Raw genomic sequence first — 57,671 nt, forward strand, 5'->3', positions numbered from 1 at the left:
ATCATTCATAATCTTCATCCTTTCAGTTTTGTTGTTCAAAATTAATATAAGCCTGCACAAATTTATTTGGATCAGGTAAGTTATAATGTTTTGCCAGGTCGTAAAGACTAGTGCGCTTTAATGAGGCTTCTTTAATTAAAGCTTGATTGGTTAATAATTCAATTGGGGTAGTATCTGCAATTAATTTTCCCTTAGCAAATGCTAGAGATCGACTAGTGTACTCAAGCATCAAGTGCATATCATGCGTGATAATAATGATTGTTTTTCCAATAGTATTTAGGTGCTTTAAAAAGCTCATAATTTCCGTATATGTCTTCCAGTCTTGACCAGCAGTTGGCTCATCTAAAATAATAATCTCTGGTTCTAAGACCAAAATCGCAGCAATTGTGACACGCTTTTTCTGTCCAAAACTTAATGCAGAAATTGGCCAATGTCTAAAGGGATACAGTCCACAAATTTTCAACGTTTGGTCAACTTTTTGCTTAATTGTTTCTTCATCGACATTGCGTAAACGTAAGCCTAGAGCAATTTCATCAAAGATCATTTTTTGAGAAATCATTTGGTTAGGATCTTGCATTACATAGCCAATTTTTTCGGCTCTCTCTTTAATTGATAAGTCACTTAAATTCTGGTCCTTAAGAGTGATTTTTCCTTCGTTAGAAATAAAACCACAAATAGTTCGGCAAAGGGTAGTTTTACCTGCACCATTTTGTCCAACTATTGAAATAAAGTCGCCCTGATTAATAGTAGTAGAAACATCTTTTAAGGGATAGGGCTGATTCTTGCTGTATTGATAACCAACGTGATCTAATTTTAATAATGGTAAATTATCTGCTTCTTTTTTGGTGATTTTAGCTTGTTTAGTCCAAGCTGCTAATTTATCGCTGATTTTTTCAGAAACAGGGAGAGTTGATATTTGGTCTACTTCTTTGATAGAACTTAGATTTACATCAGCGGCTGTAAGAGCCTTTAGGTATAGGGGCTCTCTAACGCCAATTTTTTCTAAGGTATGAGAATGTAGCAGCTGATTAGTAGGCTGGTCGGCAACAATCGTACCTTCATTTACTAAAATAATTCTGTCAATTGGTTGACTGAGGACTTCTTCTACGCGATGTTCAATAATTATAACTGTCGCATTAAGTTCCTTTTGAATTTTATCGATAATTGCCATCGTTTTAAGCCCAGAAGCGGGATCTAGATTAGCAAGTGGCTCATCGAATAATAAAATAGGTGACTCGTCAACTAAAACTCCAGCTAAGGCAACAATTTGCTTTTGGCCTCCAGAAAGACTTTGTGGAGATTGAGTAAGTAATTCTTTGATTTTTAATTCATCAGCCCACTGGTTTACAGTTTGGTGCATTTTATCTTTAGGTTGACAGTCATTTTCTAAAGCAAAAGCGATATCTTCACCAACCGTTAAGCCGATGAATTGGCTATCAGCATCTTGTAAGATAGTTGAAGTAGTGAATGAAAAATCAAAAAGACTTGTGCTAGTAATATCTTTTCCATTCACTAAACATTTTCCTTTAACTTCACCTTGATAGATATTTGGAATAAGACCATTAAGGCAGCGACCAATTGTGGATTTGCCGCTGCCTGAAGGTCCAGCCAAAAGAATTTTTTCTCCTTTATTAATCTTCAAATTAATATTTTTAAGAGTAGGTTCTGCTTGGCTATTATATTTAAATGAAAAATCTTTAAATTCAATAATAGGTTCTGTCATTAATTGAGTAACCTTTCATAATTAATCTCTACGTAAACTACCTTTTTTAACTTTAGTCGCTGCATAAGCTTTAAGCAAGATAGTTCCTAAAATAAGAATAGAGATTGAGTTAGTGATGGTTGCAGTTGCTCCTTGCAAGAAAACTTTGTTTTGAGGTTCACTGTAAATCAAAATATCTCCAACTGGAGCGATGATTAACCAAGAAACAACATTAGCAATAATTTGGACAATATTAAAACCAATCATTTGTTTAGTAGTAAAAACACCATTTTCTAAGTCAAGACGCATACCATAGAGTCCGATAATTAAACCTAGAACAGCAGTTGCAAGGACCCAGCTCCACCAAGTTTGTCCATACATTAAGAAATCACTTAGGGCATGACCAATGAATCCCACGGAAAAACCAACAACTGGTCCATAAATGGTTGCAAGTAATGCTAAAAATGGATACACAATTTCAATGTTAGTGTTTGGAATACCAGTTGGAATTGATGTGAAACGAGCTAAAATAACATAAATGGCAGCCCCAATACCAATTGCAACAACACTTTTTACTGATAAGCCTTTTTGATTATTCATAATTTTCCCCCGTAAATAAATTATTCTTTTATTAAATCAATTTTCCAGTCATTTCCTGTACCAATATTATACGTATCCGCAAATGAAGCTTGGTTTAAGGCAATGCCGACATTAACTAGTGAATTAATATCATTGATTGGTGCATTGGCAAAAGACCGGACAAAAGGTATTGTATCATGATAATAAACTTGGTGTTGATAAGTAATAGTAACAGTAAGTTTATCACCGCGTTGAATATTCGCCTTTTTAATTAAATCATAGGGAATATTAGTCCATAAAGAACCAAAGCGAATATCTAAAACATCAATTGATCCGCGTAGATGATCGTTTTCTAGACTAGCCTCAGTAAGTGGTAGTTTAACAACTGAAGTTGGATCTAATGTTTCGCCTAAATCTTCAAAAGATTTTTCTCCCTCAGCGAGTAAGGCCCCATTGTAAGCATAGATATCACGGCCATGAAAAGTGTTACTTTCTGAAGAATATGGAAGACGATTCTTTTGTTCGTCAATCTCTCGTACTTCGTCTAGCCATATATAAGTTGCAACATGAGTTAAAGAACCATTGTCTGGTGTAATGATAAAGTGGCCACTTTTGGTTTTAGCGGCAATACTTTTTCGGTTAGATCCCACTCCTGGATCAACAACTGAAACAAAAGTTGTTCCTTTTGACCAGTACTTAATAGTTTGATATAGACGATACGAAGCGGCCCAAATATCATAAGGCGGAATCTCATGAGTTAAGTCGGACACAATAACATGTAGCGCAACCATATGTGCTACTCCGTGCATGGCACTAACAGCCCCATCTTTTAAGCCAAAATCAGTTTGTAGTACTAGAAAATGATTTGTTGTCATCAAATTCCTCTTCTTTAATATTTTTTTAATTACTAATAATTTACAATGTAATTAAAAATTCGTCAATAAAAATCCGTACTATTTTGCTATGTAAGCGCATATAGTACGGATTTAATGAAATGGATTAATTTTTAGGATTCTTTTGCCATTTTAAGCCAATCCCCGTAACCCCGGAAAGAATTGAGAAAAGTGGGGAAAGTAAACTAAAGAAGGTAAAGGGAATGAAGGCTAAAACTGGAACGCCGAGAGTAGAAGCAGCAAAAGATCCAGCTACTCCCCATGGAATTAAGTAGTTAATTACACTTCCTCCATCTTCAAGAACCCGACTTAAGGCAAGTGGGTGAAGACCAATTCGGTCGTAAGCTTGTTTAAAGGCACGTCCTGGTAGAATTACTGAAAGGTATTGTTCACCAACAAATAAGTTGATACAAATGCCTGAAAGAATAGTAGTGATGACTAAACGGCTTGGTTTTTTGAGATGTTCAACTAGCGGTTCCATAGCAGTTTGAACAATATTGAATTTCATAAGGAGTCCACCAAGAGATAAGGTAGCAATAATTAAACCAACTGTATCCATCATGCTGGAGATACCACCTCTGGTTAAAAGGGCATTAACAGATGAATCACTAGTTTTTGCTACAAAACCATTCATAATTAAGTTAGTTAAGTCAGTAATAGATTGGTGCGGATTTTGAATAAAAATCATAATGACTGTAACGGTAATGTTTAAAAATAAGGTAGGAATTGCAGGTATCTTGCGCCATGCACAGATTAACATCAATAAGATTGGTATAATTGCCCACCAAGTAATAGTAAAGTTATGCTCTAAGATAGAAACGGTGTGATTAATTTTTGAAGCATTAATTGAACCACTGTTTCCTAGAATCCAAAAAAGGATTAAAGAAACAATAAAGGCAGGAATAGTGGACCACATCATGTTCTTTATATGGGCAAATAATTCACTTTCTGCAACTGCAGAAGAAAGATTAGTTGAATCAGATAAAGGAGACATTTTATCCCCAAAAACTACTCCAGAAATGATTGCACCAGCAACAAGAGCTGGATTAGCATTCATACTAGCCCCAATTCCAAAGAGTGCGATGCCGACAGTTGAAATTGTTGTAAAGCCACTTCCGATAGCAAGCCCAACAATTGAACAGACAATAAAGACAGATGGAACAAAAAATTGACCACTAATTAGGTGGAAGCCTAGTACCATGATTGACGGAATAATACTTCCTTTAATCCATAGTCCAATTAAGGCCCCAATTAGGATAAAAATAAAAATTGGAATAATAGCTACGCCGATTCCTTCCTTAATTCCATCTTGAATTGAAGACCAGTCATTTCCGCGAATTCTAAGCCAAAATAATAATAGACATACTGTAAATAGAACGGGAACTTCTGGCATCAGTCCAAACTTAATAACTGAAATACCTAAAATAAGTAGAAGCAAGAGTAGGATAATAATTGCTTCTGGAAAAGAAACTTTCTTTTTCATAAAAATCCTCCAATAAAAAAGTCCTGTTGAAATTAATCAACAGGACGCATTACCGTGGTACCACCTATTTACTGCAGATTGCAGCACTCTAATCAGGTGGTAACGGCACTGATTGTGGCCGAATAAAGATGAATCGTTGTAATTCGTAACTTATGCCTGACTGGTTCGCACTTCACCACCAGCTCTCTGACGCTTAACATAAGCACTACTGTGACGATAATTATTGCAATTATGATAGCAAGCTTAAAAAAAGATGTCAATGAATTTATTAATAAAAATAATAAGATTTCGAATTATGTAGTCTGAGCGGTAAAATAGATAGGTATAGAAAAACTAAAAATTTAAATTGAGGGATTAAGATGAATGATATTTTAACCACCAAAGAATTAGGAAAAAATTTTAAACGTAAGCATGTTCTAGATCAAATCAATCTTCATGTTCCGACTGGCAAAATCTACTGTATTATGGGACCAAATGGAGCTGGAAAGTCGACACTATTAAAAATAATTAGTGGAATTGAAAAGCCAACTGAAGGAGTAGTTACTTTCAAAGATAAAAATTGGAAGAGAGAAGATTTAAAAGTAATTGGTTCCTTAATTGAAGAGCCTGGATTGTTTGATAACTTAACAGTTGAAGAAAACATCAAATTAAAACTAAAACTTCACCGTGTTGAAAATAAAAATCAGGAACAAATATTAAATACACTGGGCTTTGGTGATCATAATCATGAAAAAGTCAAAGGCTTTTCTACAGGGATGAGACAACGCTTGGGAATTGCTTTAGCTTTTATGGGAAATCCTGATTTAGTTATTTTGGATGAACCAACAAATGGTCTTGATACTTTTGGTATTCATGGGTTGCGTGAGCTTTTGATGCTCGAGAAAAAGCAAGGAAAAACAATAATTATAGCTAGTCACATGCTTTCTGAGATTCAAAAGGTTGCAGATCGAATTGCTATTTTAGGTGATGGAAAATTGCTCCTAGAAGAAGATTATGAACCAGAAACAGATTTAGAAGAATTATTCATCTCAACTTTAGAAAAGGCAGGCATAAAGCATGACTAATATTTTAAAAGTTGAATTTTTAAAAACAAAACATAGTGTAGTTCGCTTACTAGTATGGCTACTACCAGTGATTGCTGTTTTGATGATGACTGCTGTTTTCTGGGATAACCAATATCTAGTTCAATTAATGATGGGCCAATGGAGTTACTTCTGGTTAAATATGTCAATTGGTCTACTGGTTGGTCTTAGTACTTATTATCAAAAGCAAGCGACGAAATTTAGAGAAATATTAACGTCTCCACAGGACTTATTGAGCTATGAAATTGGTAGAATTCTCCATGGAATTATTCAAGCATGTATCATGAGCGTGATTTTTATAGTTTTGATGATCTGTGTTCTTTTTATTTTTTCAAGTACCGAAGAAATAGGCTTAATGATTTGTTCAGTAATTGGAGTTTTATTAGCATCTTTATGGCTGGTGCCATTTTATTCTTGGCTCGTAAGAATTACTAATCTATATTTTGCATTAGGAATTGGTTTTTTAGGATCCATTTTAGCCATGTTTTTAAGTCGTACGACTTGGAGCATGTGGTGGCCGTTTGATTGGGGGATGCTCTTAAATAATCTGTGGATAAAAGGCGACTTTGTCTTTGGATCATGGAGCTTAGTAATTTGCGGCTTAATTTTAGGAATAATCTTAAGTATTTTTAGTGCGTATTCTTTTAAAAAGCAATAATATTTTTTAGTAAACATAGTAACAAGTATCTAAATATTGAGGATTGAATTATGCAAAAAAATCAAATAGTTGACTTAGAAATTACAGATTTGTCTTATGAAGCAATGGGAGTTGCTCATCTAGATGGAATGACTGTTTTTGTAAATAATGCTCTTCCAGGTGAAGTTGTTTCTGCCAAACTTTTAAAAGTAAAGAAAAATTTTGCTTTTGCTAAAATTGAAAAAATTAAAAAAGAGAGTCCAGATCGGATTAACGTGAAAATTCGCCAATGGGTTCAAACGGGGCTAGCATCTCTTGCTCATATTAAATATGATAAACAGCTTGAATTTAAACGTAATCAAGTTGTTAATTTACTACATAAAGCAGATTTAGATAATGTTAAAGTAGGTCAAACGATGCCTAGTCCAGAAGAAACAGGTTATCGGAATAAGGCACAAGTGCCAGTACGTGAAGTTAATGGCAAGCTTGATATTGGCTTTTTTAGAAAACATTCTCATGACTTGGTGCCGTTAACTAGCTTCTTTACTACGGATCCAGAAATTGATCGGGTTTTAATTAAGGTACGTGACATTTTGAGAAAGAATCATGTTCCTGCATATGATGAGATTCATAATAAGGGAGAAGCTCGCTATCTTGAAGTTCGCCGCTCTAAAGCAACGGGCGAAATTATGGTGATTTTAGTATGCTTACATAAAGATTTTCCACAATTAAAAGAAGTTACTAAAGAAATTAGTGAAATCAAAGGCGTAACTAGCGTAGTTTTGAACCATAATCCTAAAAAGACGAATGTGATCTTAGGTAAAAAGGATTACTTACTTTGGGGAGAACCACAAATTACCGATAAAATTGGTAATGTTAGTTTTAAAATTTCTCCACAAAGTTTCTTTCAAATTAATTCTCTGCAAACTCCACGTTTGTATGATTTAGCTATTCAAAAAGCTGATCTTAAGCCGGATGATGTCGTAATCGATGCTTATTCTGGTATTGGTACCATTGGGCTTAGCGTGGCTAAGCATGTTAAGGCAGTGAGGGGGATGGAAGTCATTAAGCCCGCTGTTGAAGATGCTAATGCAAATGCTAAATTAAACGGCATCACTAATGCAGAATATGTTGTAGGTAAAGCTGAAGAAGTAATGCCGCGCTGGGCTAAAGAAGGGTTAAGAACTGATGTTATCTTCGTTGACCCACCTAGAAAGGGACTTACTCTAGAATTTATTGACGCTGCTGTAGAAACAAATCCGAAGAAGATTGTTTATATTTCATGTAATCCAGCAACTATGGTGCGTGACTTACAACTCTTCAAGGAACAAGGTTATGACTTTGACGAAATTGATCCAGTTGATATGTTCCCGCAAACCCCTCATGTTGAATCTGTTACGGTCCTTGAATGCACAGAAAAATAGCTCATAAACCGTGTCATGGCGGCATTTACGGATGATTAAAAGTGTATTTTTTTCTTTCAGAATGATTGGAATTAGTACACTTTTTCTATTTGAAGCTGGCGGGTCGAGTGTTCTATGTCCTATTTCGATAGTCGAGTAGACAAAGGTCTAGTTTGGCAGGTCGTGTCGATTAGGGTAGTGAAAGTAGAGGTGAGCGTTGATATGGTAGCGTTTGTGGTATGTATGAATCGGTCAGTTTGGTACTAAAGATTGAGTTAACGAAAATAATATTGAATTTATGCTAATTCGGTTAAAATATCGAAAATTTGGGCTCTTTGTCAATGGGTAAGGATGAAGAGAATTTGGAGAACTAGACTAAGCCACCTTGGCTTTTTTTATTATTGTGATTCTTGATTGCGCTATAATATTTTATGAGGTGAAAGAGATGGCTGACAAAGTTGTTGCGCGTCCGCTAATTACGATTGCAAATGTTATTTGGAGTTTTAATCCCCTGACCTATTTACCACAAGTCCTGCTGGTCAAACGGGCTTATCCGCCATTTGAGGGCCACTGGGCTTTACCAGAAACCCTATTGCGGCGGGATGAAAGTGCTGACGTTGCCTGTATCCGCCTGATTAAGGATAAAATTGGTGTTCGTCTATCAAACAGTGCTACCGAACAGTTGGCAACCTTCACCGATCCCGATCGGGTAAGCGGTGAGCGGGCCTTAGCGATTGCCTACATGACTTTCTTACCGACAATGCCGCAACTGAGGGCCGGGTACGGAGCAACCGAAGTCGGGTGGTTTAGTCTTAACTTTGACCACGGAAAGTTTATCTTGCAAAATGGTAACTTAGTTTTGAGTTTGGCTGCAGGGTCGGCGCTAGCATTTGACCACCACCAAATTATTAATACGGCCATTGTACGAATTAAAAATAAACTGGACTACCAGCCAACCATTTTACAGATCTTAGGACCGACTTTTACCCTTCGGCAAGTCCGCGAAGTTTATGCTACTTTCCGCCAAACAACGGTCGATCAAATTGATAATTCTAATTTTAAAAAGACCCACCAAAAACTGTTTAAGGAAGTTGGTACCGACGCAACAAAGCGGTCAGGCCGGCCACCAAAGTTATTTAAACTGGTACTACCTTGCGTCTAAAAATAAAAGTGCTACAATCAGTGATAATAAAAGTTCAATATACTTTTATTTTTTGCGGTAGTTAAAGTATTTTTTACCTAAATTTGTTAGGAGTTATTTAATAATGAAGCATGAATTATTAACCGACATGTATGAGTTTTCAATGGCCAACGGTTATTATCAAACACTTCCCCACGATAAGCAGGCGCGCTTCGACGTCTTTTACCGTAAGGCGCCCGATGATGGCAGTTTTGTGATTAGTGCTGGATTGATGCAAGTAATTGATGAAGTTAAGAACTGGCACTTTTCAACTGATGAAATTGCTTATCTGCGGTCCCTTAATCACTTTAGTGACGACTTTCTCTTTTACCTGACGGCAGCTCACAACCGCTGCTCAATTAAGGCAATCCCAGAAGGCACGCCAGTCTTCCCACAGGAACCAATCCTTAGTATTAGTGGCCCACTAATTGATGTCCAACTTCTCGAAACCCTGATCTTAAACATCATTAACCACCAATCATTGATTGCAACGAAGGCATGGCAGATCACCAGCGTTACTGGCGGACGCCCAGTAATGGAATTTGGTGCACGACGGGCGCAGGGGCCTGATGCCGCAATATATGGTGCGCGGGCTGCCATTATTGGTGGGTGCAGTAGTACCTCCAATGTGCTAGCTGCCAAGCTGTTTAACCTTCCGGCGGTGGGGACGATGGCCCACGCCTGGATTGAAAGCTTTCCTGATGAATTAACGGCCTTTCGTGCCTGGGCCAAAATTTACCCTGACAATGCTGCCCTGTTAGTTGATACCTACGATGTGGTTAACTCTGGAGTACCGAACGCAATTAAAGTCTTTAAGGAATTGCGGGCAGCTGGCCACGAACCGGTTGGTATCCGCATCGATTCTGGTGATATTGCCCAGTTGGCAACCAAGGCCCGGAAGATGATGGACGAGGCTGGTTTTACCAACGCTAAGATTACTGCTTCAAACGCCTTTGATGCCCACATTATTAAGTCATTGCTTGATGAAGGGGCACCACTGGATAACTTTGGGATCGGTGAGCGACTAATTACCAGTTCATCCAGTCCAGTATTAAGCGGTGTTTATAAAATGTCGGCATTAGAAAATGATGGTAAATGGGTGCCAAAGATCAAGATTAGTAATAGTCGCGAAAAGATTACGCTCCCTGGGAATAAGCAGGTTTACCGGCTCTACGATAAGCATGATCCCCAACACGCTGTTGCCGATGTAATTGCCCTGGCTGACGAGCAGATTGGAACCGAAATTGCGGCAATCAATGCTGATGTTCACGTCACCCGGAATAAAGTGATTTTAACCGACTTCATTGCTAAGCCACTGCTTAAGCAAGTTTTGACACTGGGAAAAGCGGCGCCAATTGAAACCGACACTTTTGCCATCCAGCACTTTGCGCAGACCGAATTAGCACAGCTGCCAGCGGCTGCTAAACGGTTGCTTAATCCGGACCGCTTCCCGGTTTATTTAACCAAGCGGTTAGCTGACTTGCAACAAAAGCTGGTTGATGAGGCACAAAAATAAGGAGTTAGCAATGACTAAAGCATTATTAATTATTGATTATACAAACGATTTTGTCGCTGACAATGGTGCGCTTACTTGTGGCAAGCCAGCGCAGGAATTAGAAGATTATTTGGTTCAGCTGGCCAACCGTTTTTACCAAAATGGCGACTACGTAATTTTCCCGACTGATGCCCATTGTGGGGACCGGTTTAGTCCAGAAGCTAAACTCTTCCCGCCACATAACGTGGTCGGTACGCCTGGTCAACAGCTATACGGCAAGGTTAATGACTGGTTTGAACAACATCAGGCCAGTGACCGGGTTTACCAGTTTAATAAGAACCGCTATTCATCATTTCAAAATACTAATCTTGATAACTACCTGCGGGAACGAAAAATTGATAACTTGTGGATTGCAGGTGTTTGCACCGATATCTGTGTCCTGCACACGGCAATTGCCGCATATAATTTGAACTACCAGATTGCGATTCCGGTTAAGGGGGTCGCCACCTTTACCAAGCATGGTCAGGAGTGGGCACTTGACCATTTTAAGAATTCACTGGGTGCGACGCTGGTTTAATGAATTTTGACTGCCTGCTATGAAGTAAGAACCCCAGTACTTGAATATTAAAATTAGTTCTTTTCATCGGGGCTATTATTTCTTGCAATCTGCCAAATTAAAAAACTACAATCTAAAAACAGCACCCAACTCAAATAAGTGAGTGCTGAATATCCCAAGTTTTCACATATTAACTCTAATTACTTCACCATCTTTGAACGTGAATTCCATGTAGCGTTGGAAGATGGTGATTTTTTCTACCAAGCGACGAACCAATTGTTCATCAAAGTCAACTAAGCCATACTTGTGCAATTCGACTAATTTGTTGATTTCATCAAGGCTGTGTAGTTTGGCTTGTTGATTAGTTTCCCGACTCTGTACTTTTTCTTTTTGTTTGCGAAGGTCCATAATTTGTTGGGTTAGCGCATCACAATCCTGGTGTTGGTTGGCAGCTTGAATCAATTTCATCTGCACTTTTTCCAGCTGGTGGTCGATTTGATCAAGTGTTGCTCCTTTGGAGTTCTTGATGACCTTCATGATGTTAGCTTTAATTTGCTTACTGGCTAACTCGTGGCCTTCGATTAATTGATTGAATGCTTCAACAGTGGCTTCTTTTAGCAATGGCTCTTTGACATTCCTGATCATACACCGCCGGCCAGTTTTACTTCTCCTTATCCGGCTAGCACAGCGCCAGACCGCTACTTTCTCTGGTCGATACCACATGTTCCGTTGTAAGATATCACCGCACTTCCCACAAAATACTTTTTGAGAGAAGCAATATTTGTCGTTAAGTCGCCGATGTTTCCCGTTTTTAGTGGTGATCCCGTTACGCCGCTGTTTGATGATCTGCTGAACTTGCATGAATACCGATTTAGGAATAATTGCCGGATGATCATTCTCCACGTAATATTGTGGCATAATGCCTTCATTCTTCACACGTTTTTTGTTAAGAAAGTCCACAGTGTAAGTCTTTTGTAAAAGAGCATCACCCATGTACTTTTCATTCTTCAAGATTTTGGCCACACTACTGGAGCGCCAATTTTTTGTCTTACTACCGGTTAAAATGCCATCAGCTTTGAGCGAATCGGCAATTTGCTTCATGGTCATTCCATTAAGGTAGCTGTAGAAGATTCGCTTAATGACCTTGGACTCCTCAGGTTCAATCACCAATTTACCTTGAGCATCCTTGGTATAACCTAGAAAGTGATTATAGTTGACGAATACCTTACCTTGTTGGTAGCGGTATTGAATCCCCTTGGCTTTGATAAAGACTTTGCACTTTTTCATCCTGTGCAGTCGGTATTAGACGGTAAAGATTTTCCAAAATTTTGCGCTACAATGAAGAATGCCAAGGCAAAGAAAAATATCCTGATAACCACTAATGATTTCAATAATACAGTAGAAAAACTTTATCCGTATATTGATGCAACTCTTATTTTGGATACAACGAGGGTTAATGAAGAACACGAAAAAACTTATAAAGTAATTCAAAGTAATCTTCAAGCTGATCACAAAGTTTTACCATATTAAATGTCAAATAACTTTGTTCTTCCGCAGACACTCTGATTTTATTTTGAAACTTATATGTTCCCACAAACCAACAAAATCCGTGAACTACTATTCATCACTAAAATCCTTCAGGATTCAACATTTCAGATTCAAGTAAACGGATGTACTGCTTTTAGTTGGATAGCCCCAACCGCCTTAACTAGCGGTTAATTAAGAATGTGTAATTGATCAATTAAGCTCGTGGCATGTCGAGGCCGTAACAGTCCTTGAACGTACAGAAAAATAGGTTATAAATGCCGGCGTAAAGGTATTTTTAGGTGATCGGAAGTGTACTAATTCCTCTTTTGGTGATTGGAATTAGTACACTTTTTGCTTGTTGAGCTAGAGGGTCGAGTGGACAACGTGCTGGATTTTTAGGTTGTGTAGATAAGTGTCCGTTTTGGGGAGTTGAGTTGGTTAAGTTGATGAGAGAAGCAGTAATGGTTGACATGACGATAAGATGATGGATGTTAATTATTAAAGATATTTATAATCAAAGATTTAATTTATTGATTCTAATCTATTTTTGTAAAATGCTTTTATGCTAGATTTATATCGCAATAATCAAATGGAAGGATGAGAAATATGGTTGACTATATTGCAAAAATTAAACCAATAAATGCGGATAAAATTGAAACACAGGCGCATGAATAGCAACATTCAGTGAAAATGGTAATAGTCTTCATATTCATGTGGAAATGTTTGATAAGCCTGCCAATATTGAACATTGGGAACATTTCCATAGATTTCCAGATGGGAAACAAGCTCATGTTCCGACGCTAATGCAGGACGTGAATCATGATGGCTTTATTGATTTACCTGAAACAGAGGCAGTATCTGGGACAACGATGGTTCCTTTTGATGATGCACCACAAGAAATGAACATTCCCCATGATGGCTACCCGGTTGCAGATAAATACGGTCATTATGAATATGATAAGGATGTCCCATTAAAAGATTTACAAGCAAAATTTAAGCAAGCATTTGGTAGTGATGATCTTCAATTAGAAAAACGAGTAGTTTATGTTCACGGCGTACCGGCGGATCTTAAATTGCCATCTAGCGTTGCTGGTAATGTTATGAGTTATGATGCACATACAACTTTGCCAATTGCTGCTGGAGAGATTAAATTGGCACATTAATTTTTATAGAACTGAATTTTGAAAGCCAGAGTCTATGCTTTTTGCATGGTTTCTAGTCTTTTTTGTATATTCTCTCTTTTATTAAACGAAATTTACACGATAAAACTGTGATTTTTTGCTTAAAAGATAAATATAAAAAGACACTAGTATCTTGATAACAGTCAAGTCACATAAATTGTTTTTTACCTATAATGTGTAGTGTCAAGAAAGGAAGAGGTGAAAAAATGATTAAGTTACAACAATTTTTTATGAGGTACAAAAAGCAGCTTTTGCTTGTTAATACTATTCTGCTGTTGCTTGCTGAAGGATCTAAATGGCTATTGCGTATGAATTTACCATACCAGGCTTTAATGCTTATCGTGGGGATTGTCGGAGTGCTTCCAATTGCTTTGACGGCTATTTCATCTTTAAGGGTTAAATTAATTTCTATTGATGTTTTAGTATCGCTGGCGGTAATTGGGGCCTTCATTATTGGTGAATTTAATGAAGCAGCCATTGTTACTTGGCTATTCACGTTAGGAGATGTACTGGAAGAATTAACCCTAAAGAAAACGCGGTCAGCCGTTGCTGATTTAACCAAAATGGCACCAAAGACTGCGTTAGTTGTTCAAGATGATGGCTCAACTAAGAAAGAAGACGTCGATTTCATTGATCCTGGTGAGAAGATTTTAGTTAAAACTGGTGATCAGGTTCCAGTCGATGGCAAGGTTATTTCAGGTTCTGGTTATCTTAATGAAGCCAGTGTTAACGGTGAATCAAAATTAGTTAATAAAAAAGCCGGTAATGAAGTATATGCAGGAACTATCCTTGAAAGCGGTACATTGACTGTCGAAACTACCGCAGTCGGTGAAGATACGACTTTCGGTAAAATTATTGAAATGGTTGAAGAAGCACAAGATGCAAAGTCGCATACAGAAAAGTTAATTAACCGATTTTCCAAATATTACACTCCTGCCGTACTTGTAATTGCGATTGCTGTGGGTCTAATTACTAAAGATCTTAAGTTAGCTATTACGGTCATGGTGCTGGGCTGCCCAGGTGCTCTAGTTATTGGTGTACCAGTATCTACAGTTGCTGGTATCGGTAATGGTGCTAAAAGCGGCATTATGTTTAAAGGGTCGCAAGTAATGGATCAAACTCACCGGATTGATGAAATTGCTTTTGATAAAACCGGTACTTTGACTGTTGGACATCCAGAAGTTAGTGCAATTGAGGTATTAAATGGGCCCAAAGATGAAATTATTAAATTAGCTGCTCAAATTGAGCGTCAAAGTAACCACCCCTTAGCTCAGGCAATTGCCAAATTAAATAAACAAAAGCCAGCTTCAATTAAAGTGGAAACTGTTAAGGGTAAGGGAATCATCGCCACTTTAAATAATCAAAAATATTATTTAGGTAACCAAGACTTAATCGTTGAAAATACCCGTACCAATGCAAAATTAGATAAGACAATTAATCATTTGAGTCAATTAGGTAATTCAATTGTCGCTTTTGCTAATGAAGACCAAAGTCAATTAGCTGTTTTTGGCATTAAAGATCAATTGCGCCCAGAAGCTAATGATGCTTTAGCCCGCTTAAAAGAATTAGGGGTTAAAAAGTTAGTTATGCTTTCTGGAGACAATCAAGAAACTGCTGAACGAATTGCGGCGAAGTTGTCAATCGATGAAGTTCATGGTCAAATGTTGCCACAAGACAAGGCTGCTTTTGTTAAAAAAGAAAGAGCTAAGGGACACCATATTGCTTTTATTGGTGATGGGATCAATGATAGTCCGGCCTTAGCTAATGCTAATGTTGCAATTGCCGTTGGTAGTGGAACGGATGTTGCCATTGAAGTTTCAGACATAGTTTTAGTTAAAAATGACTTGCGGAAGATCGCTTATGCCCTTGGCTTATCCAAGAAGACAATTTTGAACATGAATGAAAATATTGTGATAGCTTTACTGACAGTCTTATTGTTGTTCATCGGTTTGTTTGCGGGTTATGTTGAAATGGCAAGTGGGATGTTTATTCATGAATTTAGTATCTTAATTGTTATCTTGAACGGGATGAGATTAATCAAATTTCAACAAAAAAATTGACGATCATCAAGTTTATAACTAACAAAACAAAGTAGTATTAGATATGTAAATTAATAAGGAAGGGGAAATTTAATCATGGAAAAAGTAATGATGAAATTATCTGGCATGACCTGTCCTTCATGCTTAGGCAAAATTGAAAGGGCGGTTGGTAGTTTGGATGGAACCGACCAAATAAAAGTTTTATTCAATGCAGGAAAGCTAAAATTTACGCTGGATCCTGATAAGACTAAAACTGTTGACGTCAAGACAGCTATTGAAAAAATGGGTTATGAAGTACAAGAAATTAAGGAAAAGGAGCTTAACTGATGAATGCAGAAGAAAAATACCAGGCGGAATTGAAGCAAAGCGACCTTGATCACCATCAGCCAACTGCAGCTGCCATGACTGGTCACATTATTTCTAACTTGTTAATCCATTCTTTAAAGATTAACCAAGCTAACTTATTTGCTAAAGGATCTGCTAGTCTTTTTTTAGCCGAAAAAGCTGCTGATTGGATTGCCTATGAACGTCAGGAATTTGACCAATTGAGTCACTTATTAGTTAATAATGGTGAAAGTATTCCAACAATTACAGCTCAATTTAAGGAATATACTATGCTAGAAGAAGATGGCAGTAGTAAATATTTAGCAGGTGATAAGCAATTGTTTGCCTTGGTAAAAGATTTTGATACGCAAACGCTCTTCATTACTAAGGCAATTGCTTTAGCTAACAATGAAAGTTGGCTAGAATTATCTGCTAATTTAACTAATTTAATGGCTTGGATTAAGGAGCAAATTCGGGTAACTCAAGACTTCTTAGGTCATGAACTAAAAGAAGGATTGTATGTTGAAGACGACGATGATGACTTTTAATTAAAGGACGATGAATTTAATGGCTGATTTATGTGTTAACTTAGTACCACTATTTAATGCCTTACCTCAGGATGAGAAGATGCAAATCGAAAAATTAGTTCAGCATAAAAACTATGAAAAGGGTGAAGTGATAATTGATCCAACGATAAATGATAATTTAGTAATTGTCGCTGATGGTAACGCTAAGCAGTACACCTTAGATGAAGACGGCTATGAGAATGTTTTGCAAATCTTGCATACAGGTGATTATATTGGTGAGAATTGGCTTTTTGGTCAAAAAAATATCAATAATTACGTCGAGGCTACGGAACACAGTGAAATTTGTTTATTAAAACGGCAGGATCTACTGAAGCTGATGCATAAACAGCCAGAATTAAGTATTCGATTATTGGAATTAAATATTGTTAAAGTTTCGGAAATGCAAAAACAAATTCACTTGTTGGCTTTGCCGAAGGTTGAAGACCGGTTATTAAAGTATTTACAAACATATGCAGATGAAATTGGTAAAAATAATTTTACCTTACCCTTAAAAATGAAGGACTTAGCCTTATACCTTGGAACAACACCTGAGACCCTGTCTCGTAAATTTGCTTTATTAGAAAAGCAAGGTCAACTGAAACGTCAATTACGTCGAATTGAATTATTCGAAAATTAGTTTAATTAGGCAATTATTGCTTAGTTGATAATATACACGTTATATCAGTTTAGAAAATAAGAGAAAGTCGGGTCATATTATATGCAAAGTGAATTTCAAAAAATTTTTCAAGAAATTCAAGCAGATCCTGATAATGAATCTTTTACAAAGCAAGGGATCAAGCCACTTTACTATGCTTCTTCATCTGCCAGAATAAATATCATTGGTCAAGCACCAGGACGAATTGCCCAAGAAAAAATGAAATTCTGGGATGATCCTAGTGGTGATCGTCTTCGGACCTGGTTAGGGGTTTCGAGAGACGTTTTCTATAATTCTGGAATGATTGCAATTTTACCAATGGATTTTTATTATCCCGGAAAAGGCAAGTCTGGTGATCTCCCACCGCGTAAAGGATTTGCTCAAAATTGGCATCCACAGCTATTGAAATTAATGCCTGATATTCAGTTAACCATTTTAGTGGGCGCTTATGCGACGAGAAGCTACCTTCACCTAGGATATAAAGATCGGTTGACTGATATTGTCAGGAAATATCAGCAATACCTGCCAGACTATTTTCCAATCGTTCATCCGTCACCACGAAATAAAATTTGGGAGGCAAAAAATCCATGGTTCGAGGAGCAGGTGATTCCAGACCTACAAAGAAGAATTCAAATAATTCTAAATAATTAGGGGATGATCCAGATGCAGAAACTAGGCATTATCGGTGGTATAGGCCCAGAAGCAACAATGAATTATTATTCGGCAATCATTAAGCGGTATCAGGAGCGGATCGCGACTGATAAAGTCGCCGGTGATGTAGGAGCTGCGGCCAATAATTTATTGAAAGCCGGGTGTGACTTTGGATTGATGTGTGGCAATACGCCCCATCTATTATTTGATCAGATTCAAGCGCGCACTGATTTGCCATTGTTAAGCATTGTCGAGACAGCGGTAGCGGTTGCCCAACAGTTGCACCTTCAACGATTGGCTTTACTAGGCACCAAATTCGCAATGCAAAATGACTTTTTCATCAAGCCATTTTGAGAGGCCGAAATTGAAGTTTGCCATCCCAGTGAAAATAATCAATCCATAATTCATCAAAAAATTGTAGACGAACTCGAAAACGGTATTGTTAAGAAAGAGACTAAGCAGCAGTTAATGACAATTATCAATAAGATGGTTCAAAAAGATCACCTTGATGGTGTAGTCTTGGGATGTACCGAATTGCCGTTAATCTTAGGGCAGGAAGATTTCAAGAACATTCAAGTGTTTGATATTGCTCAGGTTCAAATCAAGGCTGCTGTGGATCAACTTCTAAAAAAGCTAAAATAGCTGAGTGCCGTACACCATAAATTTCACATGTTAACTCTAATTACTTCACCATCTTTAAACGTGAATTCCATGTAGTGTTGGAAGATGGTGATTTTTTCGATTAATCGGCGAACCAGTTGCGGGTCGAATTCTTGAATGCCGCCTTGATTTTCATCCACGAAGTTACTGACCTGGTCGATGTTGCGAAGCTTGACTTGATTTTCGGATTCAATCTCCTGGACCTTTTTCTTTTGTTCACGTAGCTCCATAACTTGTTGGGTGAGGTCATTGCAGTTTTGATGCTGGTTAGCTGCTTGGATTAGCTTTAGCTGAGCTTCTTCCAGTCGTTTATCCAGTTCCTCAATTGTCGGGCCTTTAGAGTTCTTAACGATTTTCATGATATTAGCTTTGATTTGCTTACCTGCTAATACATGGCTTTCGATTAACTGGTTGATGGCATCAAGGGTAGCTGCTTTAAGAAGAGGTTCTTTGATATTTCGGATCATACATCGCCGACCTTTTTTGTTGCGTTTAATACGGCTGGCACAGCGCCAAACTGCAACTTTAACGGGGGTATACCACATATTTCGTTGAAAAATATCTCCGCATTTGCCGCAATAAACTCGTTGCGAAAAGCAATATTTGCTGTTAATCCTCCGGTGTTTGTCATTCTTAGTGGTGATACCGTTATGGCGCCGCCGGATCAAATTTTGCACTTGCATAAAGACGGACCTGGGAATAATGGCGGCATGGTCATTTTCAACATAGTATTGAGGCATAATGCCATTATTCTTAACACGCTTCTTGGTTAAGAAGTCAACGGTGTAAGTTTTCTGTAATAGAGCATCACCCATATATTTCTCATTCTTGAGGATCGAGGCAATCCCGCTAGAGTGCCAATTAGTTTTCTTACCACCCGTTAATACACCGTCTGCCTTAAGCAATTCGGCAATTTGCTTCATCGTCATTCCTTGCAGGTAGCTGTAGAAGATCCGTTTAACTGTTTTGGCTTCCTCTGGTTCAATTACCAGGTTGCCATTAGTATTAAAGGCATAGAAGTTAATCGATACCCGGGCGTAGCAGCCACTGTAAACTTCATTGCGGTCGAGAATTGGTTGAACATGCTTGTCCACAATCTGCGGGGCTGTAATCGAATTAGCGTTGATAAAGTAGCTGTCTTGATAGGCGGCATCATCACGTTCAACATCACCATCGCGAAGTGGTAGCTTAAGGGTGGCCTTGTTTGGTTTCTTACCACCAAACTTACCAATACCTTCCTGGATGGTGGCATCAATGGCCTTCTCAATAGCGGTGATTGTCAGCTTATCAGACTTAGGGATAATCAAACTAACCGAATACTTTTCCTTACCACCATTGATAAACTTAGGTTTCCAGACGTTAGCGTAGGAGAGACGAGTGTTAACACCAGTAACGACCTTAGTTTGTTGTGACATATTATTTTTCCTCCTTAAATTCATCCTTTGGGTTTGATTTACTAATACTCTGACGTTGATCTGAATTTGGCACCAAGGTTGGGTTATCCGCAGTTTTAACAATTTCTTGACTGAACAGTTCGGTGAATATCTTCTTGCCGAGCTGTTTTTCTAATTTCGTAATTGGTAATAGCTTCTTTTGGTAGATATCATGGTAGCCATGATCTTCAGCAATCTTTGCTACTGCTGCTTCATACTTGTAATGGCGGATGGACCGTTCTTCGACAATCTTGTAGCTGGGCCACTTCTTATCATGGTTAATGGCAAGGTCAGCAGCATAGTCTTTAACTTCGTGAGTCCAGCGATTCAAATCATCGATATGCTCCAGTACTTCGGTAACTTCCGCGTCAGTGAGCAGGTTGGGTGAGTGTAGCTGGAAGCGGGTGAGCTTGTGATGATAGTCAAAACGAGCTCGCAGTACAGCAAAGTTTAACTAGTTTAAAGGCATTATCAGATGCTGATAAACAAGACCACGCTGAAATTGAGGAAGAATATTTAACCAATAAATATCTGGATGATAATAATCACCTTAAGTTAAAGTCAATTGAGCATGACTATGAAGCATTTGAATCTGTTATGAATGAAATGACTGATTACGATCAGCCGTCAAAAGTCATCGATAACTATCGACTGTTTCAAAAATTGATTAGTAATTCAGACATTGATAGTTCTAAATTGTATGAAGCAATGAATCACTTCAACATGGTTTATATTGAGTTAAGTAGTGACCCTAATGAAGAAAATCCGCAAGTTATTTTTGAAAGTTTAAACTCAACTGGGGTTTCACTCTCATCCTCGGATCTAGTGCGAAACTTTCTTTTAATGAAACTAGATTCGCAGGAGCAGTCGGGTCTTTATAAAAAATACTGGGTTAAGATAGAGCGGATGTTTGCAACTAAGACTTTTGCAGAATTTATTCGACATTACTTAGTGGTAAAAACTCATGTATCGGTAAAGAGAAATAATGTTTATGGGAGTTACAAAGACTACTTTATTGCTGAAAAATTAAATTCTGAAAACGCATTAGCGGATTTATTTAAGTTTGCCAACTATTATGACCAGATACTAAACCATAAAACTGAAGATAGTGAATTCAACAGGATTTTGGACCATATTAATGTCATGGATAGTAAAGTAGTGTTCCCTTACTTGATGTTACTCATGTATTTGATAACTTCTGGTGAAATTGATCAAGGACAAGCTAATAGGTTAGCGCATATTTTAGAGAGCTACTTATTCCGTTTAAAGGCATGCCAATTGCCAACAAATGGCTTAAATAAAATTGTTGTTGGACTTTTTGATTTATCAAAGGTAAATGGCAATTTAAAGCTAAGATTGCTACGCCTGCTAAAAGCAAATTTTCCCGATGATCGTAAATTGTTCGATAGCTTGATGGAAGTAGATCTTTATCACCAAAGAAATCACTTAGCTAAATTAGCATTAGTTATTCTAGAAGAGCACTGTACTAAAGAAACAATTGATTTTAACGATGCGCAAGTAGAACATATTATGCCTCAGCGCTTAAATGCAGAATGGCGATTACAAGTTACCAATGCGGATAAGGTCAAAGAGCAATTTGATGGCACACTAGGTAACTTAACTCTTACTAAGTACAATCAAGAAATGAGTAACAAGCCTTATGATGAAAAAAGAGAATATTATCAAGATTTAAACGTGTACCTTACTAGAGAAGTAGCGAAGACTTATGACCATTGTGGTAAGGACACCATCACTGACCGCACTAGAAAGCTTACTGATGAGCTAATAAAAATCTTCCCAATGCCAGACATAAAAGAGGTTAGCGAAGATGAGATTACTGGTGAATACACAATAGACCAAACAGTTGATGTCACTGGTAAGAAACCTGTTCAGATTACTATTAGTGGAGATGACTATTCGGTAAAGACCTGGCGTCAAATGTTAATTGCTTTTCTGAATGATATTTGGAATAAAGACAGCTTGAATTTTGACCGCATTAAGGAGAATAGGCAGATTGATAGAATGTTATTTAGAGTTAATAGGAATCTAGAAAAGTTGGAAAATGGAACAGAGATTGAAACTAATTCCTCAGCTACCGTTATCTTAGCTATCATTGCAAAAATCTCTGAAATTTGTGATATTACGGATCAAGTGTCTTATACAGTTAGATAGACAAGCTGAAGGGCATTAACATTAACAATTTGCTGCGAAGGGGGATGGTAAAAATTGAGTAATAAGATTGAAAAATTTGAGCCAAAAGAATTCATCAAGAGATTTAAGGAACTTTTGCTTGATAAGGAAACAAATAGAATTTTAATTCGTGGATATTTTGATGATGATAAATTACTTTTAGTATTTAGTTGCCTTTATGATTTGGAGGAATTTAATAAGGGTACTGTTGTAATTGGTAACACTACTGTTCCTTATGAAAGGCAATTCCTTGAAAAAGGACTTCGCGAAGTAGTTCCGAAGTTTAATTTAAGAGATTCATTTAACGTGTACGGGATGATTATTAATTTTGTACAGTGGAAAAGAAATAGAGATTTTTCATTTGGCTTTGATAAAGACTTTGCACTTTTTCATCCTGTGCAGTCGGTATTAGACGGTAAAGATTTTCCAAAATTTTGCGCTACAATAAAGAATGCCAAGGCAAAGAAAAATATCCTGATAACCACTAATGATTTCAATAATACAGCCGAAAAACTTTATCCGTATATTGATGCAACTCTTATTTTGGATACAACGAGGGTTAATGAAGAACACGAGAAAACTTATAAAGTAATTCAAAGTAATCTTCAAGCTGATAACAAAGTTTTACCATATTAAATGTCAAATGACTTTGTTCTTCCGCAGACACTCTGATTTTATTTTGAAACTTATATGTTCCCACAAACCAACAAAATCTGTGAATTACTATTCATCACTAAAATCCTTCAAGATTCAACATTTTAGATTCGAGTAAACGGATGTACTGCTTTTAGTTGGATAGCTCAAACCGCCTTAACTAGCGGTTAATCCAAAATGTGTAATTGGCCAACTCAGCTCGTGGCATGTTGAAGCTGTAGCAGTGCTAGAGAAGAAATAACGATTATTAAAATTAAAAAAATGCTGTATGATTTGTAAAAAACATACAGCATATTTTTTTGTCTCAAAAGGGTTGAGGATCGTGATATTCAAGAATTACAATTAAAGAAAGATAATAAACGAAAAAGGTCTATTAAAAACTGGCATAACACGAAAAGGAAAATATTATGCATCATCTAAAAAAATTTGTTCTATATACTATCATGGCGCTTTGTGCTTTTTCATTACTTTTATTTGTAATACCGACCGATAAGATGAGTCCAGGAAGTCGAAATACTCCAAAAGATCTTAAAAGCTACATGAAGTCTCATCATATTAATGGGGTAATGTTAGTCAGTGGCAAAGATGGAACACCAGTTGTAGTGGAAAATAACGAAACTACTAATAAAGAAAAGATAGTGAAGGCTAATCAATTGTTTCCTACAGCTTCTTTGCAAAAAATTATGACAGGAACTGGAATTTATCAACTTCAACAAAAAAAGCAGCTCAATTGGAATACTCCTTTATCTAAATATTTCCCTCAAGTTCCAGGTAGTAATGAGATAACGATTCGTGAATTAATGAATCATACCAGTGGATTGATTAATAATGCTCGTCCAAACGAACCTCTCAAAACGCAACAAGAACAAATTGCGTATATGCTTGACCATATGCAATACGATCATCTTCATACTTGGGATTACCAGGATGTGGACTATGAATTATTGGCAGCAATTATTAGTCGAGAAAGTAATTTAACTTATAATAATTACATTCAAAATCAATTTGCAAAGCCTCTTCATCTTAACCAGATAAAAGATTTTTCTGAAGTTAATAAAAAAGAAATTCCACAGCCATTAAACGAAAATGTTAGCTGGCATACAGTAACAGTGACTACATCTTCTGACTTTGGAGCTGGAAATTTATTTATATCTCCAAATGATTATTGGAAATTCGTTTATAGCGAAGTTTTAAAAGATCCTAAGATGATTAACCAATTTTCTCAGCAAACTAAAGGTCAAGAAGTAGCCTACTTTGGCGGAGTATATTTTAAGGGAAATATAATTCGCGCAGAAGGTAGTATTCCAGGATATAATTCATGCTTTGTGGCTGACTATAAAACTAAGCAAATGATAATGCTTTTCTCTAATAATATTGACTATCTAACTTTAAAGAGAACATCTGATTATATTTTGCATCATTATTATGGAGAGCTGTAATTATTATTTTTGTATACTTCATTTTTTACCCATAGGATCAAATATATGAAAAAAACTTTAATTACTCAGATGCCAGAAGACCTACCAAAGGAGATTAAAAATTTTATCTCTGACGCACCAATTTATGACAGTTCCTCTTCACCTGAAGCAAGAGTATATTTTGTAGATAAAGACGAAGGCTATTATTTAAAAAGAGCTAACCTTGGAAAGCTAGCAAAAGAGGCCAAGATGACGCAGTACTTTTATTCAAAGGGACTTAGCGCAGAAGTGTTAGATTATACTGCAAATGATTATGATTGGCTTTTAACAAGGGCAGTTAAGGGTGAAGATTGCGTTTATTCAGAATATCTCGCAAATCCAAAACGCTTATGTGATACCATTGCTTGCGAATTAAGAAGACTGCATGAAACAGATTACGCTGATTGCCCAGTTATAGAGAGAACCAGGGAATATTTAGCAACCGCCGAGAAAAACTACCAAACAGGAAATTATGATAAGTCAGTTTTTCCTGATAGCTTTGGCTATCGTTCAGCAGAAGAGGCTCACCAGGTTTTAGAAGCAGGTAAAGATGCTTTGCAGGCCAAGGTTTTACTCCATGGAGATTATTGTTTACCAAATATTATTCTTGATAACTGGAAGTTTTCAGGCTTTATTGACTTTGACTGTAGTGGGGTGGGCGATCGACATATTGATTTATTTTGGGGTGTTTGGACTCTCTGGTTTAATTTAAAGACTAATAAATATCGTGATCGCTTTCTTGATGCATATGGAAGAGATAAGATAGATGAGTCGCTATTAAAGGTGATTGCTGCAGCTGAGGTTTTTGGGTAGGAGTGTATAGAAAAAATGATTTTGCGGTCATATAAAATTAGGGATTGTAAAAAGTTAATTAATCTTTTCTATAATACAGTTCATACTGTGAATGCAAAAGATTATACAAGTGAGCAGCTTGATGTTTAGGCTCCTAAAAATATAGATTTAAGAAAAAAAGAATAAGACAGGAAGTAAAGATAGACATTCCAACTTCCACATCAATGATTCAAAAAAGAGCTCAGAATCGACAGTTGAAAAATTACCAATTCAAAATGATAATTCAGTCACAAAACTAGATGCACTATAGAATAAGCAAAACCATCAACCCAAAATTAATGGTATTTCCGCTACATTATTAGCTTCAAAGTTAGATATACCTGCAAATAATCTAGAAAAAAGCACGAATAATAAATTTACGGAGACAAGTAACCATAAAAATGTTTCCTCTGGAATAAATAACAAGATGAATAATGGCTATGTAGCTTCAACTTCCAGAAATAATGCAAGCTTGCCACAGGCGGAAAGTAAAAACAATAGTACTATCTTAGTTTTGGCAGGTATTAGTAGCTTGTTTACTGCACTTGGATTGAGTATTTTCAAAAAGAAAACTAAATAGAAGTAAAAAGCATAATTTTCAGCAGGAAGTTTTGTTGACTAGAACACACCGATAATGGAAAAAATAGATTATCTTGTTCTGTAATTAAGATTTTTCTTTCCAACTTTATTAACTTTTTGGTATGATAGATATGTTCAAAAAGTTGCCTCAATGGCGGAATTGGCAGACGCGCAGCGTTCAGGTCGCTGTTCACGCAAGTGAGTGCAGGTTCGACTCCTGTTTGAGGCATGAATAAAAGAGATATGTTTTGGCATATCTCTTTTATTTTTTCTCCAATTTCACTGTTTTATTTTCAAAACTAAAGGGTTTTCTAAAGGTAAGTTGAAAGGCTGTTAACTGTAATTGTTCCCCATCTTGATAATCAGAATTATATAAGGGATCACCAATTATTGGGGCACCGAGAGCAGCTAAATGAACTCTGATTTGATGAGTTCGACCAGTTTCTAATGTAAGTTTTACCAGTATTCGATCTTTATCTCTTTTTATTACTTCATAGTGAGTCACAGCTTTTTGTCCATCTTGTCTCACCATTCTTTTTCTTTGATCATGTGGATCGTGACCAATTGGAAGATCAATGATACCGGTATATTTTATTTGTGGAGAGTTAGAAATCCAGGCTAAATATTCTCGATGCAATGTTTTATCAGTTAATTGCCTGTTTAAAATTGGTACAACCGCAGGATTTTTGGCCACTAACAAAAGACCACTTGTCAACATATCTAATCTGTGAACAATAAAAGGACTATAGCCTAAATAAGTTGCACAGTCATTTAATGCTGTATCTTCTTCATTTAAATTGGGATGTGTCTTTTGTCCAGTAGGTTTATTAATTACTAAAATATCATTATCTTCATAGACAACTTTAGGCAATTTTCCACTGGCGGGATAAGGTTGTTGATCACTTTCAATATGATCAAGCTGAATTTCAATTTTATCTCCAGGTTTTACTAGAAAATTAAGTGGTAAATATTTTCCATTAACTAATATTTTCTTTTCACTACGTAAAAAGTGTCGCCATTTTCTTGGAATAAGCAATTTACACATTAGGTCATTAACACTCATTGGTATTAAATAGTCGGGATATATGAGCGAATATTGGTATATAGTCATTTTTTCACCTTATCTAATTTTTAACCTTTAAAACACTATTTTTCAAATAAAGATATGCTAAAATCGTCATATTAGGTTTATTGACGAAAAGGGAGTTTTAATTTTATGCATTCCCAAAATCATGAGTTTTGGCATCGCGTTCATTTAGCGATTAAAAACTTCAACCATCGTTTTCAAATTTGGCGTTGGGTAATTTTAATATTACTGTCCTGTTGTTTGTTTGTTTGTACATATTATACCGTTAAGGTAAAAACTTCGAACATCTCTAACATGAAGGCAGCACTTTCTACTACAACCACAATTTATGATAATAAAAATCAGAAGGCCGGATCCCTATACTCACAAAAGGGATCTTTTGTGGAACTGAACCAGATATCGCCTTATATTCAAGATGCTGTCATCGCTACAGAAGATCGGACTTTTTATAAAAATCCTGGTTTTAGTGTAAAAGGGATGGCAAGAGCGGCTATCAGTAGTTTAATCCACCGAGGTATTGTTGGTGGTGGATCTACCTTAACACAGCAACTAGCCAAGAATGCATTATTGACGCAAAAGCAGACTTTTTCTAGAAAACTAGAAGAACTCTTTTTTGCAATCGAAATTAATCGTGTCTATTCTAAAAAAGATATCTTAACAATGTATCTGAATAATGCTTATTTTGGTAACGGTGTTTGGGGTGTTCAAGATGCAGCAAGACGCTACTTTGGAAAAAATGCTAGCGATGTAACAGTAGGAGAAGCGGCTACAATTGCAGGTATGCTTCGTAGTCCAAGCTACTATAATCCAATTGATCACATGGACAATGCAATCGCAAGGCGAAATGTTGTTTTAGGATTGATGGCTGATACAGGAAAAATTACTAAGACACAAGCTGATAATGCTAAGAAGACTACGCTTACCCTTGATGATACATTTTCTCAAGAAGATGGCTATCGCTACCCTTACTTCTTTGATGCCGTTGTTGATGAAGCAATAGATCGTTATGGCTTAAAAGAAGAAGATGTAATGAACAAAGGATTAAAGATCTATACTACGCTAGACACTGGCTATCAAACTGCCTTGCAAGATAGTTTTGAAGAAAGCTGGAATTTCCCACCAAATGCCAGTGATGGTACTAAGGTACAAGGAGCTAGTGTTGCAATGGATCCAAAGACTGGAGCTGTTCGAGCAATGGTTGGTGGTAGAGGACAACATGTCTTTCGCGGCTATAACCGTGCTACCCAGATGAAACGTCAGCCGGGTTCGACTATGAAGCCACTAGCTGTCTATTCACCAGCTTTGCAGAATGGATATCATTATGATTCTGAACTTTCTAACAAACTGCAAAAATTTGGAAAAAACGGCTATGAGCCAAAGAATGTTGATAATCAATACTCAAATAAGATTCCAATGTATGAAGCGCTAGCTCAAAGTAAAAATGTACCAGCAGTATGGCTTTTAGATAAGATTGGTGTCAGCAAGGGTGTTCAATCAGTGGAAAACTTTGGCATTCACGTTAATAAGAGTGATCAAAACTTGGCATTAGCTTTAGGTGGACTTTCAACTGGTGTTTCACCATTGCAGATGGCGCGAGCTTATAGTGCTTTTGCTAACGAAGGTAATTTACCAAATCAATCCTACTGTATTACTAAAATCACTGATGCTAGCGACAATGTTATTGCTCAAAACAAGAATCCTGGTAATCACCGAATTATTTCAACTAATACTGCTAAAGAAATGACATCAATGCTTTTAGGCGTCTTTACTTCAGGAACTGGTAGATCTGCTCAACCATCAAGTTTTAGAGTGGCAGGTAAGACTGGTTCAACTGAGGTACCAGATAGTTATGGATTTGGTACAAAAGACCAATGGATCGTTGGCTATACTCCAGATGTTGTCTTATCAACTTGGGTAGGTTTTGATAAGACTGATCAAGAACATTATATGGAAGGTATTTCAGAAACTGGAATTACTCACTTATATAAATCTGAATTGGAGCGGCTACTTCCATATACTTCTCAGACACAGTTTAAGGAAAAGAGCGCCCAACAGATAGCCAAAGATACAGGTGCAAATTCAGACTGGCTTGGTAATTTAGGTCAACAAGTACGAAAAGGAATCAATGATACTGGGTCTAAGTTCAACGAATGGTATAATAATCTTAAAGGACTTTTAGGTCATTAAAAAAGGAGTTTTTATTTAAAATGGTTAATATTTACGATAACGCTAATCAATTAGCAAAGGATTTGCAAGAAACAGAACAATTCAAAGATTTAAAGAAATCTCTTGAAAACTTAAAGAACAATCCAGAAAGTTTGGATTTATACCAAAGAATGGATAAGCTTCAACAACAAATTTTAGCTGCTCAAAATTCAGGCCAACCACTTTCTGAAGATGTGCAAAAAGAATATCAAAAGATCAATGAAGAAGTTCGTAATAATGATGAATTAAAAGACATGATTACCAAGGAACAAGCTCTCTTCCAAATGATTAACGACGTTCAACAAGCTATGACTAAGCCAATCGGCGATTTATATGATGATTTAAAGGCAAAATAATTAGTATGAAATTTATGCATTTAGCAGATGCGCACTTAGATAGTCCCTTTCAAGGACTATCTTTTTTGCCATCTAATGAATTTAAAAATATTAAACAATCTACCCAAAAGTCATTCACTAAAGCAATTGATACAGCGTTAGATAGAAATGTAGATTTAGTTTTAATTGCGGGTGATACATTTGACTCAGTTCATCCTAGTCCTCAGAGTCAACTGTTTTTTAATCGTGAAATAAAACGACTAACAGATCAAAAAATTCAAGTTGTGATGATTTTAGGAAATCATGATTATTTGAATCCTGATGAGATGTTATTGCCACAAACTCCGTATTTTAAACTTTTAGGCTCTAATGAAGAAGTAGAAGAATTTGAATCTAAAACTAAAGGAGATTTTTCATATACTGTGGTTGGATTTTCTTATCAACATAATCACATCGAAACTGATAAGATTAGTGAATTTCCTAAAAGGAGAGATAACTTTACTATTGGTTTAATGCATGCGGGCGCTAAGAGTACTACAAATTATCAAAACGTTTATGCTCCATTTACAACGGCTGAAATTAAAGATTTAAACTATGATTATTTTGCTTTAGGTCATATTCATTTGCGTCAGACTTTAAGTGAAGATCCTTTAATTGTTTATAGTGGTAATCTCCAGGGTAGACACATTAACGAACAAGGTAGTAAAGGGGTATATATCGATACAGTAGATGAAACAACTAAGAAAGTAGGTCTTGATTTTGTTGAAACGGCACCAATTATTTGGCAAATGGCAACTCTAACTTTGGATCGAGAAATCTCACAAAATGATTTAACAAGACAAATAGTTGAAATTTTGACTAAGCAAAATGTGCAACAAACTTTATTTGGTTTAACAATTGAAGGAGCCCAATACTTAAGTGAAAAAGAACTAGAATTAGTCAAGGACAGTGATTATTGGCTTCAACTATCTAATTCTTTAAAATTTGATTCTAGACTTGTAAAAGTTTATCTGAAGAATAATGAAAAACTTCAACTTAAAACAGCGGATAAAGAAGCATTTGATCAAGCTGAAAGTGAAACTTTTGAACTAGATAAGATTTATGCGTTAGCTAATGATTTAAGTAAAAAAAGTGATTATGTTGCTGATATTTTGAAGAAACCAGAATTTATTAACGAAGTAAAAGAATTAGCCCAGGTTAAATTGGGACAAAAATTAAAGGATATAGATGATGAAGTTAACTCAAATTAAAATTATTCACTTTGGAAAATTAGATGATGTGACTTTTAATTTGAACAAAGATTTAACGATATTTTTAGGTGCGAATGAAGCTGGAAAAAGTACAACTGTAGCCTTTGTTAAACAAGTTCTATTTGGATTTCACTTAAGAACTAATAAATCACTTTTCTTTGAGACTTATCAACCTTTGGATCATGTTAGTCCAATGGGGGGAAGCTTAACTTTTGAAGATACAGATGGAACTTTTATTTTAAGTCGGTTATATGCAAAAGGGGATCCTAAGAAAGGTGTTTTAAAAGTTAGTTTAAACGATCAAGAAGTGCCAGAGAATGTTTTTTTTGATCGTATCCAAAATATAGATGGCAGTTTTTATACTGATAGCTTTATTTTTAATCAGGATATGATGCGTGAGGTAAATGGATTATCTCAGGCTGAATTAATGGAACAAATTTACTTTTTAGGAGCATCCCAAAGTCATAAATTACTTGATTTAAGAGATGAGTTTTCAAGTAATGCTCAGAAGCTTTTTAAAAAGAGTGGACGCAAGCCGATAGTTAATCAATTAATTAATCAAATTGAAGAACAAAAAGAAGTTTTGGCCCAAACTAATAGTGAACTTAATGATTATCGTGAACTTGAAGAAAAATTAACTCAAGAAAAGGAAGAGCTTAAAAAAATTCAAACTGAACTAGTTGAATTAAATAAAGAAGACCAAAAAATTAGCCTATTAATGCAAAAGCTAACTAATTTTAAGCAGTATCAGCAACTAAAAAAAGAAGTACAACCTGTTTCTTTCTCTAAAGAGAGTTATGAGAAAGCACGGGCTATTCAAAGCAAGATTTCAGATTTAACAGCTGATATTAAAAGTTTAGAGACGCAACTTGATGAAATTAGGAACAGTAGCGAATTATCTAACAAAGATAAAATTCAAGCATTAGTTGATCATAAGGCTGAAGTTTTGCATTGGGAAAGTGAAAGTAAAGATTTGCACCGGCAAATTGAAACTGCTAAGAAAGATTTAAAGTCTTATGAACAGTTTCAGCCAGAAGCAGTTAAATTAAGCAAATTATCAAGTGAGACTCGAAACAAAATAAAGGATGATTATCAAGCTCTAAAGAGTCAAAAGCAAGAAAATAATAATTTGCCAGGAATTTTATCATTAATTTTATTAGTTGCAGGACTTTTTAGTGCAGTTGCGATTAACAACTTGTTTGTGCGTTTCTTGGGAATAATGATTGCCTTAGGTGGGCTTGGACTATTTGTTTGGACAAAGCAAACTAATGCCAAGAAAAGCCAAAAAGACCAAGAATTTATTGAAAAATATGGGCTTGATCCTAACGTCATTGACTTGAGTAGTTTGTGGAATGAAGTAGTCCAAATTGAATCTAGAAAGCAAACACTTAGCAAATTAGATCAAGATCAGGCTTATTTGAATGAAAAGATTCAAGCTTTTGTTCAGGAGTTATATCCTTTTACTCAAAGAAATGTTCAGACATTTTCAGATATTGTAAATCAGTTAAATTCATTACAAAAAGTGATTGATCAGAATAATTTATCTAAGCAACATTTAAATGATGTGGCGGTGCATTTACAAGAAAAAAAGAACCAATTAGCTAAGGATAAAATTGATCTTTCCAATTTATTTGCGGCAAGTAAAGTTACTGATTTTTCGGAATTTTCTGAGATAAAGCAACAAGCCGAAGCACAAGAACAATTGAAGTTGAAAATAGAAGCATTACAAAATGATTTGCAAGCCGATCTCGCGCAATTAGAAAAAATTGCAAAAGATCCAAATAAATTAACAGAAAATAAGGATCAAATAGAAAAGCAAATTGCTCAAAAGCAAGAGCAAATTAATGATTTACATGCAGAAAATGCTAAGCTTGAAAATCAGATGCATGTTTTAGCAAATTCTGATAAATATTTTGCTGAAAAACAAAAATTAACTGACCTAGAAACATCATTGAGTGAAAATGTTAAAGAATATTTAGCTAACTTATTAACTAGCAATTGGATTGCGCGAGGCTTAGACTTAGCCTCAAATGAGCGTTTTCCTAAGATGCTTGAAGATGCAAAGAAATATTTCAATCTTTTAACTGGTGGAAGATATGTAGATATTCAGTTAGATAAAAAACTTAAAGTTAAAAGAAAAGATGGTAAAAAGTTTGACGTTGAATATCTGTCTCGTGGGACAAGTGAGCAATTATATTTTGCTTTGAAATTAGCTTTTGTTGAACAAGTTGCTGATAAAATTGCTTTACCAATTTTGATTGATGATGCTTTTGTAAACTTTGATGCACAAAGAACCAATTATATTGTCAAACTATTAGAAGAGTTGGCCCAGAAGACACAAGTTTTAATTTTTACAGCACGACAAGATTTAGTAGCTAATCTTGAGATGGAACCAATAAGAATAGAAAAGGAACAATAATGATAAAAAGGTTGCTTGATTATAATGATGGCGAAGATATGAATTTGGTTTTACTTCTAAAAGATTCAAGTCTTCGTACTAGTAAAAATGGTAAACAATACTTAGTTTTACAATTTAGCGATTCAAGTGGCACAATTAGAGGAAATCTTTGGAACGCTAGTCAGCAGGATGCGGATACTTTTAGTCCAGGAACCATCGTGGAATTGAGCGGAAGAAGAGAAGAGTATCAAGATAGACCCCAAATAAGAATTTATGATTTGAGAGTAGTGGGACCAAATGAAGGATATGACTTAAGTCAATTTGTTCATTCAGCTCCAATTAAACAAAAAGATCTTGAAGAAGAAATTAATAAACGTGTTTTTGAGATCTTAAATCCAACCTGGAATCGAATTGTCCGCTACTTACTTAAGAAATGGAATAAAGAGTTTTTCTCATATCCAGCTGGCAAATCTAACCATCATGCCGTCAGAAATGGACTAGCATTCCATACTGTTTCAATGCTAAGGGATGCGGAAGGAATTGCTAATACTTATCCTCAAATTGATCGGTCACTTCTATATGCGGGATGCATTTTACATGATATGGGAAAGGTAATTGAACTATCTGGTCCTGTAGCCACAACTTATACGGCTGAAGGAAATTTGATTGGACACTTAGTTTTAATTGATGAGCAGATTATGCTAGCAGCTCATGAATTGGAAATTGATGAGCATAGTGAAGATTTAATGCTCTTGCGGCATTTAGTTTTGTCACATCACGGCTTACCTGAATATGGCGCAGCTCATCGACCAGTAGTGCTAGAAGCTGAAGTTTTACATAAAATTGATGATTTAGATGCTACAGTTTATGCAATTACTAATGCTTTGCAGCAAACTAAGCCAGGAGAATTTACTGAAACAATTAAATCACAAGACAATCGTAGATTTTACAGGCCTAAAAATGATGATGCCTTAGATAAAGCACCAAAATTAGAGTAAATAAAAACCAAGGTTAATGATGATTTTAACCTTGGTTTTTATATTATGTAAAAATTCTATTTTGAAAGACTATCTGATGAAACGTATTGAGAAAGAACGTTCTTTAAGTCTTTATCCTTGATAGAAACATCAGCACGCTTAAGTACAGTAGCAATTACGCTTCTCATAACATTTTGATCTTCGGACATGGATTGATAGATTTGATTATCAATTTGTTTCTTGTGTTCCTTGAAAGTACCTTTGGCAGGGTGCTTAATCATTTTAATTACGTGGTAGCCGTATTGAGTCTTAACTGGAGTAGTAGTGATTTCACCAGTCTTAAGTTTAAATGCGGCAGTCTTGAAACTAGAATCTAAAGTAGAATCAGTTGAGTCAAATGCAGGTAATTTACCAGCATCGTTCTTAGTAGCAGTATCAGTAGAATACTTCTTAGCTAGTTTCTTGAAGTCACCGCCATCTTGTAATTGTTTGATGACATCCTCAGCTGTACTCTTCTTTGAAACAAGAATGTGTTGTACAGTAATTTCTGGTTGATAACTCTTCCAAGCTTTCTTTTCTTGAGCTGGAGTAATCTTCTTGATGTGCTTCAAAGCAGCCTCAGTTAAAAGATTAGTCTTTAAGTTATCTTTAAAGGTAGAAGCGGTCATTCCATTTTGTTCAAGAACTGAGTCAAATTGACTACCATATTGCTTCTTGTACTTATTGTATTCTTTATCAACTTGCTTTTGAGTAACGTCTTTGCCGTATTGACTTTCTAGGGCATCAGAAACAATCATGCTGGCAAGAGTTGATTGACCTGCTTGAGATTCTTTCATCTTGTCGTAATATTGTGATTCGGTAATTTTACCGCCCTTATATGTAACGACAGCTTTACCGCCAGAACAAGCAGTAGCACTTAAGGCAATTCCTGCAAAAGCTAAAACAGTAGCTGCTTTTTTCCATGTTTTATTCATAAATTAATTTGCACATCCTTTGCTTAATTACAAGTTCAAATATAACATAAAAACTCCCATTATCCCAATGGACAATAGGAGTTTTCTTGATATTTATAAAAAAGATTAACAAATCTTAAAATTAAAGTTCATTTTTAATTCCATCAGCTGTGTCTTTTGCTTCTTTAGTTAAATTAGAAACATTTTCTTTCATTTGATCAACTTCTGGTTTAATGGAACTTTGAAAATCAGTTAAGTTATTTTGTATGTCTTTAACTGTTTGTTCAGCTTGTGGTAGATTATTCATTAATTCATTAGCAGCTTGTGTAGCTTGTTTTGTACTGGTAACTAATGAAGAAGCATCATTTTTTGTGCCATCTAAAAAGAGACGAACGTCTTCTTTAACTTTATGACCAGTTTGTGGATTTGGGAGAAGAGAAATCCCTAATCCGGCTAAGCTGCCTAATCCTAATCCAATTCCAAAAAATTTCATTAATTTTCTTCCTTATGTTCTTCTTCGCTTGCGCCAGAGTTACTGTCTACTTTTTCTTCATCTTCAGTAGCGTCTTTAACATCATCGCTTGCGTCTTCGAGGTCCTCTTTTGCTTCATTTAATTTATTCTTAACTGCAGCAAAGACACGGTCATGGTCAACGGCTTTAAATGAAGCAGCAGAGAAGGCATCAACTAAATCATGAGCCTTATCTTTGAGTGAAGGGCGGTCAGAAACTTCAACATCTTCGTCTTCACTTGGAGTTTCAGTAGTATCTGTTTCTTCAGTCTTATTTTCTTCTTCAGGTTGTTCCATTCTCTTTTCTTCGAGTTCATCATAAATTGTCTTAACCCGGTGAACGGAATCAGTGAAATTATCTGCAGAATCCTTAACATCACTTCTAATTGAGTTACCACTTAATGGATTCTTGGCGTATGACAATAAGCCACCTGCAACAGTACCTGTAAGAATTCCTAATAAAAATCCAGACATAATGTATACCTCTTATCTATTCAATAATTTTTAACTTAATAACCACCTTTATTGTACCGCATTAAAGGCAAAATTACTGGTATTATAGATTATTTTTGATAGCGTTTGCAACCGCTTGATAATCTTCTTCTGAATATTCGTCTGCATTGTTTACGTGAGGAGTAGAAACAGGATCATTTTCGCTTCTACGTGGAATTAAATGAATATGTGAATGCATGACAACTTGTCCAGCGATTTCACCGTTGTTTACTTCAACATTCAATCCCTTAATGGTTGGATCAGACTTTTTAATTGCTTGTGTAATAACAGGAATATATTGTAAAAATCTAGCAGCATCTTCTTGACTGTAGTCAAAGAAGTTAACTAAGTGCTTCTTAGGAATAATGAGAGTATGTCCTTTAGTTACTTGTGAAATATCAAGAAAAGCTTTGACATCATCGTTTTCAAAAACTGTGTAAGAAGGAATTTCTCCTCTAATGATTTTACAAAATAAACAATCCTTTTCTAATTCTGTCATGATAAGACCCCTTTCTTAATGAAAAGAAAATTTAGTTTAACTTATGTTCATGCTATCATAAATATGTATCTTATTGCAGTAGAGAGGAAAAAGTAATGGCACTTAAAATTGAAAATTTAACTGGAGGATACTCTGGGATTAATGTCATTAAAAATGTAAATTTAACAATTGAACCTGGACAAGCTGTTGGTTTAATTGGATTAAATGGTGCTGGTAAATCAACAACAATTAAGCACTTGCTTGGATTATTAAGAATGCAAAAAGGCAAGATTATTTTGAATGGGGTAAGCTTAACTGAAAATCCTGCCGAATTTAAAAAGATGGTTGCTTATATTCCAGAAACCCCAATTTTATATCCAGAATTAACTTTGAAAGAGCATTTAGAGTTAGTAATGCTTACCTATAATTTGGATCATGATCAAGCTTGGGCACGAGCAAAAGAATTATGCAAAATGTTTCGTTTAGAAAATAAGCTGGATTGGCTTCCAATTAACTTTTCTAAAGGGATGAAACAAAAGGTAATGATTGTAACTAGCTTTTTAGCAAATGCGGATTTGTTGGTAATAGATGAACCATTTACTGGTCTTGATCCCTTAGCGGTAGCTAATTTTATTGATTTAGTTAAAGAAGCTGTTGCTGATCAAAAGATGGTTTTAATGACTACCCATGTTTTGGCTGAAGCACAAGAAGCTGTTCAAACATTTGCTGTCTTAAATAATGGCACGATTGAAACTGAAGGTAGTTTAAATGAAATTAGACAGTTTTATGGATTAAAGCCAAGCGATTCCTTTGATCGCTTATATCAAATTTTAAATCAGGAAACGGTGAAGAAACATGACTGATTTAATTAAAAATAGACTCAATAAAAACTTCAAAAAACAGATGCATTATTTGACTTTAGTTTTTAACGATTTTTTTATTTTGGCTTTGATTTTTCTATTTGGAGCTTTAATGTTTTGGTATGCACAAAACATTAAAAAATGGCCAAATAATCTTTGGTTTTATAAGCCCCTTTTAGCCTTAATTTGGACTGCAACTTTGGGAGTTGGTCATTTTGCTACTTTATTTGATAGGGCAGATGAACATTTTCTTTTTAATCAAGATAACGAAATTAAGGCGTACTTTAAGCCTTTATATCTGCATAATATGATCTTACCTGTTGTTTTAATTATTCTGGTATCAGGAATTTTATTGCCTTTTGCGACAATGAGAACTGGCTTTTCAATTGGTGGCCTGATTTTCATTGTGATTGGTTTGATTGTCAGTAAGAATGTGCAATTTAAATTGATTGTTAGAAGTTTCTATTTTAACAAATATGATTATTACAATACTTGGCTATACCTAGGAATTAATTTTCTAGTCTTGTATCTTTCCTTTTTAGGCCATTATCCTAATCCAATTATTTATACTACGATAGCAATTGCTGCTTGGGTTGGAGTAGACTATTTGCCACAAGGAAAGATGTTTGACTGGTATAAGGCATTAGATTATGAAGAACGAAGAGTAGATTTACTAAATAATTTCTATAGTATGTTTACTGATGTACCTGATAAGAAAGTACGAATTTCTAGAAGAAAATATTTAGACTTTTTAATTAAAACAACAGATCAAACGCCAAATACTTTCATTTACCAAAGAGTATTATTGCGAGATCCTGAGTACAGTAATTTATTGATTAGAATGATTCTGTTTGCAATTTTATTAATTGCATGCTTACAAGACGCAGGTTGGGCAATTGGTACAGGTGCTTTGATAATTTTCTTAACTCTTTATCAATTGATTCCTTTAGGAACAGTGTATGAGCATAATATGATGTATCATTTAATGCCAATTCCGTTTGCTTCTAGAGGACAAGCTCTACGAAAAGTTCTTCAAAAGGGAATGTTACTTGAATGGGGATTAATTAGTTTAGCAATAATAATCTTTTCTCCGCAAAAATTAGAAGCATTTGGTGGAATTATTTCTTTGCTTGCCTTAACATTTTTATTGCTATATTTTTATTTACCAAGTAAAATTGAACAGTTATTTAAAAAAGTTAGATATTAGGTTGTGAAAAAATGAGATTAAGAAATAAGCCTTGGGCTCAAAAATTAGTAGCTGAACATCCAGAAGCAATTTTAAACGAGCCGGATCCAGATAAGAAAATTAACTGGGAAGAAAGATTCGAGGACTTTTCTAAGCCATTAGCAATTGAAATTGGTTCAGGAAAGGGTCAATTTATTACTACTTTAGCTAAAGAACATCCTGAGATGAATTTTATTGGAGTAGAACTTCAAACAACAGCTGCTGGGATGATTTTAAGAACTAAGCTTGAAGAAAAGATCGATAACTTGCAATTAATGTGTGCAGACGCTGCTAATATTGCAATGTATTTACCAGAAAATAGCGTAGACATTGTTTATTTAAACTTTTCTGATCCTTGGCCAAAGACACGTCATGAAAAGCGTAGATTAACTTATAAGAGCTTTTTAGATAAGTATCGTCAAATTTTAAAGCCAGAAGGACATTTAGAATTTAAGACAGATAATCGAGGATTGTTTGAATACAGTTTAGTAAGTCTTAACAATTATGGAATGAAATTTGATTATGTAAGTCTAGATTTACATCACGCAGATGATGAAATTTTTGAAAGAAATGTTGAGACTGAATATGAACATAAATTTGCAGCTAAGGGTAATCCAATTTACTGCTTGCATGCACATTTTGTAAAATAAATTGATAAGAATACTTTTTTAGTCTAATTATTTATTTTGTAATTTTAATTCTAGGAGTAATTCATTTGTATAATTGACTGCCCTAAAAAAATTAGTAAAGGCTTTGATATGGTCACTGTTATAGACAAAATTGTCAAAAGTAAGAATCTCATCATTAAATCCGTCCATCACTTTTAAAGTATCATCTGAAGCTGATTTTAAGTGGGCAGGTAGCCCATTTTTCCGAGTATTAGTAGTAATTGTAGCTGCGATTTTATGATATGTAGAAATTAATGAGGAAATTTGGTCAATATTTTTTTCAATAATCATAATCCAATTATCAGGATCTTTTCTAATATCTTGAACCATTTCGTCAAAAACTAAGTGTAATCGATAACCGGCATGGAGTAAATCCTTATTCATATCAACTATTATTTTAATACCTTCTTTCTATATTTTTATTGTAGATCGTTTTTAATTTAAGCTAAAAGATCTGAGACTAGATTTTTGAAATAAAAGGATGTAAAATAATTATAACTTATAAAAAGTAAGAAAAGGTGAGATAAATGGAAGAAATTAAAGAATTAACTCCTGAGAAGTTAAAAGAAATTACCAAAAATAGAAAAGTAGTATTACTATTTTCAGCTACATGGTGCCCAGATTGTCGCTTCTTAGACCCATTTTTACCACAAATTGAAAAAGATAATTCTGATGCAAAATTCTATAAAGTTGACCGTGATGGATCAATTCATGTAGCCAAAGAATTAAATATCTTTGGAATTCCTAGCTTTGTTGTCTACCAAGATGGCAAAGAAATTGGTAGACTAGTAAATAAGGACAGAAAGACTAAAGAAGAAGTAGAAAACTTCCTTAACTCTCTCAAATAGTCTAGGAAAGGAAATTTACTAGAAATGATTGTTTCTACCAATAAAACAAGTTACCCTGATACTTTAATTGTGATTTTAGACCAAGATAAAGGTCGCAGTAAATTCACAGAAAAAGATCAAGTTACAAGAGTTGAAAATGAGGATGGAGAAGTTATTGGATTTAATTTCTTTAATGTAAGTAGCTTTTTAGACTACGATAAGTTACCAAATGGTGAAGTTAAACCAACACAAGAATTAGTTGATGTTTTAAACAAGAAAATTGCTGAAGCTGGTTTTGATACTAAGCTAGAAATTGGCAAGCCAACTCTTGTTTATGGTTACGTTAAGACTTGTGAAGCACACCCAGATTCAGATCACTTACATGTAACTACTGTGGATGTGGGTAATGGTGAAGAACATCAAATCGTTTGTGGTGCTCCAAATATTGCTCAAGGCCAAATGGTAGTTGTGGCACTTCCTGGTACTTTAATGCCAAATGGTCAACAAATTTGGCCAGGTGCACTTCGTGGTGTTGATTCATACGGTATGATTTGTTCGGCACGTGAATTAGGATTAGCTCATGCTCCTCAAAAGCGTGGTATTATGGTTGTTCCTGATGACTTTAATGCTGGAGACGAGTTTGAGCCAACTAAGTGCGATGAATTATTAGCTAGTGGCCAAATTAGTTTGTAATACATTTTAATATATTTATATAAGGGGAGCTCATTGATGGTAATGGGCTCTTTTTTTGATCTCACTAAGGAATTAATCAATATTTTTAGTGAGATTTTTCTTACTAAAGCGTTTACATTTAAGAACATACAGCATAGAATATACTATGAAAAGACACTTAAATAAGAAAAAGCTGGTGAAAATGATGACAAAAGTTGAAGAGATAGTAAAGATAATCAGAGAAAGAATTAGAAATGAAACATATACCAGCCGTCAGCGACTGCCTTCTGAATATCAATTAGCGCAAGAATTTGATGTTTCACGTTTGACGATTAGAAAAGCAATTAGTCGTTTGATAAATGCCAAAATATTAGTAAAAGATCCGGGTAAAGGCACCTATGTAATGTTAGGTGCTGAAAGAAATTCAAAAATTGAATCTGGTAGGGGAGGATTACAAAGTTTTACTGAAGTTGCTAAAGAACATGGAAAAACGGCACACACTAAAGTATTAAAATTTGCTCCTATTAGAAATCCGAGTAGAAAAATTAGTGAAATATTGGCACTAGACGATAGATTAGATAAAAAAGTTTTTGAGTTAAAAAGAATACGTTATTGGGATAATGACCCGATGACTCTCGAAAAAATTCTTATTTGTGATGAATATATAAAAAATAAGACATTGGCCGATTTTGAACAATCTTTATTTAAAATTTTAAATGAAAATATCGAAATTGTTTATGCACATCAAGAAATTGAAGCAATTATGGTTACTGATGAAATTTCTAAATATTTGAACATTAAGGGACAACAGCCAATATTTAAAGTTAAGACTATAACCTATACGCCAGATGCAATCCCTATTTTCTTTGATACATCATTTTATCGAGCTGATAAATATTCATTCAAGTCAACACTAACTAGATTGAGATAATTTAGTTTTAAGGATTAAGACAATGATATCAGAAGAGAAAATTAACAAAGCTATAAGTACAAATGAAAAAGTATTTTTAGAAAATTTACGCACAATTATGCAAATTCCAAGCGTTAAAGGCAGTTCAGAAAAAGACGCTCCATTTGGTAAAGGACCTAAAAAAGCATTAGAAACTATAGTTACAATTATTGAAAAATGTGGATTTAAAGCAAAAATTGTTAATAATGCGATGGTATATGCGCAATGGGGAGATGACGATGAGAATTATATTGGTATTATTGATCATTTAGATGTAGTGCCAGTAGGTGATAAGTGGAAGTTTAATCCATGGGATTTATCCGTTGAGAATGGTCGATTGTATGGTAGAGGAATACTAGATAATAAAGGTCCTGCACTAGCAACATTATGGGCAATGAAAATGCTTAAGGATCTTAGTTATAAGCCTAAAAAGACGATTAGATTAGTTTTTGGATCAGATGAAGAAAGTGGCTCTAATGATGTGCCTTTATATTTAAAGAAGGAAAAACCACCAATCTTTGGTTGGACAGCTGATTGTAAATATCCAGTAGTATATGGGGAACGCGGAATCGTAAATTATTCTATTTTTACACCAATCTCAGATGGAAGTCTAAATCAAGTGAAGAATCTGCAAGGGGATATGGCAAAAGATCATGTGCCTGATGAATTAAGTGTAGAAATTAAAAATAGAAGAATTGAGAGTCATGGTATAAGAGTTCCAAGTAATGCTCCAGAAATGGGAAAGAATGCCATAACATACTTAGCTAATAAAATAGTTGATGAAAAGTTAGTTTCAGGGCAATTAAATAGTTATTTTAAATGGATTGTTAAAGCTCTCCATCGAAAGCATTATGGAGAAGGACTAGGAATTGAGTTTCATGATAATGATTCTGGAAAATTAATTATGACTCCTACCGGTTTAAGTATTGAAAATAATGGTATGCAAATAGAAATAGCTATTCGTTATCCAGTGTCATATCAAGAGAAGCAAATTACAGAAGGAATCAAAAATAATATCCCAGTAAACAGTAATATTAAAGTTATACGTAGTATTCCTAGTGTAATGCATAATAAAAATTCTAAATTTATACAAATTTTATCTGAAGTATATGAAGAAGTGACTGGACTTGATGGGACGCCAGTTACAACAACCGGAGCTACTTATGCTCGAGTAATGCCAAATATCATTGCCTTTGGACCATCTTTTCCAGGACAAAAAGGAATAGCTCACAAAGAAAATGAATGGATGAATTTAAAAGACCTTTTATTAAGTATCAAAATATATATGAGAAGCTTGGAAAGATTAGGTTCTTTAGAATAGAGAGGAAGTTTTTGCTATGTCATGGGGAACAATTGCAACTTGGCGAATGGCAAATGAAGGGGTCGAAAAGGCTAGTACAATTTTGAAAGAAAATGGTACTGCGGGAGATGCAGTTGAAAAATTAATTAATACAGTTGAAGCATATCCGTATTATAAGTCAGTTGGCTATGGAGGTCTTCCAAACGAAGAAGGCGTTGTACAAATGGATGCAGCTTTCATGAATGGAGATACGCTAGCTCAAGGAGCTGTTGGGGCGATTGAAAATGTAATGCATGCTGTATCTGTTGCGCGGGCCTTGAGTCATGAACATTGTAATAGCTTTAGAGTTGGCGAAGGAGCAACCAAGTTTGCTAGTTTACATGGTTTTGAAATGACAAATATGTTAACAGAACGTGCTAAAAAACGTTGGCAAAAGCGTTGTAAAGAAATTGAACAGCAGAATTTGAACCCATATGATGGGCATGACACTGTAGGTGCTATTACTTTAGATAAAAATAACTCAATGGCAGCTGCAACTTCAACATCGGGGTTATTTATGAAAAAAGATGGTCGTGTAGGTGATTCGCCATTATCTGGTTCAGGTTTTTATGTTGATAGTAAAGTTGGTGGTGCTGCGGCAACAGGTCTTGGAGAAGACATTATGAAAGGCTGCTTATCATATGAAATTGTTAGGAGAATGCGGGAAGGTGAATTGCCACAAGATGCTTGCAATCATGCAGTTTATCCATTTATAAAAGATTTAAAAAAGCGCTATGGCAAAGCTGGAGAGTTTTCATTAGTTGCAATGAATAATAAAGGAGAATGGGGAGTAGCTACTAACGTTGAGTTTACATTTTGTGTTGCAACTGATAAGCAAAAACCTGTGATTTTGATGGCTAACCCAATAGATAATATGAAGACTAAAATTGAGCCTGTTAGCCAAGAATGGCTTGATGCGTACGAAAAAAGGATTCACGCACCTATAGTGTAGGAAGGTGACATATTATGAAAACCATTATTATTCTTGACCAGATTCAAGCTGGTTTAGGTGGGGATGAGAGAAGCGACACACCGTTAGGCGGTAAAAAGATTGCAATGGGAAGTGCTGATAATGTCGAGAAGGCTTTAGAGGCTGTAAACGGAGAGATCATTGGTACATTTTACTGTGGACCGAAATATTATCAACAAAATAAAGAAATCGTACAGAGGAAATTTTCAAAAATGGCTGAAAAAATGGAGGCTGATGTAGTTATCGTTGGGCCAACATTTGATTATCATGATTTCGCCGAAATGGCGGTAGAAATTGGAACTGCAATTACAGAAAACACTAACATTCCTGTAATCGGAGCTATAGCAAAAGAAAAGAATCAAGAACTTATTGAAAAATATAAAGACAAATTTCCAATTGTTAAGATGCCTAAAAAAGGTGGTACCGGTCTTGCTGAATCCTTAGATAATTTGGCTAAGGGGTGTCAAATTTTAACAAATAAAGGAGATATTGCAAAATTTAAGGGAAGTTACTGCTATTAGTTTTTTCAGTTGGAGGCTCTAAAATGCAAAAGAAATTTGAGAAGGTGCTGATGCCAGTTGCCTCGAAGCTAGGGAATAATGTTGTTTTAATGTCATTACGTGATGGCTTTTTGATTATTACACCTCTGATCATAGTTACTTCTATATTTTTACTTATTGGTAATTTTCCAATTCCAGGCTGGTCTGAATTTTGGATTAAAGTATGTGGACCACAATTTCCTGATTGGTTTAGTGCTGTATCTAATTCTGTCTTTAGCTTTACGGGAATATTATCAGCAATTGCGATTGCATATGCATATGGTAAGAATAGAGGACTAGATCCCATTCAATCAGGGATGGTTTCATTTATATCATTTTTAATTTTGACTCCTACTTCTATTGTCTTGGGGAAGAAAACTGTTTCTGCAGTTGAAACTCAGTTCTTAGGGCCTAATGGTATTTTTTTAGGAATTATTATTGCCTTAATATCTGTCGAAATTTATAGATTTGCGATAAAGCGTAATTGGACTATTAAGATGCCAGATGGTGTTCCGCCGGCAGTTACGAAATCATTTGATGCTTTGATTCCAAGTGCATTAGTCGTTGTTTTCTTCTTTCTAATAAGAATTCTATTCTCTTTAACTAGTTTTCATACAGCGTATAACTTTATTTACACGATTTTACAGACACCATTGAAACATGTAGGTATTTCTTTACCATCAGTTTTGCTATACAATTTCCTAGCAAGTTTCTTTTGGTTCTTTGGTATTAATGGACCTTCAATTACAAATTCAGTATGGCAACCTATATTCTTTGTTTCAACGCAAGACAACTTAAAGGCATTTCAGAACCATGCTTCATTGCCACATATCTATACTCAACCTTTTATTGATTTATTTACAACATATGGCGGTGGTGGTAGTACACTTGCTTTATTAATTGTTGTATTTGCAATTTGTAAATCAAAAAGATTGCTTGAGTTAGGTAAATTGGCAATTTTGCCTGGAATTTTTGGTATTAATGAACCTGTTATTTTTGGTTTACCGGTAGTCTTAAACCCTGTTATAGTTATTCCATTTATTTTATGTCCAGTTTTAAATACATTGATTTCAGGAATTGTAATGAACTTGGGATGGGTAGCTTGGACAAATGGTGTTCAATTACCTTGGACCACTCCACCAATTATTTCTGGGTGGTTAGCAACAGGAAGTTGGACAGGATCTGCATTACAAATTGTGGAGATTATTTTAAATATTTTAATTTACTATCCATTTGTGAAAATGCTAGATAAGCAATATCTTAAAGAAGAAAAAGCTGCTGCTGAGAAAGATCTAGATATTGACTTTAGCGAGGTATAACAAATGATCAAGGAAGTATGTGTGGAAAATTTTACTAATGTGCCTTTGATGATCAAGCGTGGTGCTAATCGAATAGAGTTAAATAATGATTTAGCTGCTGGGGGAACAACGCCATCATTTGGTGTAATTAAAAAGACGGTGGAGTTTACCCATAGGTATAACGTGCCAGTAATCGTAATGATTAGACCGCGTAGCGGAAATTTTGTTTACACTGCTGATGAGTTAGAAATAATGAATAATGATATTCAAATGTGTAGTTTACTCAATGCAGACGGTATAGCATTTGGTTGTTTGACTAATAATAAACAGCTAGATAAAACCGCAATGAAGCAGCTTATCGCAACTGCCCATGCTGGAAATTTAGAAGTTGTAATGCATATGGCTTTTGATGAATTAATAGCTTCAAAGCAGAAAGAGGCCTTAGAATGGCTATCTAAAAACAAAGTTGCACGTATTCTTACTCATGGTGGATCATTAGATCGTCCAATTACTGATTGTTTTGAAAATTTAAAAGAATTAAATAAACAAGCTAAGGGTAAAATTGAGATCTTACCTGGTGGTGGTATAACAGATGAGAATGTAAATTCTGTTATAGAAACAATCGGGGTCACTCAAGCTCATGGTACTAAAATATTAGGTAAAATTTAGGCTAGTGTAATTTTAAACTTCTTCTGATGAATTATATGTCAGCTTTTATTTGCTAATAGTCTTGTGCAATGGTAGAACTATGAATATATGAATCAAAATCCATATGTACTCGACATTTTTATCATGTTATTTAATTGAAAAAGTGTTATAGTGAGAATGTAAGAAACGGTTTTGGCGCGAATTGATGATCAAAGTTACTTAATATTTTTAGGGTTCAATATAATTAATTTGGTTGAAATTAAAAAAATAAAGAAAGTAGGAAGCATGGATGAGTTTACTACTTTCTGAATTAGAACATAACGCTGTGTTATGTTCTTTTTTTGTGTTAAAAATGGTAGAATTAAAGCGAATATTTTGGCATAAACAATGGAGATATTAATAATATGTTAGATAAAAATAAACAAATTTGGTTCATTGGTATTAAAGGAACTGGCATGGCTTCATTAGCTTTAGTTTTACATGATTTAGGCTATAACGTTGCTGGTTCAGATATTGAAAAGTATACTTTCACACAAGTTCCACTTGAAAAAGCTGGTATTGAAGTAAAAGATTTTGATCCAGCAAATATTAAAAGCAATGATGAACAAGTAATTGTTAAGGGAAATGCATTTAAACAAGATAACCCAGAAGTAGCAGCTTGCTTAGATAAAAATGTTGAATGGCAAAGTTACCCTGATACTGTTGAAGAGATTGTACAAATGCATACTTCAATTGGGGTATCTGGTACTCACGGAAAGACCTCAACTACTAGTCTTTTAGCTCACGTATTAGGTGAAGTAGCGCCTACTTCATACTTAATTGGAGATGGCCGAGGCAAGGGTGTTGCTGATTCTCGCTTCTTTGTTTATGAAGCAGATGAATACCGTCGCCACTTCTTGGCATATCACCCAGATTACCAAATTATGACTAACATAGATTTTGATCACCCAGATTACTTTAAGGATCAAGATGATTACACTAGTGCTTTTCAAACTGCGGCTGATCAAACTAAGAAGGCTCTCTTTGTTTGGGGAGATGACAAGCGTTTGCAAAGTTTAAAGACTGATATTCCTAAGTATACTTATGGCTTCAAGGACACTGACGATTTTCAAGCAGTTAATATTGAAAAGACAACTACTGGCTCTAAATTTAATGTTTTAGCACATGGAAAAGATCTTGGCCGTTTTGAAATTCACTTATTTGGTGATCACAGTATTTTAAACACTACTGCCGTAATTGCAGTTGCTTATACTGAAAAAGTTCCAATGAATGATATTAAGGAAGGTCTGCTTACTTTCAAGGGCGCAAAAAGACGTTTTGCCGAAAAAGATTTTGGGGATGTTTCCGTAATTGATGATTATGCTCACCACCCAACAGAAATGCGTGCAACTATTCAAGCTGCCCGTCAAAAATTCCCAGATAAAGAATTAGTGGTAGTTTTCCAACCACATACTTTCTCAAGAACTAAGAAATATCAAAAAGATTTCGAAGAAATCTTACGTGATGTTGATAAAGCATATGTTACTCCTATCTATGCTTCTGCACGTGAAGCAAGTGGAGATATTTCAAGTGAAGATTTAGTAAATAATATTCCTGGTTCAGAAGTAATTGATTTAGACAACATCGCTGATTTAACTAAGCACAAGAAGGCAGTTGTTGTATTTATGGGTGCTGGTGATATTCCTAAGTATGAAGATGCTTATGAAAAGTTACTTTAATTGAATAGTTTTAATTATGATAAAAGGATTGACTAGACTTTTGCAATAAAGTAAAAGATCTAATCAATCCTTTTTAGTTAATATTGAGATCAATAATAAACGAGTTCAAATCTCCACGGTAAGTGGCAATTGAGTATTCTATTTTTTGATCCTTTTTTGTATCTCCATAACTATGAAAGTAAAAAACAGGATCATTTTCCTTAATTTTTAAAGTTTTAGATATAGTTGAAGAAGCTTTTTTAACTTCTAATTTTCTTGTGACATGGGTGACAGGTAAATTTCTTTTCCTAAGTTCATCGTATAAGGATGCTTGTGAAAAATCTATTTTATTTAGATCTGGAACAAGTTTAGTAGGAATATAAGTAGTTACTTCAACAATTGGAGCCGTGTCTACATATCTTAGTCTAACTAATTTAAAGACTGAGTCAGAAGTAGATAAGTTTAAAGCACTTTGTATTTCTGAAGTAGGATTAATTTTATCAAAAGAGATCACTTTAGTTATCGCTTTTAATCCTTATCATCCATTTCTTGGTTGTAACTTTGTATTACATGAGTAAATTCTTGTGTAATCTTGTTTCTTTTAACAATAGTACCTAATCGCTTGCATTGCTCTAAGAATCCTTGTTGAACTAGATTATGAATTGCATGGTTAATTGTCGGACGACTTGTATTGAATTCAGCAGCTAGTTCAATTTCTTTTGGCAATAAACTATTAAGAGGATAGGTTTGATCGATAATTCTTTGTTTTAAAATAGCTTCAATTTTTTTATATTTTGCTTCAGTCATTTATCTATTAATCTCAATTGTAGTTACGTTGTCATCTTGCATCCGCTGTTTAAGAGCTTCAATTATTTTAACACCAGCACTACAGCCAATACGATCAGCACCGGCTCTTACTATTGCTAAGAAATCGTCACTATTTCTAATGCCACCAGGTGCTTTGACCTTTACGTTGTCCCAACGATTGACTTCATTAATTTTATATCTTCAACCTTTGCTCCAGATGGGCCGAAGCCTGTAGAAATTTTAATAAAATCAGGTTTAATTTCTTTCGCAATTTCTGCTAATTTTTTGATTTCTTCCTTGGTTAGATAACAATTTTCAAAAATCACTTTACATAGCACATGATATTTGTGACAAATATCAACCATTTGCTTCATTTCTTCTTTAATATAAACATAATTCTTGTTTTTTAATTCAGTAATATTAATTACATAGTCAATTTCATTAGCATCATTTTTAATAGCATCTTCAGTATCAAAAACTTTTGATTCAATGGTTTGTTGGCCTAATGGAAAAGCAATTGCTGCTCCAGTGTCAATATCAGTATTCTTAAGTTGTTCTGAACAAAACTTAGATTGAACCTAATTGATAGCCATCATTTTGAAGTGGTATTTCTTCGCTTCATCACATAGTTTCTTCATATCTTCATTAGAAGCATCAGCGTGTAAATTAGTATGGTCAATTAAGCAGGCAAAATCATCAATAGTGTATTTCATTTTTAATCCTTATTTCAAATATGTAATTACATATTTGAAATATATAGCGGATCTATGAAAGCGCTTTGTCAAAAGCTGAAATCTTTAGGCATGTCGATCTTTGGCTATGGACAATGGAAAGGTCGATAAAATTTAAACTTGTTGATAGATGACTATCAACAAAAAGTAACTATTTTCACGAAAAAAGTAGAATCTAAGTAAAGGTATTCCCCTATAATTATTAATTATTTTTTACTTAAGCATTCGATAAAAGAAATCACATTATAGCAGAGATGTGTTTTCTTTTTTTGTTTATATCAATATTAATAAAGAGTTAGTTTGAAAGAAAACTAAAGTAAAGTAGATAATTAAATCATAGAAGAAAAACTGTTAAAATAGTTAAGAGACTAATTTGACAGTTTTTTATTTAAGGAGAAAAATATGGCACAAAAGAAATTACTTTTAATTGACGGCAACTCTGTGGCTTTTCGTGCCTTTTATGCTTTATACCGTCAGCTTGATCGTTTTACTAGTCCAGATGGCTTGCATACAAATGCAATTTTTACCTTTAAAAATATGCTTGACGCAATCATGAAACAGACTAATCCAACTAATGTTTTAGTTGCTTTTGATGCAGGAAAAGTTACTTTTAGAACTGAGATGTATCAAGATTATAAAGGTGGTCGCCAAAAAACACCGAGTGAATTGTCAGAGCAACTTCCTGTAATTCGTGAAATGCTTAAAGACTTAGGAATAAAGAGTTATGAGCTAAAGAATTATGAAGCTGATGATATTATTGGAACACTTTCTAAGATGGGAGAAGATGCTGGGTATACAGTTGATATTGTGACTGGAGATAGAGATTTAACTCAGCTTGCATCTGATAAAACTACAGTATTAATTACTAAAAATGGAGTTGGCGATACAGAAGCATATACTCCAGACCATATGAAAGAAGTTAACGGTGTTACTCCAACCGAATTCATTGATATGAAAGCTTTGATGGGGGATAGTTCAGATAATTATCCTGGTGTAACTAAGGTTGGCCCAAAAACTGCCTCCCGTCTAATTCAAAAATATGGTTCTATTGAAGAACTTTATGAACATGTAGACGAAATGAAAAAGTCTAAGCTAAAAGAAAACTTAATTAATGATAAAGATAAGGCATTTTTAGCTAAAAAGTTAGCCACTATTGATCGTGATTCGCCAGTGGAAGTAACTCTGGCTGATACTAAATTACAAGAACCAAATATTGAAGATTTGCGTAATTTGTATGAACGTTTAGGATTTAAGAAATTCTTAGCAGAATTAGGTAGCACGGGTACGACTAGTAGTGAACAAGAGATTGAAAAATATGAATATCTTGAATTAACTAAGGAAAATATCGTTGAACTAGATAAAATCAGTGAAAAAGAAGTAACTTTTTATTTAGCAATGCTAGGTGATAATTATCATCTGGCTCCAATTGAAGGCTTTTCTCTAAAAGTTGGTAATAAGATTTATGTATCTAAAGATCCAGTTTTGTTGCAAGAAAATCTACTTCGTAAAATGCTAGAAGATAAGACCATCAAAAAGAATGTTTTTGATATTAAAAGAACTTATGTAGGTTTACATCGACTAAATCTCAAGGCAGAAGGCCTAGACTATGATATGCTTCTTGCTTCATATTTAGTTAATAATGAAAATAATTCGAATGATCTTGGAGAAGTAGCTCATTTATATGACGATTATTCTGTAAAGACTGATTTAGAAGTTTACGGAAAAGGTAAAAAACAAGCTGTACCTGACGATAATGAATTCTTTGAACATTTAGCAGCTAAAGTCGCCGTAATTGAGAAATTAAAGACTCCACTTCTTGAAAAACTAAAAGATCATGAACAAGATGATTTATATGAAACAATTGAAATTCCAGCGGCTTTCGTCTTAGCAAAGATGGAAATTACTGGAATCAAGGTTGAAGCATCCGTTTTGAATCAATTAGGTAATGATTTTGCAGTTAAGTTACAAGAACTAGAACATAAGATTTATCAACAGGCTGGTGAAGAATTTAACTTGAACTCACCTAAGCAGTTGGGGCATATCCTTTTTGAAAAATTAGGTTTACCACCAATTAAGAAGACTAAGACTGGTTACTCAACATCTGTTGAAGTATTAGAGCAATTAAAAATGAAAAGTCCAATTGTTTCAGAAATTTTGGACTATCGTCAAATTGCTAAAATTCAAAACACTTATGTTAAGGGCTTGCTTGAATGTATTCAGCCTGATGGAAGAATCCATACTCGTTATTTACAGACTTTAACAGCTACCGGTCGTCTTTCTTCAGTTGATCCTAATTTACAAAATATTCCAACCAGAACTAATGAAGGAAAGCAGATTAGAAAAGCTTTTGTTCCTTCAACAAAAGATGGGTATATTTTCTCTTGTGATTATTCTCAGGTTGAACTAAGAGTGCTAGCTCATGTTTCTGGGGATGAGCATATGCAAGAAGCATTCAAGTCAGGCTATGATATTCATGCCCACACTGCAATGAAGATTTTCCACTTGGACTCACCTGATGAAGTAACGCCATTAATGCGTAGACATGCTAAAGCTGTTAATTTTGGTATCGTTTATGGTATTTCAGACTATGGCTTATCTAAAAACTTAGGTATTAGTCGTAAGCAGGCTAAGACGTTTATTGAAAATTACTTTGAACAATATCCTCAAATTAAAAATTATATGGATGACGCAATTAAAAAGGCTCGTGAGAATGGCTATGCAGAAACAATTATGCATAGAAGACGGTATTTACCAGATATTCATTCAAAGAACTTTAATGTCAGAAGTTTTGCGGAAAGAACTGCAATTAATTCTCCAATTCAAGGATCAGCAGCTGATATTATTAAGATTGCCATGATTAATATGCAGAAAAAACTTGATGAACTACATTTAAAGACTAAAATGGTTTTACAAGTACACGATGAATTGATTTTTGATGTGCCAAAAGATGAGTTAGATACAATTAAGAAAATTGTTCCAGAAGTTATGCAGTCAGCTGTCAAATTAGATGTTCCACTAATTGCTGATTCTAATTGGGGTCATAATTGGTACGATGCAAAATAAACAGTAAGTAGGTGATACGATGCCCGAAATGCCAGAAGTAGAGACAGTTAGAAGAACTCTAATTCCTTTAGTTAAAGGAAAAACAATTGCTAAAATTATTATTTGGTATCCAAAGATTATAGTTAATGATCCAGATGAATTCGTTAAAAAATTAACGAATAAAAAAATTTTAAAAATTGATCGTTATGGCAAGTATTTACTATTTAGATTCAATGACGGCTTGACGATGGTTTCGCATTTGCGAATGGAAGGAAAATATCATTTAGTAACTCCTGATCAGCCTAAAGGAAAGCACGAGCATGTGGAATTTGTTTTTACTGATGGAACTGCTCTGCGCTATGCTGATGTACGTAAATTCGGAAGAATGCATCTAGTAGAAACCGGTACAGAAAAGCAGACAACTGGAATTCGGCACCTTGGCCCTGAACCAAATACTGAAGAGTTTAGTGTAGAATACTTTATTAATGCTCTGAGTCGAAAGAAGAAGAATATTAAGAATACTCTTTTAGATCAAACCGTAGTTTGTGGTTTAGGAAATATTTATGTTGATGAAGTATTGTGGCAGAGTAAAATTCATCCCTTAAGTAGTGCGAAGTCAATTCCTGCTGACAAAATAGTAGATTTATATCACAATATAAATCATACGATTACTGTTGCAACTAAAGAGCGTGGTACTACGGTACATACTTATTTGGATGCTAATGGTGATATAGGTGGTTACCAAAGTATGCTCCAAGTTTACGGTCATGCGGGTGAAGAGTGTAATAATTGCGGCACTATTCTAGAGAAAATTAAAGTAAATGGACGCGGAACTACTTTCTGTCCGCATTGTCAGGTGCAATACAAATGACATATTTTTTAGGTTTAACTGGTGGAATTGCTAGTGGCAAAAGTACAGCTGATGAATTTTTTAAAAAGAAAAAAATTCCAATTATTGATTCAGACTTGATTGCTCATAAAATAATGGAAATTGGGCAAAATGGCTACAAAGCAGTAGTAGATTATTTTGGTACCGATATTCTTAATGATGATCAAACGATCAATCGTCGTAAGTTAGGTGGAATAGTTTTTAACGATAAAGCTAAGTTGAAAAAACTTAATGAATTAACACATCCACTTGTCCACCAAGAAATTAAACAACAAATGGCACAATATCGTGCAAATCAAGAAAATTTAGTTGTAATTGATGTGCCCTTATTATTTGAATCTGGCTTTGAAAGTTTATGTAATGGGGTTTTAGTTATTTCTATTACACCAGAATTACAGATTGAACGTTTAATGAAACGAAATGACTTCACTAAAAAAGAAGCTATAGCTAGAATAAGTAATCAAATGCCATTAAGGGAAAAAGAAAAAAGGGCTACCTATGTAGTGGCTAATACTGGTACAATAGGTGACTTAGAGAAAAAATTATCTGATTTATTACAAGAGATAGGCAGGTAAAAAAATGGAATGTCCAAACTGTCATAAAAATGCTTCAAGAGTAATTGATTCTCGTCCAAGTGATGAAAATAGATCAATTAGAAGACGTAGAGAATGTGAAAATTGTGGTTTTCGTTTTACAACTTTTGAAAGAGTAGAACGTTCACCTTTATTAGTAGTTAAAAATGACGGAACCCGTGAAGCATTTAATCGCGATAAAATTTTACATGGGGTGATGATGGCCGCACAAAAGAGACCAATTTCAAGTGAACAACTTGATGCTTTAGTTGACCATGTAGAAAATGAAATTCGTAAGCAGGGCCTTAATGAAATTTCATCAAAAGATATTGGTAACTTAGTAATGAAAGAGTTAGCAAACTTAGATGATGTAGCTTATATTCGCTTTGCAAGTATTTACCGTCAATTTAAAGATGTTTCAGGATTTATGGAAGCCATGGAAGATATGATGGCTAAGCATGATAAGGAGTAGATAGTCAGTGTTTGAAAGTGCTGATCCAAAGCAGCCTTTTTATGTGGCTAATCAAGTAGCTGTTAGTGAAGAAAATATAAGGGTCTTAACTACTCTATTTGAACCCCTTGTAGGAATACAAGGAGTAGGATTATATATAACTTTGACAAAAGAGTTTGATGAAGTTCCGTTTGCCAAAGATTATAAAACTTTGTATCAACTTCAAGACCAGACAAATCTAAAATTAGAAGATTTATTTTCCACCCTACATCATTTAGAAGCAACAGGGTTGATTAAGACTTTTATAGGATCAAATCCCGTTTTAGGAGAAACTTTGATTTTTGAAGTGGAAAAAGTTCCCTCAGCTGGTGAATTTTTTCATACATTTTTGTTATCTAGTTTGTTACTTGAACGGGTTGGAAATGTAACTTTTAATCGCTTAGTAGAAAAATTTACACCGCGCACTTTTATTGGATTAAAGGATGCTAAAGAGGTTACTAGTGGATTTTTTGACGTATTTCATCTAAGTGCTGAGAGTGCAATTGATGCTCCGATGGAAGTTAAAGAAGCAGCAGTTGAAGTTCCTAAAGATAATAAGAGTGAAATAAAGCTAGGAAATGAGCCTGTAAAGATTGATTGGAGCTTTTTAGTCGATCTCTTTGCAAGCTATCATATTGACAAAGAAGAAGTTTTAAAGCATCAGATAGAAATTAAACAAATTATTGATTTTTATCACTTAACGGAACAGGAATTTGTGGAAACTTCTCTAATTACTATGTCGGCAGGTACAGATAAATTAAATATGTATGCAATTCAAAATGCTGTTAACGAAAACTTTGGCCTTAATCGGAATAAGGAAATGGTTAGAAAACAGTTGCAGCAAAAGCCTAAAGATGCCGATAAAACAATTAAGAACTTGTCAACAGAAGATGCAGAGTTGATTCGAGCAGTAGATAGTAAAACTCCCACTGATTACCTATATGAATTAAAAGAAAAAAAGGGTGGTTATGTAACTGCTAATGAAAAGAAAGTTATTTATCGTTTGCAGGATCAGATGGGTTTAACACCGCCTTTAATTAATCTAATAGTTCATACTTGTTTTGAATATGATGCTGTCTTAACTAATAATTTAGCAGATCGAATTGCTAATGATTGGCTTCAAAAGGGAATTACTACGCCAACTGAAGCAATTGCATATCTTAAGGAACGTAAGAATAAGCGTAAACGTCCATCTTATCGTACTCAGAAGAAGACCGTCCGCAATACAACTGACTGGTCCGAGTATGAAAAGAAAAATCAGTCTAAAAAAACATCGATGTCTGCGGAAGAAAGAAATCGAATTTTTAGAGAATTTGGTAAAAATGAATAGGAAGTGTTGTACTGGTGGAAGATATTTCTGAAGTAATTACACGAATTATAAAGAAACGCAAATTAGGTGAAGATAGCAAAAAAATTGCTAAAACAGCAATAAAGCATCCAAAAGTTCAAGCCTTTCTCGCACAGAATAAAGAAAGATTGAACAAAGAAATTGTCCAGGTATCCCTTCCTACAATTTTCAACTATGTTGAACAAATTGAGTCACCTAATCCAGTGATGGAGGGATATACACCTAAACTTTTTCTTAATGGAAAAGTAATTGATATTACCTATGTCCCTACTGAAGCAAAACTGAATTCAGAAGCTAAAAAGCGCGCAGAAAATAGAATTGAACTGATTGATCTACCTGCTAAGCTTCGTCATGTTGAATTAGCAAATGTTGATGCAACTCCTGAACGTGAGAACGCCTTGAATGAAGTAGCAATGTTTTTAGCTGAATTTAAAAAAAATAAGCATATAAAGGGACTGTATCTAACTGGCGATTTTGGTGTAGGAAAAACTTATATTCTAGCTGGTGTAGCTAATGCAATAGCACGACAAGGAAGTAGAGTAGTTTTTCTACATGTCCCTTCTTTTATTGCTAGTTTAGGAAGTCATTTCCAAGATAATAGTTTAAACGATGAGATTGATCGCATTGCTTCAGCTCCGGTTTTGATTTTTGATGATATTGGAGCAGAGACGTTAAGTGAATGGTCACGAGACGATGTATTAGGTGTAATTCTACAAAAGCGGATGGATAATGTTTTACCAACATTTTTTAGTTCGAACATAACAATGGACGGCTTAAATGAACATTTTGCCGAAACTAGAAATAGCGTTGATGAAGTTAAGGCAAGACGTTTGATGGAACGAGTTCGTTTTTTGAGTAAAGAAGTTTTTGTTGGTGGCAAAAATCGTCGAAATTAATTTTAAAATTTTACTTGCATCTATTTGATGAGCTAGTATAATGAGAGTCAATGAAAGACATGATTTTCTTCACTTCAGAGACAGGGGCCTAGTTCTGGAAGCTCCTGATTAGAAGAAAACCCCAATTTCATTCCTGAAATTTTTTATATTTGGCTAGGTACCATTAACGACCTTTAGAGGAATTAATTTTATGATTAATTCGAATTTCGGGTGGAACCACGTATTTTAACGTCCCAGCACTATTTTTAGTGCTGGGATTTTTTATTTGGAGGTAAAAATTTATGAGTTTTTCTGTAACTTTGCCAGACGGCTCTAAGAAAGATTTTGATAAGGCAGTTTCTGTTAAGGAATTAGCATCTTCAATTGCTACTTCTCTAGGAAAAGCTGCTGTTGGTGCAAAGATTAATGGAGTAATGAAGCCTTTAGATTATATCGTTGATGAAGATGTAAACGCAGCTATTATTACCGATAAAGATGAAGAAGGCTTAGACATTTTACGTGCTACTGCAGCATTCTTACTTGAAGCTGTTGCAAAGCGCAAATACCCAGAATTACGGTTGGGGATGCACGAAGCTGATGAAGGTGGTTTCTTCGTAGATACTGATAAAGAAGATCAAATTAAGGTTACTGAATTACCAGAACTTGAAAAGGCAATGCAGAAAGCCATTAAGAATGGTGAAAAGATTGAATATACTTCAATGAAGAAGAGTGAATTGGAAGAAATCTTTAAGGATGACCAATTCAAATTGGATCTTTTGAAAG

Annotated in this window: 55 protein-coding genes, 1 tRNA gene and 4 pseudogenes (2 of these 60 cut by a window edge); 44 read left to right on the plus strand and 16 right to left on the minus strand. The window is 34.9% G+C overall.

Features of this window, described 5'->3' with window-relative positions; translation table 11 throughout:
* The 5 genes from HMPREF0528_RS00275 to nhaC all read right to left on the minus strand — a co-directional run.
* Positions 1–9, minus strand: the start of a protein-coding gene (locus HMPREF0528_RS00275) for an energy-coupling factor transporter transmembrane component T family protein (protein WP_034525004.1). It extends 822 nt beyond the left edge of the window; only the first 9 of its 831 coding nucleotides appear in the window; it begins with the start codon at positions 7–9; the stop codon falls past the left edge of the window.
* Positions 10–22: 13 nt separating this feature from the next.
* On the minus strand, positions 23–1,723 hold the full coding sequence (locus HMPREF0528_RS00280) for an ABC transporter ATP-binding protein (protein WP_004893507.1): 1,701 nt from the start codon (positions 1,721–1,723) through the stop codon (positions 23–25).
* A 21-nt stretch (positions 1,724–1,744) separates the two neighbouring features.
* Positions 1,745–2,302 carry an ECF-type riboflavin transporter substrate-binding protein gene (locus HMPREF0528_RS00285; protein WP_004893510.1) on the minus strand — a complete coding sequence of 186 codons (558 nt, stop codon included), beginning with the start codon at positions 2,300–2,302 and terminating at the stop codon, positions 1,745–1,747.
* Positions 2,303–2,322: 20 nt separating this feature from the next.
* Complete coding sequence (locus HMPREF0528_RS00290) at positions 2,323–3,156, minus strand: SAM hydrolase/SAM-dependent halogenase family protein (protein ID WP_004893511.1); 834 nt, start codon at positions 3,154–3,156, stop codon at positions 2,323–2,325.
* 124 nt (positions 3,157–3,280) lie between these two features.
* Positions 3,281–4,657 carry a Na+/H+ antiporter NhaC gene (gene nhaC, locus HMPREF0528_RS00295; RefSeq protein WP_004893513.1) on the minus strand — a complete coding sequence of 459 codons (1,377 nt, stop codon included), beginning with the start codon at positions 4,655–4,657 and terminating at the stop codon, positions 3,281–3,283.
* 359 nt (positions 4,658–5,016) lie between these two features.
* Between nhaC and HMPREF0528_RS00300 the strand changes: the two genes are divergently transcribed.
* The 6 genes from HMPREF0528_RS00300 (at position 5,017) to HMPREF0528_RS00325 (ending at position 11,031) form a co-directional block, all read left to right on the plus strand.
* Positions 5,017–5,721, plus strand: coding sequence for an ABC transporter ATP-binding protein (locus tag HMPREF0528_RS00300; protein ID WP_004893515.1), 705 nt, complete (start codon positions 5,017–5,019; stop codon positions 5,719–5,721).
* A complete protein-coding gene (locus HMPREF0528_RS00305; protein ID WP_004893517.1) occupies positions 5,714–6,397 on the plus strand; it encodes a lantibiotic immunity ABC transporter MutE/EpiE family permease subunit in 684 nt (227 codons plus the stop codon). Before HMPREF0528_RS00300 ends, HMPREF0528_RS00305 begins: the two co-directional genes overlap by 8 nt.
* A gap of 50 nt (positions 6,398–6,447) precedes the next feature.
* Entirely contained in the window at positions 6,448–7,800 is a 1,353-nt protein-coding gene (rlmD, locus tag HMPREF0528_RS00310) for a 23S rRNA (uracil(1939)-C(5))-methyltransferase RlmD (RefSeq protein ID WP_004893519.1), read from the plus strand.
* A gap of 424 nt (positions 7,801–8,224) precedes the next feature.
* Entirely contained in the window at positions 8,225–8,941 is a 717-nt protein-coding gene (locus tag HMPREF0528_RS00315; RefSeq protein WP_034525008.1) for an NUDIX hydrolase, read from the plus strand.
* A 103-nt stretch (positions 8,942–9,044) separates the two neighbouring features.
* Positions 9,045–10,475, plus strand: a complete 1,431-nt coding sequence (locus HMPREF0528_RS00320) for a nicotinate phosphoribosyltransferase (protein WP_004893526.1) — start codon at positions 9,045–9,047, stop codon at positions 10,473–10,475.
* A gap of 10 nt (positions 10,476–10,485) precedes the next feature.
* Entirely contained in the window at positions 10,486–11,031 is a 546-nt protein-coding gene (locus HMPREF0528_RS00325) for a cysteine hydrolase family protein (protein WP_034525178.1), read from the plus strand.
* 162 nt (positions 11,032–11,193) lie between these two features.
* On the opposite strand, the gene HMPREF0528_RS00330 is transcribed toward HMPREF0528_RS00325, so the two are convergent.
* A complete protein-coding gene (locus HMPREF0528_RS00330; protein ID WP_004893533.1) occupies positions 11,194–12,297 on the minus strand; it encodes a recombinase family protein in 1,104 nt (367 codons plus the stop codon).
* Positions 12,298–12,348: 51 nt separating this feature from the next.
* On the opposite strand from HMPREF0528_RS00330, the gene HMPREF0528_RS00335 reads away from it, so the two are divergent.
* The 8 genes and pseudogenes from HMPREF0528_RS00335 to HMPREF0528_RS09315 all read left to right on the plus strand — a co-directional run bounded on the left by HMPREF0528_RS00335 (position 12,349) and on the right by HMPREF0528_RS09315 (position 18,595).
* Entirely contained in the window at positions 12,349–12,540 is a 192-nt protein-coding gene (locus HMPREF0528_RS00335) for a hypothetical protein (protein ID WP_234600855.1), read from the plus strand.
* Between the two features lie 603 nt (positions 12,541–13,143).
* Positions 13,144–13,700 (plus strand): annotated as a pseudogene (locus HMPREF0528_RS00340) (hypothetical protein).
* 224 nt (positions 13,701–13,924) lie between these two features.
* Complete coding sequence (locus HMPREF0528_RS00345; RefSeq protein WP_034525011.1) at positions 13,925–15,778, plus strand: heavy metal translocating P-type ATPase; 1,854 nt, start codon at positions 13,925–13,927, stop codon at positions 15,776–15,778.
* A 75-nt stretch (positions 15,779–15,853) separates the two neighbouring features.
* Entirely contained in the window at positions 15,854–16,084 is a 231-nt protein-coding gene (locus HMPREF0528_RS00350; RefSeq protein WP_004893546.1) for a heavy-metal-associated domain-containing protein, read from the plus strand.
* Positions 16,084–16,629 carry a hypothetical protein gene (locus HMPREF0528_RS00355; RefSeq protein WP_004893552.1) on the plus strand — a complete coding sequence of 182 codons (546 nt, stop codon included), beginning with the start codon at positions 16,084–16,086 and terminating at the stop codon, positions 16,627–16,629. The genes HMPREF0528_RS00350 and HMPREF0528_RS00355 overlap by 1 nt, the downstream gene beginning before the upstream one ends.
* Before the next feature lie 19 nt (positions 16,630–16,648).
* Entirely contained in the window at positions 16,649–17,284 is a 636-nt protein-coding gene (locus tag HMPREF0528_RS00360; protein WP_004897836.1) for a Crp/Fnr family transcriptional regulator, read from the plus strand.
* Positions 17,285–17,365: 81 nt separating this feature from the next.
* The gene (locus HMPREF0528_RS00365) at positions 17,366–17,953 is read left to right on the plus strand and encodes a uracil-DNA glycosylase family protein (protein WP_004893558.1); all 588 of its coding nucleotides are present in this window, start codon (positions 17,366–17,368) and stop codon (positions 17,951–17,953) included.
* A gap of 57 nt (positions 17,954–18,010) precedes the next feature.
* Positions 18,011–18,595 (plus strand): annotated as a pseudogene (locus HMPREF0528_RS09315) (aspartate/glutamate racemase family protein).
* A gap of 23 nt (positions 18,596–18,618) precedes the next feature.
* Here HMPREF0528_RS09315 and HMPREF0528_RS00380 read toward each other — a convergent pair.
* Together HMPREF0528_RS00380 and HMPREF0528_RS00385 are read right to left on the minus strand one after the other, a co-directional pair.
* Positions 18,619–20,028, minus strand: a complete 1,410-nt coding sequence (locus tag HMPREF0528_RS00380; RefSeq protein WP_234600856.1) for an ssDNA-binding protein — start codon at positions 20,026–20,028, stop codon at positions 18,619–18,621.
* 1 nt (position 20,029) lies between these two features.
* Positions 20,030–20,485, minus strand: coding sequence for a DUF2800 domain-containing protein (locus HMPREF0528_RS00385; protein WP_260308553.1), 456 nt, complete (start codon positions 20,483–20,485; stop codon positions 20,030–20,032).
* A 62-nt stretch (positions 20,486–20,547) separates the two neighbouring features.
* On the opposite strand from HMPREF0528_RS00385, the gene HMPREF0528_RS00390 reads away from it, so the two are divergent.
* The 6 genes from HMPREF0528_RS00390 to HMPREF0528_RS00410 all read left to right on the plus strand — a co-directional run bounded on the left by HMPREF0528_RS00390 (position 20,548) and on the right by HMPREF0528_RS00410 (position 25,986).
* Positions 20,548–22,218 (plus strand): DUF262 domain-containing protein, encoded by a 1,671-nt coding sequence (locus tag HMPREF0528_RS00390; RefSeq protein ID WP_234600858.1) that lies wholly within the window; start codon positions 20,548–20,550, stop codon positions 22,216–22,218.
* 54 nt (positions 22,219–22,272) lie between these two features.
* Positions 22,273–22,872, plus strand: coding sequence for a hypothetical protein (locus HMPREF0528_RS00395; RefSeq protein ID WP_004893572.1), 600 nt, complete (start codon positions 22,273–22,275; stop codon positions 22,870–22,872).
* Positions 22,873–23,297: 425 nt separating this feature from the next.
* Positions 23,298–24,329: a serine hydrolase domain-containing protein gene (locus HMPREF0528_RS00400; RefSeq protein WP_004893574.1), complete on the plus strand. Its 1,032-nt coding sequence runs from the start codon at positions 23,298–23,300 to the stop codon at positions 24,327–24,329.
* Positions 24,330–24,374: 45 nt separating this feature from the next.
* The gene (locus HMPREF0528_RS00405) at positions 24,375–25,160 is read left to right on the plus strand and encodes an aminoglycoside 3'-phosphotransferase (protein ID WP_004893575.1); all 786 of its coding nucleotides are present in this window, start codon (positions 24,375–24,377) and stop codon (positions 25,158–25,160) included.
* Between the two features lie 445 nt (positions 25,161–25,605).
* Entirely contained in the window at positions 25,606–25,758 is a 153-nt protein-coding gene (locus HMPREF0528_RS09150; RefSeq protein ID WP_004893577.1) for a hypothetical protein, read from the plus strand.
* Positions 25,759–25,902: 144 nt separating this feature from the next.
* Positions 25,903–25,986: transfer RNA gene (locus HMPREF0528_RS00410), tRNA-Leu, on the plus strand.
* 33 nt (positions 25,987–26,019) lie between these two features.
* Here HMPREF0528_RS00410 and HMPREF0528_RS00415 read toward each other — a convergent pair.
* Entirely contained in the window at positions 26,020–26,868 is an 849-nt protein-coding gene (locus HMPREF0528_RS00415; RefSeq protein ID WP_034525013.1) for an RluA family pseudouridine synthase, read from the minus strand.
* Between the two features lie 105 nt (positions 26,869–26,973).
* Here HMPREF0528_RS00415 and HMPREF0528_RS00420 point away from each other — a divergent pair, with 105 nt between their 5' ends.
* From HMPREF0528_RS00420 to HMPREF0528_RS00440, 5 genes are read left to right on the plus strand one after another with little or no spacing between them, the layout of a single operon-like run.
* A complete protein-coding gene (locus HMPREF0528_RS00420) occupies positions 26,974–29,031 on the plus strand; it encodes a PBP1A family penicillin-binding protein (protein ID WP_034525014.1) in 2,058 nt (685 codons plus the stop codon).
* A gap of 20 nt (positions 29,032–29,051) precedes the next feature.
* Positions 29,052–29,405, plus strand: coding sequence for a YlbF/YmcA family competence regulator (locus tag HMPREF0528_RS00425; protein WP_004893585.1), 354 nt, complete (start codon positions 29,052–29,054; stop codon positions 29,403–29,405).
* 5 nt (positions 29,406–29,410) lie between these two features.
* Complete coding sequence (locus HMPREF0528_RS00430) at positions 29,411–30,634, plus strand: metallophosphoesterase family protein (RefSeq protein ID WP_004893588.1); 1,224 nt, start codon at positions 29,411–29,413, stop codon at positions 30,632–30,634.
* Positions 30,615–33,053, plus strand: a complete 2,439-nt coding sequence (locus tag HMPREF0528_RS00435; RefSeq protein WP_034525015.1) for an AAA family ATPase — start codon at positions 30,615–30,617, stop codon at positions 33,051–33,053. The genes HMPREF0528_RS00430 and HMPREF0528_RS00435 overlap by 20 nt, the downstream gene beginning before the upstream one ends.
* Positions 33,053–34,030: a 3'-5' exoribonuclease YhaM family protein gene (locus tag HMPREF0528_RS00440; RefSeq protein ID WP_004893591.1), complete on the plus strand. Its 978-nt coding sequence runs from the start codon at positions 33,053–33,055 to the stop codon at positions 34,028–34,030. Before HMPREF0528_RS00435 ends, HMPREF0528_RS00440 begins: the two co-directional genes overlap by 1 nt.
* 56 nt (positions 34,031–34,086) lie before the next feature.
* Here the strand turns inward: HMPREF0528_RS00440 and HMPREF0528_RS00445 are convergent, their stop codons facing one another.
* The 4 genes from HMPREF0528_RS00445 to HMPREF0528_RS00460 form a co-directional block, all read right to left on the minus strand.
* Positions 34,087–34,983 carry a peptidylprolyl isomerase PrsA gene (locus tag HMPREF0528_RS00445; protein WP_004893596.1) on the minus strand — a complete coding sequence of 299 codons (897 nt, stop codon included), beginning with the start codon at positions 34,981–34,983 and terminating at the stop codon, positions 34,087–34,089.
* Between the two features lie 121 nt (positions 34,984–35,104).
* Positions 35,105–35,455 (minus strand): YtxH domain-containing protein, encoded by a 351-nt coding sequence (locus HMPREF0528_RS00450; protein ID WP_004893600.1) that lies wholly within the window; start codon positions 35,453–35,455, stop codon positions 35,105–35,107.
* Complete coding sequence (locus tag HMPREF0528_RS00455; RefSeq protein WP_004893602.1) at positions 35,455–35,946, minus strand: YtxH domain-containing protein; 492 nt, start codon at positions 35,944–35,946, stop codon at positions 35,455–35,457. The genes HMPREF0528_RS00450 and HMPREF0528_RS00455 overlap by 1 nt, the downstream gene beginning before the upstream one ends.
* A gap of 82 nt (positions 35,947–36,028) precedes the next feature.
* A complete protein-coding gene (locus tag HMPREF0528_RS00460; RefSeq protein WP_004893603.1) occupies positions 36,029–36,463 on the minus strand; it encodes an HIT family protein in 435 nt (144 codons plus the stop codon).
* A 95-nt stretch (positions 36,464–36,558) separates the two neighbouring features.
* On the opposite strand from HMPREF0528_RS00460, the gene HMPREF0528_RS00465 reads away from it, so the two are divergent.
* The 3 genes from HMPREF0528_RS00465 to trmB are packed head-to-tail and all read left to right on the plus strand — an operon-like array spanning position 36,559 to position 39,177.
* On the plus strand, positions 36,559–37,305 hold the full coding sequence (locus HMPREF0528_RS00465) for an ABC transporter ATP-binding protein (RefSeq protein ID WP_004893604.1): 747 nt from the start codon (positions 36,559–36,561) through the stop codon (positions 37,303–37,305).
* Complete coding sequence (locus HMPREF0528_RS00470; RefSeq protein ID WP_004893607.1) at positions 37,298–38,509, plus strand: ABC transporter permease; 1,212 nt, start codon at positions 37,298–37,300, stop codon at positions 38,507–38,509. The genes HMPREF0528_RS00465 and HMPREF0528_RS00470 overlap by 8 nt, the downstream gene beginning before the upstream one ends.
* Positions 38,510–38,520: 11 nt before the next feature.
* Positions 38,521–39,177: a tRNA (guanosine(46)-N7)-methyltransferase TrmB gene (gene trmB, locus HMPREF0528_RS00475; protein ID WP_004893609.1), complete on the plus strand. Its 657-nt coding sequence runs from the start codon at positions 38,521–38,523 to the stop codon at positions 39,175–39,177.
* 27 nt (positions 39,178–39,204) lie between these two features.
* Here trmB and HMPREF0528_RS00480 read toward each other — a convergent pair whose 3' ends face one another.
* Entirely contained in the window at positions 39,205–39,579 is a 375-nt protein-coding gene (locus tag HMPREF0528_RS00480; protein ID WP_004893612.1) for a hypothetical protein, read from the minus strand.
* Positions 39,580–39,722: 143 nt separating this feature from the next.
* Between HMPREF0528_RS00480 and HMPREF0528_RS00485 the strand changes: the two genes are divergently transcribed.
* From HMPREF0528_RS00485 to murC, 9 genes are all read left to right on the plus strand, one after another.
* Positions 39,723–40,043: a thioredoxin family protein gene (locus tag HMPREF0528_RS00485; RefSeq protein WP_004893614.1), complete on the plus strand. Its 321-nt coding sequence runs from the start codon at positions 39,723–39,725 to the stop codon at positions 40,041–40,043.
* Positions 40,044–40,067: 24 nt separating this feature from the next.
* Entirely contained in the window at positions 40,068–40,715 is a 648-nt protein-coding gene (gene ytpR / locus HMPREF0528_RS00490) for a YtpR family tRNA-binding protein (RefSeq protein WP_004893618.1), read from the plus strand.
* Between the two features lie 184 nt (positions 40,716–40,899).
* The gene (locus HMPREF0528_RS00495) at positions 40,900–41,625 is read left to right on the plus strand and encodes a GntR family transcriptional regulator, LSA1692 subfamily (protein ID WP_034525183.1); all 726 of its coding nucleotides are present in this window, start codon (positions 40,900–40,902) and stop codon (positions 41,623–41,625) included.
* Positions 41,626–41,647: 22 nt separating this feature from the next.
* Positions 41,648–42,964 carry a Sapep family Mn(2+)-dependent dipeptidase gene (locus HMPREF0528_RS00500; RefSeq protein ID WP_004893625.1) on the plus strand — a complete coding sequence of 439 codons (1,317 nt, stop codon included), beginning with the start codon at positions 41,648–41,650 and terminating at the stop codon, positions 42,962–42,964.
* 16 nt (positions 42,965–42,980) lie between these two features.
* Positions 42,981–43,934, plus strand: a complete 954-nt coding sequence (locus HMPREF0528_RS00505; protein ID WP_004893627.1) for a glycosylasparaginase — start codon at positions 42,981–42,983, stop codon at positions 43,932–43,934.
* A gap of 14 nt (positions 43,935–43,948) precedes the next feature.
* Positions 43,949–44,473: a GrdB-related putative oxidoreductase gene (locus HMPREF0528_RS00510; protein ID WP_004893629.1), complete on the plus strand. Its 525-nt coding sequence runs from the start codon at positions 43,949–43,951 to the stop codon at positions 44,471–44,473.
* A 23-nt stretch (positions 44,474–44,496) separates the two neighbouring features.
* Complete coding sequence (locus HMPREF0528_RS00515) at positions 44,497–45,810, plus strand: PTS sugar transporter subunit IIC (protein WP_004893630.1); 1,314 nt, start codon at positions 44,497–44,499, stop codon at positions 45,808–45,810.
* Between the two features lie 3 nt (positions 45,811–45,813).
* Positions 45,814–46,458, plus strand: a complete 645-nt coding sequence (locus tag HMPREF0528_RS00520; protein ID WP_004893632.1) for a copper homeostasis protein CutC — start codon at positions 45,814–45,816, stop codon at positions 46,456–46,458.
* Between the two features lie 383 nt (positions 46,459–46,841).
* Positions 46,842–48,155, plus strand: coding sequence for a UDP-N-acetylmuramate--L-alanine ligase (gene murC / locus HMPREF0528_RS00525; RefSeq protein WP_004893636.1), 1,314 nt, complete (start codon positions 46,842–46,844; stop codon positions 48,153–48,155).
* Between the two features lie 73 nt (positions 48,156–48,228).
* Here the strand turns inward: murC and HMPREF0528_RS09155 are convergent.
* A pseudogene (locus tag HMPREF0528_RS09155) lies at positions 48,229–48,941 on the minus strand (GntR family transcriptional regulator).
* Positions 48,942–49,654, minus strand: a pseudogene (gene deoC / locus HMPREF0528_RS00535) (deoxyribose-phosphate aldolase).
* 420 nt (positions 49,655–50,074) lie between these two features.
* Between deoC and polA the strand changes: the two are divergent.
* The 7 genes from polA to thrS form a co-directional block, all read left to right on the plus strand.
* Complete coding sequence (polA, locus tag HMPREF0528_RS00540; RefSeq protein ID WP_004893647.1) at positions 50,075–52,735, plus strand: DNA polymerase I; 2,661 nt, start codon at positions 50,075–50,077, stop codon at positions 52,733–52,735.
* A gap of 19 nt (positions 52,736–52,754) precedes the next feature.
* Positions 52,755–53,585 (plus strand): DNA-formamidopyrimidine glycosylase, encoded by an 831-nt coding sequence (gene mutM, locus HMPREF0528_RS00545; RefSeq protein ID WP_004893650.1) that lies wholly within the window; start codon positions 52,755–52,757, stop codon positions 53,583–53,585.
* On the plus strand, positions 53,582–54,178 hold the full coding sequence (coaE, locus tag HMPREF0528_RS00550; RefSeq protein WP_004893652.1) for a dephospho-CoA kinase: 597 nt from the start codon (positions 53,582–53,584) through the stop codon (positions 54,176–54,178). The genes mutM and coaE overlap by 4 nt, the downstream gene beginning before the upstream one ends.
* Positions 54,179–54,182: 4 nt before the next feature.
* Positions 54,183–54,647, plus strand: coding sequence for a transcriptional regulator NrdR (gene nrdR, locus HMPREF0528_RS00555; RefSeq protein ID WP_004893653.1), 465 nt, complete (start codon positions 54,183–54,185; stop codon positions 54,645–54,647).
* A 7-nt stretch (positions 54,648–54,654) separates the two neighbouring features.
* Positions 54,655–55,995: a DnaD domain protein gene (locus tag HMPREF0528_RS00560; RefSeq protein WP_004893658.1), complete on the plus strand. Its 1,341-nt coding sequence runs from the start codon at positions 54,655–54,657 to the stop codon at positions 55,993–55,995.
* A 14-nt stretch (positions 55,996–56,009) separates the two neighbouring features.
* Positions 56,010–56,909: a primosomal protein DnaI gene (gene dnaI, locus HMPREF0528_RS00565; protein ID WP_004893661.1), complete on the plus strand. Its 900-nt coding sequence runs from the start codon at positions 56,010–56,012 to the stop codon at positions 56,907–56,909.
* Positions 56,910–57,190: 281 nt separating this feature from the next.
* Positions 57,191–57,671 carry the beginning of a threonine--tRNA ligase gene (thrS, locus tag HMPREF0528_RS00570; RefSeq protein WP_004893666.1) on the plus strand. 1,451 nt of this gene lie beyond the right edge of the window, so the window shows 481 of its 1,932 coding nt (coding positions 1–481); the start codon lies at positions 57,191–57,193; the stop codon falls past the right edge of the window.

The organism is Lactobacillus johnsonii ATCC 33200 (assembly GCF_000159355.1).
In the GTDB taxonomy this organism is placed as follows: domain Bacteria; phylum Bacillota; class Bacilli; order Lactobacillales; family Lactobacillaceae; genus Lactobacillus; species Lactobacillus johnsonii.

What these genes read in the sequence shown, in the direction of transcription:
- HMPREF0528_RS00280 (WP_004893507.1), bottom strand. Translation starts at nt 1,723, where the DNA reads ATGACAGAACCTATTATTGAATTTAAAGATTTTTCATTTAAATATAAT.
- HMPREF0528_RS00285 (WP_004893510.1), bottom strand. Translation starts at nt 2,302, where the DNA reads ATGAATAATCAAAAAGGCTTATCAGTAAAAAGTGTTGTTGCAATTGGT.
- HMPREF0528_RS00290 (WP_004893511.1), bottom strand. Translation starts at nt 3,156, where the DNA reads ATGACAACAAATCATTTTCTAGTACTACAAACTGATTTTGGCTTAAAA.
- nhaC (WP_004893513.1), bottom strand. Translation starts at nt 4,657, where the DNA reads ATGAAAAAGAAAGTTTCTTTTCCAGAAGCAATTATTATCCTACTCTTG.
- HMPREF0528_RS00300 (WP_004893515.1), top strand. Translation starts at nt 5,017, where the DNA reads ATGAATGATATTTTAACCACCAAAGAATTAGGAAAAAATTTTAAACGT.
- HMPREF0528_RS00305 (WP_004893517.1), top strand. Translation starts at nt 5,714, where the DNA reads ATGACTAATATTTTAAAAGTTGAATTTTTAAAAACAAAACATAGTGTA.
- rlmD (WP_004893519.1), top strand. Translation starts at nt 6,448, where the DNA reads ATGCAAAAAAATCAAATAGTTGACTTAGAAATTACAGATTTGTCTTAT.
- HMPREF0528_RS00315 (WP_034525008.1), top strand. Translation starts at nt 8,225, where the DNA reads ATGGCTGACAAAGTTGTTGCGCGTCCGCTAATTACGATTGCAAATGTT.
- HMPREF0528_RS00320 (WP_004893526.1), top strand. Translation starts at nt 9,045, where the DNA reads ATGAAGCATGAATTATTAACCGACATGTATGAGTTTTCAATGGCCAAC.
- HMPREF0528_RS00325 (WP_034525178.1), top strand. Translation starts at nt 10,486, where the DNA reads ATGACTAAAGCATTATTAATTATTGATTATACAAACGATTTTGTCGCT.
- HMPREF0528_RS00330 (WP_004893533.1), bottom strand. Translation starts at nt 12,297, where the DNA reads ATGAAAAAGTGCAAAGTCTTTATCAAAGCCAAGGGGATTCAATACCGC.
- HMPREF0528_RS00335 (WP_234600855.1), top strand. Translation starts at nt 12,349, where the DNA reads ATGAAGAATGCCAAGGCAAAGAAAAATATCCTGATAACCACTAATGAT.
- HMPREF0528_RS00345 (WP_034525011.1), top strand. Translation starts at nt 13,925, where the DNA reads ATGATTAAGTTACAACAATTTTTTATGAGGTACAAAAAGCAGCTTTTG.
- HMPREF0528_RS00350 (WP_004893546.1), top strand. Translation starts at nt 15,854, where the DNA reads ATGGAAAAAGTAATGATGAAATTATCTGGCATGACCTGTCCTTCATGC.
- HMPREF0528_RS00355 (WP_004893552.1), top strand. Translation starts at nt 16,084, where the DNA reads ATGAATGCAGAAGAAAAATACCAGGCGGAATTGAAGCAAAGCGACCTT.
- HMPREF0528_RS00360 (WP_004897836.1), top strand. Translation starts at nt 16,649, where the DNA reads ATGGCTGATTTATGTGTTAACTTAGTACCACTATTTAATGCCTTACCT.
- HMPREF0528_RS00365 (WP_004893558.1), top strand. Translation starts at nt 17,366, where the DNA reads ATGCAAAGTGAATTTCAAAAAATTTTTCAAGAAATTCAAGCAGATCCT.
- HMPREF0528_RS00380 (WP_234600856.1), bottom strand. Translation starts at nt 20,028, where the DNA reads ATGTCACAACAAACTAAGGTCGTTACTGGTGTTAACACTCGTCTCTCC.
- HMPREF0528_RS00400 (WP_004893574.1), top strand. Translation starts at nt 23,298, where the DNA reads ATGCATCATCTAAAAAAATTTGTTCTATATACTATCATGGCGCTTTGT.
- HMPREF0528_RS00405 (WP_004893575.1), top strand. Translation starts at nt 24,375, where the DNA reads ATGAAAAAAACTTTAATTACTCAGATGCCAGAAGACCTACCAAAGGAG.
- HMPREF0528_RS09150 (WP_004893577.1), top strand. Translation starts at nt 25,606, where the DNA reads ATGAATAATGGCTATGTAGCTTCAACTTCCAGAAATAATGCAAGCTTG.
- HMPREF0528_RS00415 (WP_034525013.1), bottom strand. Translation starts at nt 26,868, where the DNA reads ATGACTATATACCAATATTCGCTCATATATCCCGACTATTTAATACCA.
- HMPREF0528_RS00420 (WP_034525014.1), top strand. Translation starts at nt 26,974, where the DNA reads ATGCATTCCCAAAATCATGAGTTTTGGCATCGCGTTCATTTAGCGATT.
- HMPREF0528_RS00425 (WP_004893585.1), top strand. Translation starts at nt 29,052, where the DNA reads ATGGTTAATATTTACGATAACGCTAATCAATTAGCAAAGGATTTGCAA.
- HMPREF0528_RS00430 (WP_004893588.1), top strand. Translation starts at nt 29,411, where the DNA reads ATGAAATTTATGCATTTAGCAGATGCGCACTTAGATAGTCCCTTTCAA.
- HMPREF0528_RS00435 (WP_034525015.1), top strand. Translation starts at nt 30,615, where the DNA reads ATGAAGTTAACTCAAATTAAAATTATTCACTTTGGAAAATTAGATGAT.
- HMPREF0528_RS00440 (WP_004893591.1), top strand. Translation starts at nt 33,053, where the DNA reads ATGATAAAAAGGTTGCTTGATTATAATGATGGCGAAGATATGAATTTG.
- HMPREF0528_RS00445 (WP_004893596.1), bottom strand. Translation starts at nt 34,983, where the DNA reads ATGAATAAAACATGGAAAAAAGCAGCTACTGTTTTAGCTTTTGCAGGA.
- HMPREF0528_RS00450 (WP_004893600.1), bottom strand. Translation starts at nt 35,455, where the DNA reads ATGAAATTTTTTGGAATTGGATTAGGATTAGGCAGCTTAGCCGGATTA.
- HMPREF0528_RS00455 (WP_004893602.1), bottom strand. Translation starts at nt 35,946, where the DNA reads ATGTCTGGATTTTTATTAGGAATTCTTACAGGTACTGTTGCAGGTGGC.
- HMPREF0528_RS00460 (WP_004893603.1), bottom strand. Translation starts at nt 36,463, where the DNA reads ATGACAGAATTAGAAAAGGATTGTTTATTTTGTAAAATCATTAGAGGA.
- HMPREF0528_RS00465 (WP_004893604.1), top strand. Translation starts at nt 36,559, where the DNA reads ATGGCACTTAAAATTGAAAATTTAACTGGAGGATACTCTGGGATTAAT.
- HMPREF0528_RS00470 (WP_004893607.1), top strand. Translation starts at nt 37,298, where the DNA reads ATGACTGATTTAATTAAAAATAGACTCAATAAAAACTTCAAAAAACAG.
- trmB (WP_004893609.1), top strand. Translation starts at nt 38,521, where the DNA reads ATGAGATTAAGAAATAAGCCTTGGGCTCAAAAATTAGTAGCTGAACAT.
- HMPREF0528_RS00480 (WP_004893612.1), bottom strand. Translation starts at nt 39,579, where the DNA reads ATGAATAAGGATTTACTCCATGCCGGTTATCGATTACACTTAGTTTTT.
- HMPREF0528_RS00485 (WP_004893614.1), top strand. Translation starts at nt 39,723, where the DNA reads ATGGAAGAAATTAAAGAATTAACTCCTGAGAAGTTAAAAGAAATTACC.
- ytpR (WP_004893618.1), top strand. Translation starts at nt 40,068, where the DNA reads ATGATTGTTTCTACCAATAAAACAAGTTACCCTGATACTTTAATTGTG.
- HMPREF0528_RS00495 (WP_034525183.1), top strand. Translation starts at nt 40,900, where the DNA reads ATGACAAAAGTTGAAGAGATAGTAAAGATAATCAGAGAAAGAATTAGA.
- HMPREF0528_RS00500 (WP_004893625.1), top strand. Translation starts at nt 41,648, where the DNA reads ATGATATCAGAAGAGAAAATTAACAAAGCTATAAGTACAAATGAAAAA.
- HMPREF0528_RS00505 (WP_004893627.1), top strand. Translation starts at nt 42,981, where the DNA reads ATGTCATGGGGAACAATTGCAACTTGGCGAATGGCAAATGAAGGGGTC.
- HMPREF0528_RS00510 (WP_004893629.1), top strand. Translation starts at nt 43,949, where the DNA reads ATGAAAACCATTATTATTCTTGACCAGATTCAAGCTGGTTTAGGTGGG.
- HMPREF0528_RS00515 (WP_004893630.1), top strand. Translation starts at nt 44,497, where the DNA reads ATGCAAAAGAAATTTGAGAAGGTGCTGATGCCAGTTGCCTCGAAGCTA.
- HMPREF0528_RS00520 (WP_004893632.1), top strand. Translation starts at nt 45,814, where the DNA reads ATGATCAAGGAAGTATGTGTGGAAAATTTTACTAATGTGCCTTTGATG.
- murC (WP_004893636.1), top strand. Translation starts at nt 46,842, where the DNA reads ATGTTAGATAAAAATAAACAAATTTGGTTCATTGGTATTAAAGGAACT.
- polA (WP_004893647.1), top strand. Translation starts at nt 50,075, where the DNA reads ATGGCACAAAAGAAATTACTTTTAATTGACGGCAACTCTGTGGCTTTT.
- mutM (WP_004893650.1), top strand. Translation starts at nt 52,755, where the DNA reads ATGCCCGAAATGCCAGAAGTAGAGACAGTTAGAAGAACTCTAATTCCT.
- coaE (WP_004893652.1), top strand. Translation starts at nt 53,582, where the DNA reads ATGACATATTTTTTAGGTTTAACTGGTGGAATTGCTAGTGGCAAAAGT.
- nrdR (WP_004893653.1), top strand. Translation starts at nt 54,183, where the DNA reads ATGGAATGTCCAAACTGTCATAAAAATGCTTCAAGAGTAATTGATTCT.